Here is a 56,177-nt window from a genome sequence, read left to right as displayed (position 1 = left end):
CCTGTGCCCCCAATCCCGCTACACCGGCTGGGACGCCGACGGCGGCTACGCCGAATTCGCCACGGTTCCAGCCGCTTTCGCGCACCCGCTGCCGGCCGGTTACAGCGACAGCGAGTTGGCGCCGTTGTTGTGCGCCGGCATCATCGGCTATCGTTCCCTGCTCCGCGCCGACCTGCCACCGGGCGGACGGCTGGGTCTGTACGGCTTCGGTGGCAGCGCCCACATCACCGCTCAGGTCGCGTTGGCGCAGGGCGCCGAAGTGCACGTGATGACCCGTGGCGCCGAGGCGCGTGAACTGGCGATGCAGCTCGGCGCGGCGTCGGCGCAGGGCGCGGCCGACCCGCCGCCGGTGCCGCTGGACGCGGCGATCCTGTTCGCGCCGGTCGGTGATCTGGTGCTGCCCGCCCTGGAAGGATTGGACCGCGGCGGCACCCTGGCGATCGCCGGCATCCACCTCTCCGATATCCCGGTACTCAACTACCAGCGCCACCTGTTCCAAGAACGCCAGGTCCGTTCGGTCACCTCCAACACCCGGGCCGACGCGCGGGCGTTCCTCGATTTCGCGGGCCGGCACCACATCGAGGTGACCACGCCGGAATACCCGCTGGGCCAAGCGGATCGGGCGTTGGCCGATCTCAGCGCCGGGCGCATCGCGGGCGCGGCGGTGCTGCTGGTGTGACCGGCCTCAGGCCGTCAGGTGCCAGACCAGGGCGGCGGCCAGCGCGCCGAGCCCGTTCAGCGACCAGTGCAGCGCGATCGGCGCGATCAGGCTGCCGCTGCGGCGGCGCAGCCAGCTGAAGACGAATCCGGCGGCTCCGGTGGCCAGCACGGCTCCGCTCACCCCGGCCAGCATCCCGACGACGCCGCCACCGAGAATTCGGGTGAAGCCGACGTTGCTGCTGGTGAGCCCGAGCGACGTCGCGACGTGCCACAGCCCGAACAGCAACGACCCCGCCAGGGCGACGCCGCGGAAGCCCCACGCCCGGTGCAGCGCGCCGTGCAGCACGCCGCGAAACGCCAGCTCCTCCGGGATGACGGTTTGCAGCGGGATGATGATCATCGAGGCGATCAGCGCGCCGGAGACCGTCGCATAGCGGTGGTTCAGGAACATCGGCCGGGTCGCGGGCAGCAGCACCCCGACGGCGATCACCGCGGCCACGACCAGCACGGCGGCCACCGCGTAGGCCAGCCCCGACTTCCAGTGTTCGCGTCCCAAGCCCAAATCGGCCCAGTTCAGACCATTGGCGCGCATCAGGAACACCAGGCCGACGGCGGCGGCGGGAACGACCGCGATGCCGGCCCACGGGGTGGTGAAGTGGGCGACCAGGTTGGTCAGCACCAACACCGCGACGACGACGGCGATGTCGAGGTGGATGCGTACCCGGTGCAGCGCCGAGAGCTGCGAGATCACCGGATGGTGAATGTCGGGTGCCCCGGCGGCGTCAAGCATTCAACCAGCTTACCGGTGGCCTCCCGCAACGACGCTTCAACGAGATTGCCGTCACGGTCGTGGACGGTGCCCCAAACGCACCCGTGACGGCAATCTCGGCGTTCACGTCAGCTCCACTCCCAGCCCGATGGGTCGCCTCGCTCCCATCACTCACTGCGTTCGTTCTGCTCGCTCGACTCCCAGGTCCAGCCGGCGATCTGCGGATCGTCCTCGCCATGCTCGCGGGTGTAGATCCGCGCAGCGAGCCGGGCGTCGACCATGCGCTGGCGCAGCTCCGCGGCCCGGCTGGCCAGCCCGTCGACCCGGTCGATGACGTCCATCACCAAATGGAACCGGTCCAGATCGTTCAGCATCACCATGTCGAACGGCGTCGTGGTGGTGCCGCGCTCCTTGAAGCCGCGCACATGGATCCGCGGGTGGTTGGTGCGGCGGTAGGTGAGCCGGTGGATCAGCCACGGGTAGCCGTGGTAGGCGAAGATGACCGGCTTGTCGCGGGTGAACAGCGCGTCGAACTCCTTGTCGGGCAGGCCGTGCGGATGCTCGGAGTCCGGCTGCAGCCGCATCAGGTCGACGACGTTGACCACCCGGACCGCCAGCTCCGGCAGTTCGCGGCGCAGGATGTCGGCGGCGGCCAGGATTTCCAGCGTCGGGATGTCCCCGGCGCAGGTCAGCACTACGTCGGGTTCGGCCGTGGCGGTGCTCGCCCACGGCCAGATGCCCACGCCGCGCGCGCAGTGCGCGATGGCCTGATCCATGTCCAGGTAGGCCAGCGCCGGTTGTTTGCCGGCGACGATGACGTTGATGTAGTCGCGGCTGCGCAGGCAATGGTCGGCCACCGACAGCAGCGTGTTGCCGTCCGGCGGCAGGTACACCCGGGTCAATTCGGCCCGCTTGTTGGCCACCAGGTCGATGAAGCCGGGGTCCTGGTGCGACGCGCCGTTGTGGTCCTGGCGCCACACGTGCGAGGACAGCAGGTAGTTCAGCGACGCGATCGGCCGCCGCCACGGCAGCTCCAGGCTGGTGGCGAGCCACTTGGCGTGCTGGTTGAGCATCGAGTCGACGATGTGGACGAACGCCTCATAGCAGTTGAACAGGCCGTGCCGGCCGGTCAGCAGGTAGCCCTCCAGCCAGCCCTGGCACAGGTGCTCGGAGAGCACCTCCATCACCCGCCCGTCGGCCGCGAGGTTCTCGTCGTCGGGACCGAGCTCGGAGAGCCAGACCTTGGCCGTCGACCCGTAGACGGCGTCCAGCCGGTTGGAGGCCGTCTCGTCGGGCCCCATCAGGCGGAACCGGTCGGAGTTGCGCGCGATTACGTCCCGCAGGAACGTGCCCAGCACCCGGGTCGCCTCGTGCGTCACAGCGGCCGGCCGCGACACCGTCACCGCGTAATCGCGAAAGTCCGGCAGGTCCAGATCGTGCAGCAGCAGGCCGCCATTGGCGTGCGGGTTGGCGCTCATCCGGCGGTCGCCGCCCGGCGCCAGCGCCCGCAGCTCGGCGCGCAGCCGGCCGTCGCCGTCGAAGAGCTCCTCGGGCCGGTAGCTGCGCAGCCACTCCTCGAGCTGCGCCCGGTGCTGGGGATTGTCGTGCGTCTCGGCCAGCGGAACCTGATGCGCCCGCCAAGTGCCCTCGACCTTCTTGCCGTCCACCACCTTCGGGCCGGTCCAGCCCTTGGGCGTGCGCAGCACGATCATCGGCCAGACGGGCCGCTGTGTCGCCTCGCCGCTGCGGGCGGCGCCCTGGATTGCCGCGATGTCGTCGAAGGCGTCGTCGAGCGCGGCGGCCAGCTGCTGGTGCACGTCGACCGGATCGTCACCGGTGACCGTGATGGGCCGGTAGCCGTAACCGCGCAGCAGCGCCTCGAGTTCGGCGTGCGGGATGCGCGCCAGCACGGTCGGGTTGGCGATCTTGTAGCCGTTGAGTTGCAGGATGGGCAGCACCGCTCCGTCCGTGACCGGGTTGAGGAATTTGTTGGAATGCCAGCTGGCGGCCAGCGGCCCGGTCTCGGCCTCGCCGTCGCCGATCACGCAGGCCACCACCAGCTCCGGGTTGTCGAAGGCCGCGCCGTAGGCGTGCACCAGCGCGTAGCCCAGCTCACCGCCCTCGTGGATGGAGCCGGGCGTCTGGGCGGCGACATGGCTAGGGATACCGCCGGGAAAAGAGAACTGCCGGAACAGCTTTCGCAGCCCTTCGGCATCCTCCTGGATGCCGGTGTACACCTCGCTGTAGGTGCCTTCGAGATACGCGTTGGCGACCAGCGCGGGGCCACCGTGGCCGGGCCCGGTGACGTAGATGACGCTGGCGTCACGGTCCCGGATGATCCGGTTCAGGTGCGCATAGATCAGGTTGAGGGCCGGGGTGGTGCCCCAGTGGCCCAGCAGCCGCGGTTTGACGTGCTCGGGCGACAGCGGTTCGGTCAGCAGCGGGTTGTCCAGCAGGTAAATCTGTCCAACCGACACGTAGTTGGCGGCACGCCAGTATGCGTTGATCAGGTTGAGTTCGTCGTCGGCAAGGGGAGCGGTTGTCTGGGTTTCTAGGCTCACTCAGCCGATTGTCCGCGCCCGCGGTGAACGGCGCCCGGCGCGGTGCTCCTCCTGATGGCGGCGACCCGCTTCGCCCGGCTCCGCTGCGCTCGCGATCGCCGACTACTCCTCGCCGCGAGCCCGCGACTCGTAGGCCCTGCGCTTCTCGGCGTCGACGTCGTCGGTGAAGACGTGCTCGCCGCCGAGCACGCGGTTGAGCCCCTCGGACAGCGCGCGCGGCATGAACTTCTGCGACGCGACGATCGCGCCGGCCGTCTTCGTGACCCGCACCCGCGGCCTGGGGCGCGCCACGAGTTTGACGATCGCCTCCGCGACGTCGGCCGGCTCGGCGTTCTTGATGCCCTTGGCCCCCGAGGTGCCGGCGATCAATTCGGTGTTCACGAACGTCGGCATGACGACCGAGAACTTCACACCCGCCTGGCGGCATTCGAGCCGGGCGGTATCGGTGAACCCGATCACCGCGTGCTTGCTGGCGCAGTAGGTCGCCGCCCCGGCGATATAGGTCTCCCCGGCGAGCGACGCGACGTTGATGACGTGTCCGGACCTGCGGGGGACCATGCGCTGGGCCGCCAGCTTGCTGCCCAGGATCACGCCGTAGACGTTGATGTCGAGGACGCGCCGGGTGACGGCGTCCGGTTCGTCGACGATCCGGCCGAGCGGCATGATGCCCGCGTTGTTGACCAGCACGTCGATGGGGCCGAGCTGGCGCTCGACCTCGTCGAGGAAGTCCGCGAACGAGTGCGGGTCCGTGACGTCGAGCTTGCCGTACACGTCCAGGCCCAGCGCGGCGCCGGATTCCTTCACCCGCACCTCGTCGACGTCACCGATCGCCACTTTGGCGCCCAGATTGTGCAACGCGGTCGCGGTGGCCAGCCCGATTCCCCTGGCGCCGCCGGTGATCACGATGACCTTGCCGCGGACCTTGAGCCCGATCGATGACGTGTCTGCCATTCCCACCCTCCGGATTCTTGACGGGTGTCAACTAGGCAATCTCACCCCAGATCGTCCAATACTGCAACGATGACCCGGGTGCGGGCGGCGGTTCCGGCGGACGCCTACGAGGTGGCCAGCCTGCACGTGCGGTCGTGGCGGTCGGCGTACCGTGGGCCTCATCGCCAAGGACTTCCTGGACCGCCTGGCCCCCGGAGGCGTTGCTCGACCAGTGCACCTTCGGCCCGACGGGGCTTGCCGCACAACGGCTTTCGGGAATGAAACGCCACGATTGGTGCGCTATCGGATAACGCCGGTGTAGCGGCGCCGTCACCAACCCGTCGAGCCGGGAACGCCTTTGAACGGGCCGGTCACCCAGCTGGTGATCCAGCCGCCGTAGAAGCCGCCGGGTTGGGGCACGACGACCTCTCCGTTGACCGTGCAGCGGTCGACGTTGGCGGCCATCACCGCGATCGCCCCGGCGAGAGCTTCGAACCCGGGCGTCGGATTCACATAACTCCAAGCGGATTTCGGCGCGACGACGCCGCCGCCGATCAGGTCGTAATAGGTTGCCCGGCCTTTCCATTCACACCAGGAGCTACCGGAAGTCCTACGCAAGGCCCCTTCGGCGAAAGCCTCGCGCGGAAGGTAATAGGTCGGCGGATGGCTGGTCTCGAGCACCCGCCAGGCCCGACGGGTGGAGGCGATGACTTCGCCACCCAACTCGACGGTGATTCGACCGGTGAACGGCTCGACCCGGGGTGGGCGTGGATAGTCCCACACCGACTCCTGGCGGGGGCTTTCGCCTCCAGATCCGGGGCGGCTCATCTGCGTTTCCTCGACTCGTCGGTCAATTCCTGCCTGCGGTCAGGCTACGACCAAATCTAATGCCAGTATTCGTTCATCAGCTGACGGCAAGCCAGACCAGGCTGGCACCGCCGGCCAGGGCGCAGTAGATGGCGAACGGCGTGAGCGTGCGGGTTTGGAAGTACTGCGTCAGGAACCGCACGGCAAGGTAGGCGCACACGAAGGACGCGATGCTGCCGGCCAGCACCTGGCCGCCTATCCCGGTCGCCTGCGGTCCGAATAACTCCGGGATCTTGTACACGCCGGCGGCCAGGATGATCGGCGTCGCCAACAAAAAGGAGAACCGGGCGGCGTCCTCGTGAGACAAGCCACGCCACAGGCCGGCCACCATGGTGATCCCCGAGCGGCTGATGCCGGGCAGCAGCGCCAAAATCTGCGCGGCGCCGATGAGAATGCCGCGGCGCAGGAGGAGTTGGGCCAGGCGGTTGTCGACGGCCTCTCCGGTGTGCGCGGGTTGTTCCCCGTCCGGCTGGTCGTGATCGGGCGCGGGCGCGACCCGCCGGCGGAGCACTTCGCCCGCGTACAGGGCGATACCGTTGAGCAGCAGGAAAATCGCCGCCGGGACGGGCTTGCCGAGTGTGGTGCGGAACGTTCGCTCCAGAAGCAGCCCCGCCAGCCCCACCGGAATGGTGGCCCCCACGATGAGCCACGCGAGCCGCTCGTCGGGGGTCTCCATCCGTCGATGCCGCAACGACGACGCAAACCCGGCCACGATGCGCAGCCAGTCCCGCCAGAAGAAAACCAGCAGCGCGGCGGCGGTGGCCACGTGCAGGCCGACGATGAATGCCAAGTAGGGCGATTCGGGCGCGGAGACGCTGAGGTCTTCGGCCCACCGACCGCCGACAACCGCGGGCACCAGCACCGCGTGCCCGAGGCTGGACACCGGGAACAGCTCGGTGACGCCTTGGAACGCGCCGACCACGACGGCCTCGATGTAGGTCAAGTGCGCGCTCATATCGGATGCCGACGATAGCCGACCGCGACTTCGCCCCCCCAAGCAGCTTGCCCAGTTGGCTTTTTGGCTGGTGGGGGAGCCGTCGACCCGGCCGGCCGCCGCACCGCCGGGTACGGTGTGCTGATGTCCGACGGGTTGCTCGACGCCGTGCGGGTCCTCGACTTGTCGAGCGGGAACGGCGACGCGGTGACGCGCCTGTTCGCCGACTTGGGCGCCGACGTGCTCAAGGTGGAACCCCCGACCGGAAGCCCGGCCCGCGACGCGCCGCCGACGCTGGCGGGCGCGAGCATCCCGTTTGCCGTGCACAACGCCAACAAGCGCAGCGTGGTGCTGGACCCGTTCGACGAGGACGACTGCGGCGTGTTCCTCGACCTGGCCGCCCAGGCCGACATCGTCGTCGACGACGGCTTCTACGGGGAGGCGCCCACCTTCGGGACATCGGTGGAGGAACTGGCCGCCCAGCACCCGCATCTGGTGGTGCTGTCGATCACCGACTTCGGCGCGACGGGCCCACGGTCGCTGTGGCGGGCCACCGACCCGGTGTTGTACGCGATGTGCGGCTCGCTGTCGCGATCCGGTCCCACCACCGGCACCCCCGTGCTACCGCCGGACGGTATCGCATCGGCCACCGCCGCCGTCCAGGCGGCGTGGGCAACCCTCGTGGCGTACTACAACCGATTGCGTTGCGGCACCGGCGAATACATCGACTTCTCGCGTTTCGACGCCGTGGTCATGTCGCTCGACCCGGCGTTCGGCGCGCACGGGCAGGCCGCCGCCGGCATTCGCCGCACCGGGCAGTGGCGGGGGCGTCCGAAGAACCAGGACGGCTACCCGATCTATGAGTGCAAGGACGGCTACGTCCGCCTCTGTGTGATGGCGCCGCGCCAATGGCGTGGCCTGCGGCGCTGGCTGGGCGAGCCGGAGGAGTTCCAAGACCCGAAATACGATGTGATCGGCGCGCGCTTCGCCGCATGGCCGCAGATCGGCGAGTTAGTCCAGGAGCTGTTCGCCGGGCAGACCATGAAGGATCTGGTGACCGCGGGGCAGGCCCACGGTGTGCCGATCGCCGCCGTCCTGACGCCGTCGTGGGCGATGGGTTCCGAGCATTTCCAGGCGGTGGGCGCGATCACCGACGCCGAGCTTGTCCCGGGAGCGCGAACGAGCGTGCCGACCGGCTATTTCGTCGTCGACGGGCGGCACGCGGGTTTCCGCAGCCCGGCACCGGCCGCGGGGCAGGATGGACCGGGTTGGCGCGGAAGTCCGGCGGTCGTGCAGTCGCCCTCCGGCCGCGTCGGCGACTATCCGTTTGCGGGACTTCGCATCCTGGATCTGGGCATCATCGTCGCCGGTGGCGAGCTGAGCCGGCTGTTCGGCGACATGGGCGCCGAGGTCATCAAAATCGAATCCGCCGAGTATCCGGATGGGCTGCGCCAGGCCCGCGTCGGCGAGTCCATGAGCGAGTCGTTCGCCTGGACGCATCGCAACCACCTGGCGATGGGCCTTGATCTGCGCAGCGCCGCGGGCAAGGAGATCTTCACCCGGCTGGTTGCGGAGTCCGACGCCGTCTTTGCCAATTTCAAGCCGGGAACGCTTACCGTGCTTGGCTTTTCGTATGACAACCTGCGTGCCGTCAACCCGCGGATCGTGCTGGCCGAGAGCAGCGCCTACGGCGACCAAGGCCCGTGGAGCACCCGCATGGGGTACGGCCCACTGGTCCGCGCGGCGACCGGCGTCACCCGGCTGTGGACCGCCGACGACGACCCGGAGAACCGGAACGACGCTGCGCGGCATTCCTTTTACGACGCGACCACCATCTTTCCCGACCACGTCGTCGGGCGGATCACCGCGATCGCGGCGCTCGCCGCGCTGATCCACCGCCACCGGACGGGGAGCGGGTCGCACGTGCACATCTCCCAGGCGGAAGCCGTCATCAACCAGCTCGACACCTTGTACGTCACCCAGGCCGCGCTGGCCGCGGGCGTGCCGAGAATCTGCGAAGCCACCAGCCTGCACGCCGTCTATCCGTGCGCCGGCGACGACGAGTGGTGCGTCATCTCGATCGAATCCGACGAGGAATGGCGTTGCGCCGCAGGCGTTTTCCATCACCCCGAATGGGCCGACGATCCGCGCTTCGCCACCGGCGAGGCGCGGCTGGCGAACCGGCGCGAGTTGGTGGAATTGGTGTCCGCCTGGACCCGCACGCGCACCCCGGTCCGGGCCGCCCAACTACTGCAATCCTCCGGAGTCGCGGCCGGGCCGATGAACCGGCCACCTGACGTCTTGGAGGACCCCCAGCTGGTCGAGCGGAAGCTGTATGCCGAGATGGTGCATCCGCTCGTCGAACGTGCGCTGCCGGCCGAGACGGGCCCGGCGCCGTTCCAGCACATCCCGCGGGCCCCGCGGCGTCCGGCGCCACTGCCGGGCCAGGACACCGTCGAGATCTGCCGGAGGCTGCTCGGCATGGGCGCCCCGGAGATCGACCGGCTCGTCGCCGAGGGTGTGCTGTTCGGGCCGCCCTGACGCGGGATCCGGCCCCCGACCATCCGGATCGATAGCCACGCTAGGTTCGTTCGTATGACCGTGCACCCCAGGACACCGGTGTTGATCGGCTACGGCCAGGTCAACCACCGCGACGAGATCGACCCCGAGAAGCGGTCGATCGAGCCGGTGGACCTGATGGTCGCCGCCGCCCGGCAAGCCGCCGATGCGCGGGTGATCGAGGCGGTGGACTCCGTCCGCGTGGTGAACATCCTGTCGGCGCACTACCGGGATCCGGGGCTGCTGCTCGGCCAGCGGATCGGCGCCAGCGACTTCACCACGTTGTACAGCCCCGTGGGCGGCAACGTGCCACAGTCGCTGGTCAATCAGGCGTGCCTGGACATCCAGCGGGGCAGCGCCCAGGTGGTGCTGCTGGCAGGGGCCGAGACCTGGCGCACGCGCCGGGGCCTGCGGGCCAAAGGCGGCAAACTCGAGTGGACGGTTCAGGATGACTCCGTTCCGATGGCCGAGGTCAGCGGTGACGACGTCCCGATGGCCGGCGACGCGGAGATCAGGATCCGGCTGGACCGGCCCGCCTTCGTCTACCCGCTGTTCGAGCAGGCCCTGCGTATCGCGAACGGCGAATCGGTGGAGCAGCACCGTCAGCGCATCGGCGAACTGTGGGCCCGCTTCAACGCCATTGCGGTCGACAATCCGCACGCATGGATCCGCAAACCGGCGACCGCCGAGGAGATCTGCGAGCCCGGCCCGCAGAACCGGATGATCAGCTGGCCGTACACCAAGCTGATGAACTCCAACAACATGGTCGATCAGGGCGCCGCGCTCGTCTTGACCTCGGTGGAGCAGGCGAGGCGCCTGCAGATCCCCGCCGACCGCTGGGTCTATCCGCATGCGGGCACCGACGCGCACGACACCTCGGCCATCGCCGAGCGCGACGAGCTGCACCGCTCCCCGGCCATCCGGATCGCCGGCGGCCGGGCGCTTGAGCTGGCGGGCGTGGGCGTCGACGACGTCGACTTCGTCGACCTGTATTCCTGCTTTCCCTCGGCCGTTCAGGTGGCGGCGGCCGAGCTGGGCCTGCCGGTCGACGACCCCGTCCGCCCGCTCACCGTCACCGGGGGGCTGACGTTCGCAGGCGGCCCCTGGAGCAACTACGTGATGCACTCGATCGCCACCATGGCGGAGTTGCTGGCGGCCAATCCCGGGCGGCGCGGCCTGATCACCGCCAACGGCGGCTACCTGACCAAGCACAGCTTCGGCGTGTACAGCACCGAGCCGCCCGCCGAGTTCCGTTGGGAGGACGTGCAACCGGCCGTCGACCGAGAGCCCACGCGAGACGGCTTGGTGGAATGGGAAGGCGTCGGCACGGTGGAAGCATGGACGACGCCGTTCGATCGCGAGGGACGACCGGAAAAGGCCTTTTTGGCCGTGCGCACGCCCGACGGGTCGCGAACCCTCGCGCTGATCAACGACAGCGCCGCGGCGCAGGTAACCGTGTGCGAAGACATCGGCGGCGCCAAGGTTGCCGTCGCCGCCGACGGCAGCGCCGCGCTCCAATAACCCGGGGGACGATTCCCGCCAGCTCATGGTGCCGTTTGCTCCGTAACGGTCGCTAGGTCATGCCGTCTTGCCTATTGTTTAGTTTGAGGTCGGGGAGGTGAGACCCAGGTGCAGATCCTGGTTACCGACGCCACCGGCGCGCTCGGGCGGCTGGTCGCACGGCAGTTGATCGCTGCCGGGCACACGGTCACCGGCATTGCTGGCAGTCCGCACCCCTGCCTGGACCGCAACGTCGACCTTGTTTGCGCATCGCTGCGCAACCCGGTCCTGCGGGAGCTCACCGAGGAAGCCGACGCGGTGATCCACCTGGCCCCGATCGACCCCACCGCGCCCTCCAGCGCCGATATCGAGGGCCTCGCGCACGTGACCGATGTGGCCGCCCGCGCCGGCTCGCGGCTGCTGTTCGTGTCCCAGGCCGCGGGACGGCCGGAACTGTACAGGCCGGCCGAGGAACTGGTGTCCACCAGTTGGGGGCCCAGCCTGGTCGTCCGAATCGCCCCACCGGTCGGCCGCCAGCTCGACTGGATGGTGTGCCGCACCGTGGCCACGCTGCTGCGCACCAAGGTTTCGGCGCAGCCGATGCGGGTGCTGCACGTCGACGATCTGGTGCGCTTCCTGGTTTCGGCGCTGAACAGTGACCGCTCCGGTGTGGTGGACCTCGCCTCCCCGGACACGGTCAACGTGATCACTGCGTGGCGAATGCTGCGATCCGCCGACCCGCGGTCCCGGTCGAATCGGGTGCGCAGCTGGCCGCGACTCATCCCGGATATGGATATCGCGGCGGTGCAAGAGGATTGGCCGTTCGAGTTCGGCTGGCAGGCGCTCGAAGCGGTGGCCGACACCGCCCGCGGCCTCGTCGGCCGCCAGATCACCGCCGCGGGTGCCACCGGCCACGGACGCCAGCTGGCGCTCCCGGTCGAGGTCGCCCCGCGTCCCTATCCATCGGCCGAGGAGCACAGCGCGGCGCCCGAGGGCGTCGAGGGCGAATTCGACGACCGGGTCGATCCGCGCTTCCCGATTTTCAGTGCGGGCAACCTCGGCGAGGCGCTGCCCGGGCCGCTCACCCCGATCACGTTGGATGTCCAGCTGAGCGGGTTGCGCACGGCAAACCGGGTGCTCAGTCACGTGCTGGCCCTGGGCGGCGTGGTAGGCGAGGAGTGGGGGAACAGGGCCATCGCCGTGTTCGGTCATCGGGCCTACGTCGGGGTGTCGGTCAACATGGTCGCCGCCGCCCAGCTGCCCGGCTGGGACCAGGATGCCGTCGCCCGCAACGCCCTCGTCGGCCGGCCGCACGTCGGCGACCCCCTGCCGTTCGGTGAGCCCGCGCTGGCGGGCGGTGCCCTCGGCTACATCGCCAAAGCCGTCGTCGCGGGGCGATCACTGGCCATGTTGCGCCATCTCAAGTCCGACACGCGGGCGTATAGCGCGGCAGCTGAAACGGAACAACTCGACGCCCCACAGCTGAGGTCGCTGCCCGACGCCGCCCTGGAAGTGCGGATTCGCTTGCTACGGGATCGGATTCACCAAGGCTGGATCCTCACCGCGTTGTGGCTGATCGACTCGGGCGTCACCGCTGCCGCGCTGGAGCGCAGCAAGGCGGCGCGTAGCGTACCCGGGGTCGACATGATCATGGACAGCACCATCGTCGCGACCAAAACCGCCGAGCTGGCTGCGGTGCTGCGGGCCGACCCGCCGCTGTGTGCACTCGCCCAGGAAGGCAACCTCGCCAGCATCCGCGCGTTGTCTCCGACCACCGCCGCCGCGGTGGATACGGCCGTCGCCCGGGTGGCGCACCGTGGGCCCGGGGAAGCCGAGCTGGCCAGCCAGACTTACGCCGACGATCCGGCGATGCTGCTGCGCGCGGCCGGGGAAGTCGCCGTGGCCGCCGCCGCTGCGACCGAGGCGCCGCCGCCCACGCTGGCCCAGCGGCTGGCCACCAGCGCTCGCGACTCGCGCGAGCTGGCCCACGACACCACCCTGCGGTTCACTCATCAACTCCGGATAACGTTGCGAGAGTTAGGATCCCGCCGAGTCGCGGCGGACCTGATCGACGTCGTCGAGGACGTGTACTACCTGACGTGTGACGAGCTGGTCACCATGCCGGGCGACGCCCGGCTGCGGATCAAACGCCGTCGCGCCGAACGGGAAAGGCTCCTGGTGCAGCGCCCGCCCCAGGTGATCGACGGGACGTGGGTCCCCGTCGATGTATCAGCCGAATAGCTCGCCGAGCGGGAACTCGGCATCGGCAAGCCTGTCAAGGTCGACGGCTGTCCTTGATCTGATCAGCGCTTTGACGTCGTCGAGCACGTCCCAGACGTTGACGTTCATCCCGGCCAGCACCCGGTTGTCGCCGTCGAGCCAAAACGCGACGAACTCACGTCCGGCAACGTCGCCCCGGAAAACCACGCGCTCGGAGTGGGGCGCGTGCCCGACGTACTCCATTCCGAGGTCGTACTGGTCGGTGAAGAAATAGGGGAGCTCGGCGTATTCGCCTGGCTTACCCAGCATCCCGGCCGCCGCCACCGCGGGCTGCTTGAGCGCGTTGGCCCAGTGCTCCGTGCGGATCCGGTCGCCGAACAGGGGGTGTTCCGCGGCGGCGATGTCGCCGACCGCGTAGATGTCCGGATCGCTGGTGCGCAATGACGCATCGACCAGCACGCCGCCCGAGCCCATCGCGAGCCCGGCCTGTTCGGCGAGTTCGACGTTCGGCCTGGCGCCGACGGCCACCAGCACCGCATCAGCGGCCACCGTCGACCCATCGCGCATCTTCAGTCCGGTGGCTCTGCCGCCGGCCGTCGTGATCTCCTCGACCTGCGCCTCGAGCCGCAAGTCCACCCCGTGATCGCGATGCAATCCGGCGAATACTTCGCCCACCGTTTCGCCGAGCGCGGCCACCAGCGGTTGTTTGGCAGTCTCGACGACGGTCACGTCGACGCCACGCTGGCGGGCGGCGGCGGCCACCTCCAGGCCGATCCAGCCGGCTCCCACCACCGCCAGCGAAGAGTTTTCCGTGAGAACGGTATTCAAGGCCACGGCATCGTCGTAGGTGCGCAGAGAGTGGACAGCGTCGGCGTCGGCCCCGGCTATCGACAGGCGCCGGGAAGCCGATCCCGTCGCCAGCAGCAGTTTCTCGTACCGCATCGTGGTGCCGTCAGGCAGCGCGACGGCATGTTCGGCGGGGTCGAGGGCCGACACCCGCGCACCGAGTCTCAGGTCGACATTGTGATCGCGGTACCAGTCGGAGTTCTGCACGGTGAAATCGGCCAGCGCCTTCTTTCCAGCCAGATACTCCTTGGACAGCGGGGGTCTCTCGTAGGGTAGGTGTTCCTCTTCGGCGAATAGGGTGAGTTGCCCGTCAAACCCGCTGTCGCGCAATGCTTCTACCGCTTTCGCGCCGGCAAGCCCGCCGCCGATGATGACAAATGTGATAGAGCTGGCCATGATTGTCACTCCGTTCTGCGGTCGACATCACCAGCCTACCCGGGCCGGCTTACCGCAAAAGTTCGCGCAAATACAGCGCGTTGCGCACCGCGTGGCCGCCCAGGTCGTTGTTGAAATACATCCACACGTCCCGGCCATCGCCCCGCCAAGCGGCGATCCGGTCCGCCCACCGGCGCAGCTCGTCGTTCGAGTAGCAGCCGGCATAGATCGCGTCCTGATCCGGGCCGTGCATCCGGATGTACACCAGATCGGTTGTCGCCCGGGGCACGCACGCCAACCCGGCGCCGCTCATCACCACGTAGGCGGCGCGACGGTGTGCCAGCAAGTCGTAGACGGCTTCGTCGTTCCAGGACGGGTGGCGCAGCTCGACGGCCACCCGAATCGACGCCGGTACACTGCCCAGGAAAGCGTCCAGGCGCTCGTCGTCGCGCTGCAGCTCGGGATGCAGTTGAACCAGCAGCACCCCGGCGCGATCACCCAGCAGCTCCCAACAGCGCTCGAAGCGCTCGATCCACGGCCCGGCGGACGCCAGGCGCCGGTAATGGGTAAGTCCTCGATGCGCCTTCACCGACATCCTGAAGCCCTCCGGCAGCTGTTCGCGCCATCCTGAGAACGTCGAATCCTTCGGCCAGCGGTAGAAACTCGCGTTCAACTCGACCGTGTCGAACACCTCGATGTAGCGGGCCAGTCGACGCGCGGTGGGCAGGCCAGGCGGGTACAGCACGTCGGCCCAATGGTTGTAGGACCATCCAGAGGTACCGATCCGCACGGTCAACCGCTCACCTGCCGGCGCAGGTTGTCGTCCAGTGACGTCCTGATGAGCGCGGCGGCCAGCCGAGCATTACCTTGCGGTGCAAGGGCTCCCAGCTTGCCCGGCTGTGTGGGCAGACCCAACTGCTTGGCCGCGGCGGTGGCGCGGTCGTCGAAATACGGCCGCACCCAGGCCCAGACGTCCTGCACCTCGCGCAGGTAGATGTCCGCGCCGGTGTCGCCAATTCCCTTGAATCCCCTCAGCAAACGCTTCGCCACGGCGACGTCGTGCTGACTGCGGTCGGCGAGTTCGCGCAGATCACCGGAATACTCGTCGCGCACGCGTTCGGCCATCTCGGTGAGCCGGGTGGCCGAGCTTTCGTCGTAGCGCACGTAATGGGCGCGGCCGAAAGCGTCGATCATGGTCTGCCGATCGGCGGCCAGCACCGCGTTCGGTGTGCGCAGGCCCGCCTTGAACAGTTCGCGCCCGGCACTCATGGCGATAGCGGCATCGATCGGCTTGCTGGCCAGCATGCAGATGGCCAGCAGCTGAAACAGCGGCATCGGCTTGTCGGCGAGCTTGATTCGCGCCTCGGCGGCGTAGGTGGTGCCGGCGACGTCTAGCAGCCGTCGCACCAATTGCTCGCCTTCGGGCATACCGATCACTTACCCGCGCCGAGTCCCAGCAAACCGCATCGCTCACTTGGCCGGCAGGCTGCGCGCACAGCCGACGCCGCGCGCGACCCAGCTCTGCAGCTGCCGTTTGGTGCGCAGTCCCGCGGCGTCCACCCGTACTCACCCACGGACGTCGTGGCCCCCCATCACCATGGGGCTGACGTGAGCGCGGCGCAGCACCGTGTCGAGCTCACCCGCCGGCACCCGGACCAGTAGACCGCCCTGGCTGCTGACGGCCACGGACATGTTCCCGTTGACCAGGAAAGCCAGACCGCCGAACATGCGTTTCTCCTCCACGCCGCGCTCGGCGGCAACAAGTTCGCGGATCTCGTCGGCCAGGTTCTCGTCGTAGGCCATGCGGGGCGTGTCAGTCCAGATCGACCCGAATGGTCAACAAGTCGCTGCCCATCAGCCGCACCACCGCGCTGTTGAGCCGCGGGAGGTCGCCGAGCCGCCGCAACGGATCGTCGTCGGGCAGCAGGTGCGCGGTGCCGCTGCGCCATCGACCGCCGATGCGCACCCGCACGGCGGGATTGGCCTTGATGTTATGGACGTAGTCGGAGTGTTCGCCGTGCTCGGAGACCATCCAGAACTCGTTGCCGACCAGACGTCCGCCCACGGCGGTGCGCCGCGGCTTGCCGCTCTTGCGGCCGGTGGTTTCCAGGATGATCCCCGGCATCTGCCGGCCGACCGGATTGACGAGCAACCGTTGCACGCGGTGGACCACTTGGCGTTTGAGATTCACGGGTCTATTCAACGCCGGGCATGCCGCCGATGTCACTGTGCAACGAAGACAGCCGCCCCCTTTCGGGGACGGCTGTTCCGTCGTGCCGTTCTTAGGTCGCGGGCCCAGTACCAACCCCGGTCCCGGCGTTGACATCGCCGTTTGCTCCAGTGCCGTACGCAACGAACTGACCGTTAGCCGTGAAGACACCCCAGGCGTTTGCGGCCGGGTTGTAGACGAGCGGGTAGTCGCCCGGCTGACCCGGCGGCGTCCACCGGGCCGGCAGCCCGTAGTAGCCAGGGTCGTTGTAGTGGCCCGGCGGCGGTGTCAGACCGCCCTGCCCCGGCGGAAGTGGAGTGCCTGGACGGCTGCAGTTGACCCCGGGACCACCGTTACAGATCGGCTCTCCCGGCGGCGGCAGCTGGCCCGGTCCCCGCACATCCGGCCCATTGGGTCCCGGCACGTTCGGGCCAGGCACGTTCGGCCCCGGGTTGTTGGGGCCGTTCTGATCGGCCTGCGCGATGCCGGCGCCGATTCCGAACGCCGCGGACGTGATGGTGCCGGCCATGACCGCGCCGGCTGCGATTCTGTTCAACTTCATGGTGAACCCCCTTGTCGAGCAGTTTGGCTGCCTACGCAGCTGAACCAATGGACTTGGTGATTCGCTCACCCCATCGCCCTTACGGGCAGTCGAACCTCCAAGCACTCAATACCCGGCCGTTGGGCGCGGAAAACCTCCACGCCCCATTAGCTGGCGACCTCAGGCCGCGGCGGTGACCGTCTGCGCCGCCGGTTCAAGCGCCTGCGTGACGATGTCGGCGACGTCGGTCATCGGCCGCACGTCCAGCGCGTCGAGGACCTCCGAGGGCACGTCGTCCAGGTCCGGCTCGTTGCGGGCCGGGATGAACACCGTTGACAGGCCGGCCCGTTGGGCCGCCAGCAGCTTCTGCTTCACGCCGCCGATCGGCAACACCCGACCGTTCAGCGTGACCTCGCCGGTCATGCCGACGTCGGAGCGCACCTGACGTCCGGTCGCCATGGACACCAGCGCGGTGACCATCGTCACACCGGCCGACGGGCCGTCCTTCGGAACGGCGCCCGCGGGCACGTGCACGTGGATGCGCCGGTCCAGCGCCTCGGGGTCGACCCCCAGGGCGTCAGCGTGGGAGCGCACGTAGGACAGCGCGATCTGCGCCGATTCCTTCATGACGTCACCCAACTGACCGGTCAGCTGCAAACCCGCCTCGCCGTCGGTGGCGCCGGCTTCGATGTAAAGCACGTCACCGCCCAGGCCGGTGACGGCCAGGCCGGTGGCCACGCCGGGCACCGCCGTGCGTTCGGCCGATTCCGGCGTGAACCGCGGACGGCCCAGGTAGTCGACCAGGTCCGGCTCGTCGATGGTGATCGGCTCGGGGGCCTCCGCCAGCTTGGTGGTCACCTTGCGCAGCGCTTTGGCCAGCAGCCGCTCGAACTGCCGCACACCAGGTTCCCGGGTGTAGTCGGCCGCGATCTTGCGCAGAGCGGCGTCGGTCAGCGTGACCTCGTCGTCGGTCAGCGCCGCCCGGTCCCGCTGCCTGGGCAGCAGGTAGTCTCGCGCGATCGCAACCTTGTCGTCTTCCGTGTAGCCGTCGATTTGCACGAGTTCCATCCGGTCCAGCAGGGCCGACGGGATGTTCTCGATCACGTTCGCGGTGGCCAGAAACACGACGTCGGACAGGTCCAGGTCCAGGTCCAGGTAGTGGTCACGGAACGTGTGGTTCTGCGCCGGGTCGAGCACCTCCAGCAGCGCCGCGCTCGGGTCGCCCCGATAGTCGGAACCGACCTTGTCGATCTCGTCCAGCAGCACAACGGGGTTCATCGAGCCCGCCTCGCCGATGGCGCGCACGATCCGGCCCGGCAGCGCGCCCACGTAGGTGCGCCGGTGCCCGCGGATCTCGGCCTCGTCGCGCACACCGCCCAGGGCGACGCGCACAAACTTGCGGCCCAGCGCCCGGGCGACGCTCTCACCCAGCGACGTCTTGCCCACGCCGGGGGGACCGGCAAGCACCATCACGGCGCCGGAGCCGCGGCCTCCGACGACCTGCAGCCCCCGCTGGGCGCGGCGGGCCCGCACGGCCAGGTACTCGACGATGCGGTCCTTGACGTCGTCCAGCCCGTGGTGATCGGCGTCCAGCACCTCGCGCGCGGCCTTCAGGTCGGTCGAGTCGTCGGTCCGGGCGTTCCAGGGCAGGTCAAGCACGGTGTCCAGCCAGGTGCGGATCCAGCCGCTTTCCGGGCTTTGGTCGCTGGACCGCTCCAGCTTGCCGACCTCGCGCAGCGCGGCTTCACGGACCTTCTCGGGCAGGTCGGCCGCCTCGACGCGGGCGCGGTAGTCGTCGGAACCGTCGGGCTCGCCCTCACCCAATTCCTTGCGGATGGCGGCCAGCTGTTGGCGCAGCAGGAACTCCTTCTGCGTCTTCTCCATGCCCTCGCGCACGTCCTCGGCGATCTTGTCGTTGACCTCGACCTCGGCGAGGTGGTCGCTGGTCCAGTCGATCAACAAACGGAGGCGACGGCCCACGTCAACGGTCTCGACCAGTTGCCGCTTCTGCTCGCTGGACAGGTAGGACGCGTACCCGGAGGTGTCCGCCAGCGCCGACGGGTCGGTCAGCCGGTTCACGTAGTCGACGATCTCCCAGGCCTCGCGCCGCTGCAGCATGGCCAGCAGCAGCTTTTTGTACTCGGCCGTCAGCGCCTTGATCTCGTCGGTCGTCTCGGCCTCGGGGACCTCGGTCACCTCGACCCACAGCGCCGCACCGGGCCCGGTCGCTCCCGCCCCGATCTGCGCCCTGCGCTCACCGCGCACAACGGCCGCCGCGCCCCCGCCGGCGATGCGTCCGACCTGCAAAATCTTGGTGATCACGCCGTGCGACGGGTACCGATCGTCCAGCCGGGGCGCGATCAGCAGCTGCCCGGATTCACTCGCCTGGGCGGCGTCGATTGCCGTCCGCGCGGCTTCGTCGAGCGCGATCGGAACGACCATCCCGGGCAACACGATGGTGTCGGTGACAAACAGCACCGGCACCGATTTGGCTTCAGCCATCAATCCTCCAAAACTGAGTCTGATGCGCTCAACCCAGCGGGGCGCCGGTTTGTTCCCCCGCCGAGGCTCCGCTGCGGGTCAGTGGAGGCGAATGTGGTGGCTATCACGTTGGCGGTCTTGGATAATCGGTCCGTGCCGCTGACGCACCCCGCCCCGACCGCCCGTGACGCGGATGTCCTCGAATCCGCGGCCAAAGATCTCGCCTCGTCCGGTGCCATCACATTCCTCGTCGACGACGACGCCGTCACTTATGCAATCGAGGGCTCGACGATCCGCGTCGGCGAGGGGGAGCGCACCGGGGACACCGTCGTGCGGCTGTCCCGACGGGCGTGGGACGACATGGTCGGCCAAATCCGCACGGCCATCAACCTCTTGCTCAGCGACGAGTTGTCTTTCGAGCGCGGCGGGTTCGACCAACTGGCCGACTGGGACCTGGTCCTGCGGTACCTGCACGCGGGCGTCCCGCCCTACGATCCGGCTCGAGCCGACCTGGCCGGACGCGACCCGCTCGCCACGTTCGCGCTCGACGCCGACGACGCCGAGTTGTCCGCACAGCTTCAGACAATGGGCTACCTGCACGTCCGGGGGGTCTTCGACGCGGACGAGATGCGGGCCGCCAACCGCGAGGTCGACCGCCTCGCGGCCCAGGCCCGACCCGGGGATGACCGTTCGTGGTGGGCCACCGCCGAGGACGGGGGCAGCGTGCTGTGCCGGTTGGTCTACGCGACGCTGCGCTCGCCGGTCCTCGCCGCCTTGGAAAACGATTCCAGGGTGCGCCGGCTGGGCACCCTCATCGATCCCGCGCTGCGCCCGGCACCCGACCGGATGGAGGGCAGCGCGGTGCTGCTCAAAGTGCCCGGGAACACCAGCGGGCTATCCAACATCCCCTGGCATCAGGACTGCGGCATGGGTGGACACGCGCTCATGTGCCCGGCGGTCAGCATCGGCATTCAACTGACCGGCTCGGACGCCTCGACCGGCAACCTTCAGGTCGTGCCGGGCAGCCACGGTCAGGCCATTCATTACCGCTGGGAACAGCGGCTGCAACAGGTACCGGTGGTAACCATCGACACCGCCCCCGGCGACGTGACCGTCCACGTCCAGGACCTGATGCACGCCTCACCCCGGCCGGCCGGGGCCGGCGGGCGCCGCACGATGTACGTCACCCACTATCCGCCGCAGCTGTTCGAGCACGTCGGGCCCGGCGAGGCCTTCAACGACCTGGTGCGCAACCGCACGGAACGGGTGGCCCGCCTGCAGTAGCGCCGTCATGCGGGCGGTTCGATAGGCACGAGCCGCCGAAGTTGCGTGACGTGCCTGGGCGAAAGCTCCTCGAGGCAGGTGACACCCAGCAATCGCATGGTGCGGATCACGCCCTCGGCCAGGATTTCGATCGCGCGGGCGACACCGGGTTCGCCGCCGGCCATCAGCCCATACAGGTAAGCCCGTCCGACGAGCGTGCACCGCGCGCCCAGCGCGATCGCCGCCACGATGTCGGCACCCGACATGATGCCGGTGTCCAGCAGGATCTCGGTGTGCTTGCCGACCTCACGCGAGACCGAGGGCAACAGGTGGAAGGGCACCGGCGCCCGATCCAGTTGGCGGCCACCGTGATTCGACAACACGATGCCGTCGACGCCGCGGTCGACGACGGCGCGGGCGTCGTCGAGCGTCTGGATCCCCTTGACGACCAACTTGCCCGGCCACCGGGCCTTGATCCACTCCAGGTCATCGAACGTGAGGCTCGGGTCGAACATGGTGCTCAGGTATTCGGCGACGGTCCCCGGCCAGCGGTCCAGCGACGCGAACGCCAGCGGCTCGGTGGTCAACAGGTCGAACCACCACTTCGGATGCGGCACGGCGTCCAGGACGGTGCGCAGTGTCAGCGTCGGCGGGATCGTCATCCCGTTGCGGTTGTCGCGCAGCCGGGCGCCGGAGACCGGGACGTCGACAGTGGCGAGCAGGGTGTCGAATCCCGCGTCGGCCGCGCGCTGGACCAAAGCCATCGAGCGTTCGCGGTCGCGCCACATGTACAGCTGAAACCACTTCCTGCCCTGGGGAACAGCGGTCACCAGGTCCTCGATCGCGGTGGTGCCCAACGTCGACAGCGAGAACGGAATGCCGGCCTTGGCGGCTGCCGCCGCACCGGCCATCTCGCCCTCAGTGTGCATCAACCGGGTGAAGCCGGTGGGCGCGATGGCGAACGGCAGGACGACCGGCTGGCCCAGCACATTCCAGCCGGCGGTGACGTTGCTGACGTCACGCAGGATCGTCGGGTGAAACTCGATGTCGCGGAATGCTTCTCGGGCGCGCCCAATCGAAAGCTCATCCTCGGCGGCGCCGTCGGTGTAGTCGAACGCCGCCCTTGGCGTGCGTCGTTTGGCGATGTGTCGCAGATCGTGAATGGTGTGCGCGGTGTCGAGGCGGCGCTTGGTCGCGTCGAACCGCGGTCGCTTGAACTGAATCAGCGGCGCGAGGTCGCGCACCTTGGGCACTCGTCGTCTGACCGCCATGTGTGCAACCGTAGTCGCATGGCGAATGACCCCTTCGACCTCGAGCGCTTCGTCGACGCGCAGGCCCCGGTGTACCGCAACGTGGTCGAAGAGCTGCGCTCCGGACGTAAACGCAGTCACTGGATGTGGTTTGTCTTCCCACAGATACGTGGCCTGGGCGGCAGCCCGACCGCGGTGCACTATGGCATCTCCTCGCTCGGGGAGGCCCGCGCCTACCTGCGCCATGAGCTGCTCGGCCCGCGGTTGCATGAATGCGCCCGGCTGGTCAACGAGGTCCATGGCCGATCGGCCGCGGACATCTTCGGCTCGCCCGACGACCTCAAGCTGCGCTCGTCGATGACGCTGTTCGCCCGCGCCACCGACGACAACGAGGATTTCCTCGCGGTCCTGGACAAGTACTACGACGGCCGGCAGGACCAGCTGACCGTGGAACGCCTAGACCGAGCTTAAGATCCGCCAGCCGTGCGGTTCCACCACCAGCGTGTCCACCGCCTCTTGTGGCGGGGCCGACGATCCGCCGATGACCTGCCGGTGGGAAGTGCCCAGCTCCGGCAGCGCCACACGCATCGGCTCGTCGCCGATGTTGAGCGCGACCAGCAGCGCGTTGTCCCCGCTGCGGCTCTCGTACACGTAGTGGCGGTTTTCCAGCAGCAGCGCGGTGGTCGACGCCTTGTGCAGCCACGCGTGACGCCGGCGCAACCCGATCAGGAACTGATGCAACGCCCACATCTGGCTGCCGAACTCATCCGATTCCATTGGGGGAGAGTCAAATTCGGGCCGCACCGCGTCGTCACCGCCGTAGCGCCCCTCCTTCACGCCGCGGAATCCCAGCTCGTCGCCCGCGTACACGCTGGGCACGCCGCCGACGGTCAGCAGGATCACCAGCGCGTGCGCCACGTGCTCGGGGCGGTCGAGCCGGCTGGCGATGCGGGTGACGTCGTGGTTACCGATGAAGGTGAGCGGGACGAAGCTTTCCAGAAACTCGCCATGCCGCTGCAGCGCCCAGTCCAGCTCGAAGAAGTTGCCGTCGTTTAGGCTGCTCCAGATCGCCTTCCACAGCTCATACTGGGTGGCCGAGTCGAACGTGGCGGACTGCACGACGGCGGCGTAGTCGCCGTGGATGAGCTCGCCGACGAACCAGGCGTCGGGGAAGCGCTCGCGCACCCGGGCCAGTGTTGATGCCCAAAACCTCTCCGGCACAGTGTAAGCCGCATCGAGTCGCCAGCCGTCGGCGCCGCGGTCCAGCCAATGCGCCATCACGTCGGCGGTGTAGTCGACCACTTCGGGGTGGTCGTGGTTGAGCGTGATCAGCTCCGAGTGGCCCTCGAACCTGTGAAAGCGTCCCGGGCGCCCGCGAAACCAGCGCGCCGCCGCCTCGTCGTTCGGCGCCTCCTGGTAGCGGGGGAAGTCCAAGCCGACGTGATTGAACACCCCGTCGAGCAGGATGCGCAGGCCGCGGCGACGGGCCTCGACGACGAGGTGGTCGAAATCGGCGTCGTCACCGAGCCGGGGGTCGATGCGGTAGTGGTCGGTGGTGTCGTAACCGTGGGTGCGCGAGGCGAAGATCGGGCCGAGCGCAACACCGGATGCGCCCAGCGCGATGGCGTGGTCAAACCAGTCGACGAGCCGCCGCAACCGGTGTTCTCCCGGCTGCGGCGGCTCGGACGACGCGGGAAAGGCGCCGACGAACCCCAGCGGATAGACCTGCCACCAGATCGCGTGTTCTACCCAGGCTGGTGCCGTCACTGCGTCAGCCGACGGTGGCCAGCGTCTGGGAGGCGACAATCGCTTGTGCCACGCCGGAAATGATGGCCGCGGCCTTCAGCGCCTCCTGGATGGTCTCCCGGGTGACCCCCGCCTCGCGCAGCGTGTGTTCGTGGGAGGCCACGCAGTCCGGGCATCCGTTGATCGTTGACACCGCGAACGACCACAGCTCGAAGTTCGCCTTGTCCACGCCGGGATTGGCGATGATGTTCATCCGCAATCCCGCGCGCAGGTCGTCGTACTTGCCGTCCAGGAAGCCGCGGCCACGGTAGAACACGTTGTTCATGCCCATGATGGATGCGGCTCCCAGCGCCGCGTTGTATGCCTCGGCGGACAGGATGTCGGCCGCCTCGGCACCGATCTCGCTGATTACCTGACTGTTTCGTGTCGCCGCCGCGCTGGCCAGCAGGGTGCCCCACAGCTGCTCCTCGTTGAGCTCGGTCGTGCGCGTGATCGAGCCGAGGTTGAGCTTGAGGTCCTTGGCGTACTCGGGCAGCGCCTCCTTGAGATTTTCTACGCTCATCTCGCCTCCCTGATCAGACCCTACGTGACTAAGCCGAGGCCTTGAGCAGCTCGGCGGCGTTGAGCGTCGGGTCGCCCTTGCGCCAGTTGCATGCGCACAGCTCGTCGGACTGCAGCGCGTCCAGGACCCGTAGCACTTCCTCGACGTTGCGTCCCACGGATCCGGCGGTGACCGAAACGAATTGGATCTCGTTGTTGGGGTCCACCAGGAAGGTCGCCCGGTCGGCCACCCCGTCGGCGTTGAGAACGCCGGTGGCCAGGCTCAGCTCCCGCTTGATGTCCGAGAGCATGGGGAAGGGCAGATTCTTCAGGTCTTCGTGCTGCGCGCGCCAGTTGAAGTGCACGAATTCGCTGTCGATCGAGACGCCCAGGACCTGCGCGTCGCGGTCGGAGAACTCGTCGTTGAGCTTGCCGAACGCCGCAATCTCGGTCGGGCACACGAACGTGAAGTCCTTGGGCCAGAAGAACACAACGCGCCACTTGCCTTCGTGGTCCTCGTTGGTGACGGTGGTGAAGTAGTCCTCGGGCTGCTTCGCGTCGACCTTGGACAGATCGCCCGCGATCAGCGCAGTGAGTTCGTAGGCGGGGAACTGGTCGCCGATGGTCAGCAGAGGCATATCGCTCCTTAATTGGATTTACTCAAGATTAGTTGTCATTGCCCATGTTGCCCGCCCGCTCGGCCTGAAGTAAAGGTGATATTTCCCACTACACTTATCGGCATGCCCGATAGAATTTATCAGCCGACCATCGCTGGCTTACGCGCGTTCGCCGCAGTCGCCGAGAAACGTCAGTTCAGCAGCGCCGCAACCACTCTCGGAGTCAGCCAGTCGACCTTGTCGCAGGCGATCGCGGCGCTGGAGACCGGGCTCGGCACCCAGCTCGTCGAGCGCTCGACGCGGCGTGTCCTCTTGACGGCAGAGGGCACGGAGCTGCTGCCGCGCGCCCAGGCCGTCATCGAGGCGGTGGACGCGTTCACCGCCGCCGCCGCGGGGTCGTCCGATCCGCTGCGGGGCGGGATGCGGCTGGGACTGATCCCGACGGTCGCGCCGTACGTGTTGCCGACCGTGCTGGCCGGCCTCGCCGAGCAGTTCCCCGGAATGACGTTGCGGGTGACGGAAGATCAGACCGAACGGCTGATGACGGTGTTGCGCGAGGGTGCGCTCGACGCGGCGCTCATCGCCCTGCCCGCCGATGCCGGTGGAGTCACCGCAATCCCGATCTACGACGAGGATTTCGTCCTCGCGCTGCCGCCCGGACATCCGCTGTCGGGAAAGCGGCGGGTTCCGGCGACGGCACTGGCCGACCTGCCTCTGCTGCTACTGGACGAGGGGCACTGCCTGCGCGATCAGGCGCTCGACGTGTGCCACAAGGCTGGCGTGCGAGCGGAGCTGGCCACCACCCGGGCGGCGTCACTGGCCACCGCGGTGCAGTGCGTGACCGGCGGCCTGGGCGTGACGCTGATTCCGCAGAGCGCCGTGCCGGTCGAGGCGACGAGAAGCCGCCTGGGCCTGGCGCAGTTCGCCGCGCCCCGCCCCGGACGGCGCATCGGGTTGGTGTACCGCTCGTCCAGCGGTCGCGACGAGTCCTACCGGCAATTGGCGGACATGATCGGCAGATTGATCAGCGACGAACATCCCGTCCGGCTGGTCAAATAGCGCAGCCGGCGCAGGTAGGTTCTGCCTATGGAAAAGGTCATCGCCGTCCTCATGCGCGCCGATTCGAACGAGGAATGGTGCGCCCGCCAGCGGGGGCCGGTCGCCGGCGCCCTGCTGGAATTGGGCCTGCCGGGGTTGTCGGTCAACGTGCGCGACGACGCCGTGCGCCATTCACTGATGACGCTCACGACCCTCGACCCGCCGGTCGCAGCGGTGGTGAGCATGTGGACCCAGCAGTGCTACGGCAAGCAGATGTCCGCAGCGTTGACCATGCTCGAAGCCGAATGCGAAAAGCTCGCCGCGTATCTGGTGACCGAGTCGGTCCCGCTCCGGGCACCGGCAACCGAATCCGGTTCTCGCACAGCGGGGTTGGCCAACATTGCGCTGCTGCGCCGGCCCGCCGGCCTGGACCAAGCGAGCTGGCTGACCCGGTGGCAACGCGACCACACCTCGGTGGCCATCGAGACGCAGTCGACGTTCGGCTACACCCAGAACTGGGTGGTCCGCACCCTCACCCCGGACGCACCGGGAATCGCGGGCATCGTCGAAGAGTTGTTCCCCGAGGAGGCGATCACCGATCTCAAAGCGTTCTTCGGTGCCGCCGACGACAACGACCTGCAGGACCGATTGGGCCGAATGGTCGCCAGTACCACGGCGTTCGGCGCCAACGAGAATATCGACACCGTCCCCACCAGCCGCTACGTCTTCAAGACACCGTTCATCGAGGAATTCACATGACAACTTTGCGCGACGCCGTGGCGTTGGCCGCCGCGGAAAATGGCCTCGCGGTGGTGTCCACCGTTCGGGCCGACGGAACGGTGCAGGCGTCGCTGGTCAACGTCGGGTTGTTGCCGCATCCGGAAAGCGGCCACGAGGTGCTGGGCTTCACCACCTACGGCAAGGTCAAACTGGCCAACCTTCGGGCGCGACCGCAGCTGGCGGTCACCTTCCGCAACGGATGGCAGTGGGCGACCGTCGAGGGCCGCGCCGAGCTGGCCGGCCCGGACGACACGCGACCCTGGCTGACCGCGGACGACCAGCTGCGACTGTTGCTCCGCGAGGTTTTCACCGCCGCGGGCGGCACCCACGACGACTGGGACGAGTACGACCGCGTCATGGCCCGGGAGCGGCGCGCCGTCGTGCTGATCGCGCCCACCCGCGTCTACAGCAACGGCTGACGTCGTTAGGCTGCAGCCGTGACGCTGCAGATCGATGACGAAAAGCGGGTGCGCACCCTCATCCTCAACCGGCCCGAGGCACTGAACGCATTCAACGAAGCCCTGTACGACGCGACCGCCGAAGCGCTGTTGGCAGCTGCCGACGATCCCGAGGTCGCCGTGGTGCTGTTGACCGGTGCGGGCCGCGGCTTCAGCGCCGGTACCGACCTCGCCGAGATGCAGGCCCGCATCACCGATCCGGATTTCACCCCGGGCACGCACGGTTTCGTCGGACTGATCGATGCCCTCAGCGCGTTCCCCAAGCCGCTCATCTGTGCGGTCAACGGTGTGGGCGTCGGCATCGGCGCCACGATGCTGGGCTACGCCGATCTGGCCTTCATGTCGTCGACGGCCCGCCTTAAGTGCCCGTTTACCAGTTTGGGGGTGGCGCCGGAGGCGGCCTCGTCGTATCTCCTGCCGCAGCTGGTGGGCCGGCAGAACGCCGCCTGGCTGTTGATGTCCTCGGAATGGATCGACGCCGAGGAGGCGTTGCGGATGGGCCTGGTCTGGCGGGTCTGCGATCCCGAGGATCTATTGCCCGAAGCCCGTCGGCATGCGGAAATCCTTGCCAGCCGCCCTATTTCGAGCTTGATGGCGGTCAAGCACACGATGATGGAACCGGTGCGGCCGGAAATCGCGGCGGCCACCGCTCGGGAAAACGCCCACTTCGCCGAACTGATGGGCGCTCAGGCCAACGCCGCGGCCCTGGCGGACTTCAACAAAGCCCGCTGAGCGGGGGCTAATGCGACGAAGCGGTCTCGAGATTCGCCGACGCGGCGATGATCGCCCGCAGTGTCCTCTTGCAACGCCCGCAGTCACCACCGGCGCCACACGCGGCCGCGACCTCTTTGGAGGTGGAGGCACCGCGCGCGACCACTTCGGACACCGTGTGGTTGGTGACGCCGACACACAGGCACACGTACATCAGCGCATCCCCTGCATGCGGGCGACATTCCCTTCGTCGACTGCGTGGTCAAGCGACCGCACTTCGTCCTCCCTCTCGGCATCCCGTGGGGGATTTGAAGAAGTAGCACCGAACCGAAACCGTTATTAGTTGAGTCTAACCTAAGTTCGTTAGCGCAGTCTAACCTTACCCGCTAGCAACGTGCCCGACGCGGTCCGCGCGCGCCACACACTGAGCACAGCCATACCTTGCTGGAAGAATGCCACCCGTCGTGGCAAAGTGCGGGTACGGCCCGGCACGGTGCGTTCAGCCCACGCACCCGGCCCGGAGCCACGAAATGACCGCCGTTTCACGTCACCGTAGGGGAGTGATCATGCAAGGGGATCCGGATGTTTTGCGCCTGCTCAACGAGCAGTTGACTGGCGAGCTCACCGCGATCAACCAATATTTCCTGCATTCCAAGATGCAGGACAACTGGGGTTTCACCGAGGTCGCCAAGCACACCCGGGAGGAGTCCTTCGACGAGATGCGGCACGCCGAGGCGATTACCGATCGCATTCTGCTGCTCGACGGGCTGCCCAACTACCAGCGCCTGTTCTCGCTTCGCATCGGCCAGACGCTGCGCGAGCAGTTCGAGGCCGACCTCGCCATCGAGTACGAGGTGATGGACCGGCTCAAGCCCGGCATCATCATGTGCCGCGAGAAGCAGGACACCACGAGCGCCAATCTGCTGGAAGAGATCGTGGCCGACGAGGAAAAGCACATCGACTACCTCGAAACGCAGCTCGAGCTGATGGACAAGCTCGGCGTGGAACTCTACTCGGCGCAGTGCGTCTCGAGGCCGCCGAGCTAAGCCTCGGACGCCTTTTCGCGGGTTTTGGTTGCCACGGGTTGACCGTGGGCACTCACTACCATCGAAAGCCGTGGGAAGGCGGGCATGACGAGGGCGACACCAGCGGCGGCTCCGGCCGGTCGCGCTCCGGACGCAGCGCCCAGCGGCGCGCTTGTCGACCCGCAGCGACGCAATTTCATCTTCGTGGCGGTCCTGCTCGGCATGCTGATGGCCGCGCTGGATCAGACGATCGTGGCGACCGCGTTGCCAACCATCGTCGCCAATCTTGGTGGCGCAGGCCATCAATCGTGGGTGGTCACCAGCTACCTGCTCGCCTCGACCATCATCACCGCCCTCGTCGGCAAGTTCGGTGACCTGTTCGGCCGCAAGCGGGTGTTCCAGGCGGCCGTCGTGTTCTTCGTCGCCGGATCGGTGCTTTGTGGGCTGTCGAGCTCGATGGGCATGCTGGTCGCGTCACGCGCGCTGCAGGGCATCGGCGGCGGCGGGCTAATGGTGACCGCCATGGCGTTGATCGGCGAGGTGATCCCGCTGCGAGACCGCGGCCGCTACCAGGGCGCGATGGGTGCGGTATTCGGCGTCACCACCGTGATCGGTCCCTTGCTCGGCGGCTACTTCACCGACCACTTCACCTGGCGCTGGGCGTTCTGGATCAACGTGCCGATCTCGGTCGTGGTCTTCTTCGTGGCGGCCGCCGCCATCCCGGCGCTGTCCGACCGCACCAAACCGGTCATCGACTACACCGGCATCCTGTTCGTCGGCCTGGGCGCGGCCGGGCTGACACTGGCCACCAGCTGGGGCGGTACCACCTACCCGTGGGGATCGCCCATGATCATCGGCCTGTTCGTCGGCTCGGTGATCGCGTTGTGCGTCTTCGCCTGGGTGGAAAGCCGCGCCGCCGCGCCGATCCTGCCGACCCGGCTGTTCGGCAGTCCGGTGTTCACGGTGTGCTGCGTCCTGTCCTTCGTGGTCGGTTTCGCAATGCTGGGCGCCCTGACGTTCCTGCCCACCTACATGCAGTTCGTCGACGGCGTGTCGGCCACCACGTCGGGCCTGCGCACGTTGCCGATGGTGATCGGGATGCTGACCACCTCGATGGGCAGTGGTGTCATCGTCGGCCGCACCGGCAGATACAAGTTCTTTCCCGTCGCCGGCACCGCCGTCATGGCGGTGGCCTTCTTTCTGATGTCGCGGATGGACCCGTCGACATCGGCTTTGGTTCAATCGCTGTTTCTTGTCATCCTCGGCGCCGGGATCGGGATGTGCATGCAGACCCTCGTCCTGATCGTGCAAAATACCGTGGACTTCGACGACCTCGGCGTCGCGACCTCCGGCGTCACCTTCTTCCGCACCATCGGCAGCTCGTTCGGCGCCGCCATCTTCGGTTCACTGTTCACCAACTTTCTGCACAGCCGGATCGGCCCGGCGATGGTGGCCAGCCGCGCGCCGGCCGCGGCCGCCGCGTCGCCGGAGGCGTTGCACCGATTACCCCGCCAGGCGGCCGCTCCCATCGTCGCCGCCTACTCCGAGTCGCTCACCCACGTGTTCGGATGGGCGGTTCCGGTCGCGCTGGTCGGGTTCGTCCTGGCGTTGTTCCTGCGGGAGGTCCCACTGCGGGAAACGCACGACAGCACAATCGATCTCGGCGACGCGTTCGGTATGCCGAACACCGAGACACCGGATCAGATGCTGGAGGCCGCGGTCGAGCGCATGCTGCGCGGTGTGCCCGGCATGCGATTGCGCAGCATCGCCATGCGACCCGATTGCCGACTCGACGTGGCCGGATTGTGGGGCGTCCTACGCATCAACCGCTACGGGCAGATCTATGGCACGGCCCGGCTCACCGACATCGCCGACTACCTACGGATACCGTTCGAGGTCTTGGAGCCCACGTTCTCGCGCCTGATCGCGACCGGATATGCCCGAGGCGACGGCAACCAGATGTGGCTGACACCCGCGGGGGCCCAGCAGGTGGACTACGTGCACTCGCTGCTGGTGGGCTGGCTGGTCGACAAGCTCGCCCGTTCACCGGGATTCGACGGACGACCGGATCGTCGCGTGGTCGAAGCGGCGCTGAATCGAGTCGCGGGCCGCGTTCTCGCGCAACGGGACTGGAACGACGACCGTCCCACCACGAAGATCCCGGTGCCCACACCCTGAGACGGGCACCCCGGGCGTACCATCACGCCATGAGCCGAATCGGAACATTTGCTGACGACGACCTGGCCGGCTGGTTTGCGAAGTCCCCCGACATCGGCGGCGCGCTCGGCGGCTTCAGCAACGCGGTCTACACCAAGAACCGGTTGCCGCTGCGCACCCGCGAACTGGCCCGCGCCGTGATCGCCCACCGCAACGAGTGCGTCGTCTGCGTCAACACCCGCGACGAGGACGGACCCGCCGCCGGCGTCGACGAAGAGTTGTACGACCACGCTCAGGAGTGGCGCACCTGGCCGGGCTACAGCGAACAGGAGCGGCTGGCAGCCGAGTTCGCGGACCGATTCGCCAGCGATCACACCGCCCTGCGCGACGACGAGGACTTCTGGAGCCGTTGCTCCGAACACTTCTCCGACGAGCTGCTGGCCGACCTGGCCCTGTCGTGCGCGCTGTGGGTCGGCATGGGTCGGGTGTTGCGAACCCTCGACATCGGCCAAGCCTGCAAACTGACTATTCCCAGCCGCGCATAGCCGACGACGGCGCCCCGTTCGGGCGGCCCTAACGCGCGGCGACACATAAACGTCTGCGACGACACGCCGGAAAACGTCTCAGCGGTTTGTGTTTCGCGGGCACAAAAGGCCGCGCCGCCGCGTTGCGCTACCCGTGAAGATTCGCTTCGGTGTCGGACTGGGTGCGGACACCGCGCCAGATCGGTTGGCCCCCATCGTGGATCGGCTGGAGGCCAGCGGGGTCGACTCGCTGTGGTTTTCCGAGCTGGTCTACTCCCCGGCGGTCGATCCGGTGGTCGGCATGGCCTACGCCCTCGCCAGGACGACGCGGTTGAAGGTCGGCACCTCGGTCGCCGTCCTCCCTGGGCGGCATCCGGTGCTGGTCGCCAAGCAGCTGGCGTCGTTGGCGGCCGTCGCGCCCAAGCGGGTCCTTCCCGTCTTCGGTCTGCGGTCGGCGATTCCCGCCGAACGCGAGGTGTTCGTGGTTCCCGACGGCGAGCGGGCCGCCGTGTTCGACGAGTCGCTGCGTGTGCTGCGCTCGACGCTGGCCGAGGACTCGGCCAGCTACACCGGCCGGTACTTCACCGTCACTGGAGCTTCTGTCCTGCCGAGGCCGACCCCGCCGCTGGATATCTGGTTGGCCGGCTCGGCGCCGGGGGCCTTTCGGCGCATCGGCGCACTGGGCGACGGCTGGCTGGGCAGTTTCGTGACCCCCGAAGAGGCGCGCGCGGGCAGGGAGGCCATCGAACGCGCCGCAGCGCAGGCGGGCCGGCAGATCGACCCCGACCACTTCGGGATCTCTTTGGCCGTAGCAGAAGGCGACCTGCCTCCGGAGCTGGCCGCGGCGGCACGGAAGCGCCGCCCCGACGTCGACCCCACCGAGCTCATCGCCGGTGGATGGGATCGCTTGCACCGACAACTCGACGCGTACATCGACGCGGGGTTGACGAAGTTCGTCATCCGGCCGGCGGGCGGCGCTCCGATCGACGGCTTCCTCGATAGGTTCGTGGCCGAGCTGATCGGCCGCCAGAACTGAATTCGTCAGCCAAGGCATCACGAGGCTGCACAATGACAGCCATGACCGGCACACCGCTTGCCGCCGCGGGGATCGCCCAACTGGAGGCCGAGGGCGTCGACACCGTCATCGGCACCGTCGTGAATCCCGCCGGGCTCACCCTGGCCAAGACGGTCCCGATCCGGCGGACCAACGTGTTCGCGGATCCCGGTCTCGGCGCCAGCCCCTCGTGGCACGCCTTCGCGATCGACCAGAGCGGCATCGCCTTCACGCCGGAGGTTGGCGTGATCGGGGACCAACGCCTGCGCATCGACGTGTCGGCCCTGCGCATCGTCGGTGACGGGCTGGCGTGGGCGCCCGCGGCGTTTCACGAGCAGGACGGCACACCCGTTCCCGCCTGCGCCCGCGGCACGCTGGGCCGGGTCGAAGCCGCGCTCGACGCAGCCGGGATCGAGGCGGCGATCGGGCACGAGGTGGAATTCCTCTTGGTCGCTCCCGACGGTGGCCGCCTCCCGTCGACGTTGTGGGCGCAGTACGGGCTCGCCGGTGTCCTGGAACATGAAGCCTTCGTCCGGGACGTCACCCGTTCGGCCGCCGCGGCGGGCGTCGCGATCGAGCAGTTTCACCCCGAGTACGGCGCCAACCAGTTCGAACTCTCCTTGGCGCCACAACCCCCGGTGGCCGCCGCCGACCAGCTGGTGCTGTTGCGGCTCATCATCGGGCGGGTGGCCCGCCGCCACGGGGTCCGCATCAGCTTGTCACCTGCACCCTTCGCGGGCGGCGTGGGATCCGGCGCTCACCAACATCTTTCGCTGGCCACGCCGGAAGGTCCGCTGTTCTCCGGCGGCGCCGGCGCCCAAGGCATGACGGCGGCGGGGGAGAGCGCAGTGGCGGGGCTGGTCGGCGGACTGCCCGCGGCGCAAGGCGTGTTGTGCGGATCGATCGTGTCCGGCTTGCGGATGCACCCCGGCAACTGGGCCGGCGCGTACGCGTGCTGGGGAACCGAGAACCGCGAGGCGGCGGTGCGGTTCATCACTAGCGGGCCCGGCAATCCGCGTGGCGGGAATGTCGAGGTCAAGATCGTCGACCCCTCCGCCAACCCGTACCTGGCGTCAGCGGCGATCCTGGGGCTGGCGCTGGACGGAATCAAGCGTCAAGCGGCGCTGCCACCGGAGATCGCGATCGACCCGGCGACCCTGTCCGATTCCGACCGCGAGCGCGACGGCGTCATCAGCCTGGCCAGGGGACAGACCGAAGTGATTGCGGCACTTGACCGTTCGGCGCTCCTGCGCGGCATTCTGGGCGATCCGGCGGTCGACATGGTAGTCGCCGTCCGCCGCCTCGAACACGAACGGTACGGCGACCTCGACACCGAGCAACTGGCCGACAAATTCCGCATGGCCTGGAGCCTGTGACGGGCCACGCGATGACGTCCGACGCCCTGGCCCAGCACATCGGAGAAGTGCGGCTGATCGATCAACACGTCCACGGCTGCTGGCTGACGGCGGGGGATCGGCAGCAGTTCGAGAACGCGCTCAACGAGGCCAACACCGAACCCATCGTCGGCTCGGGGTTCGACTCACAGCTCGGCTTCGCCGTGCGCGCACACTGCGCACCCGTCCTCGGTCTCCCCAAACACACTGATCTCCAGTTGTATTGGGAGCGCCGCAGCCGATTCAGCGAGGACGAGCTGGCCCGGATGTTCCTGCCGGCCGCGGGAGTGAGCGATTGGCTGGTAGACACCGGGATCGGCGCCGACACCGCCGACCCCGTCGCCATGGCCGCGCTGTCCGGCAGCCGCGCCCACGAGGTAATCCGCCTCGAGCAGATCGCCGAACAGGCCGCGCGGGCGCCGGGCGACTACGCGACGGCCTTCGAGGACATCCTGCGGCGGCGCGCCGCGACGGCGGTCGGCACCAAGTCGATCCTGGCCTACCGCGGCGGGTTCGACGGCGACCTGAGCGAGCCGTCGCCGTCGCAGGTCGCCGAGGCGGCGAGCCGGTGGCGCGACCGCGGCGGTACCCGGCTACAGGATCGGGTGCTGCTGCGTTTCGGGTTGCATCAGGCGCTGCGGCTGGGCAAGCCGCTGCAATTCCACGTCGGGCTCGGCGACCGCGACTGCGATCTGCACAAGACCAACCCGCTGCTGCTGCTCGACTTCCTGCGGAAGTCGGGGGACACCCCGATCGTCCTGTTGCACTGCTACCCCTACGAGCGCGAGGCGGGATATCTGGCGCAGGCCTTCAACAACGTCTATCTCGACGGCGGGTTGAGCGTGAACCAGCTGGGGGTGCGGTCGGTGGCGTTCATCGCCCGGCTGCTGGAGCTGGCGCCCTTCCGCAAGATCCTCTACTCCTCGGACGGGTTCGGCCCCGCGGAACTGCACTTCCTCGGTGCGACACTGTGGCGCACCGGTATTCATCGCGTGTTGCGGGAATTCGTGGTCAATGACGACTGGAACGAGAGCGACGCGATCCGGGTGGTCGACCTGATCGCTCGCGACAACGCCGCCGGTCTCTACCGCGTTTGACCCCCGGTGAAGCCGGGGTATACGGGCTGTTATGGCGACCGCGAAGGGCGTCTTGGAGTGGGCCCGCGACAAGGTCGTGTCGTGGGTGCCCAAAGCGGACCTCGACCAGCGCGACCCGGACTACATCCGCGACCAGCTCCCGGGCACCTGGCTGCTCGCGTCGTTCTATTTCCGGGCGGACGTGCGGGGCCTCGATCGCATTCCGGCTGAGGGGCCGGTCCTGCTGGTCGGCAACCACAGCGGCGGAAATGTGCCGCCCGACACCTTCGTGTTCACGCTCGCCTTCTGCTCCTATTTCGGCGTCGAGCGCCCCTTCTACCAGCTGGCCCACAACCTCGTGGTCTCCGCACCACCGCTGGGCTGGCTGCGTAAGTTCGGCACCGTCGCCGCCAACCCCGAAAACGCCCGTCTCGCATTGGATTCCGGCGCCGCGCTGCTGGTCTACCCGGGCGGCGACTACGAGGTGTTCCGGCCCTCGTGGGAACGCCACAAGGTCGACTTCGGCGGGCGCATGGGTTACGTGAAGCTGGCCCGCGAGGCCGGGGTGCCGATCGTCCCCGTCGCCAGCGTCGGCGGGCAGGAAAGCGCGTTGTTCCTCAACCGCGGGCAGTGGCTGGCCAAGCTGCTGATGGCCGACAAGTTGCTCCGCCTCAAAAGCATCCCGATATCACTGGCGCTGCCCTGGGGCCTCAACATCAGCGACCTGGCCGGCCACATTCCGTTGCCCACCAAGATCGTGATCGAGGTCCAGCACCCGATCGAGGTCGATGGAGACGATCAGGCGGTGCACGACAAGGTGATGGCCAGCCTGCAGGGCGGCGTCGACCGGCTGGCCACCGAGCGGCGATTCCCGGTGATCGGCTGATGCGCGTCGAACGCCGTTGCGTCATCAAGGCCGACCGTTCCGCGGTATGGAAGATCGTCAGCGACCCGGACTGCTACCCGTCGTTCATGACGAACCTGGAGCGCTGGGAGTCCTCGAACGACAAGCCGGCCGGCGTCGGCGCACGCTACACCGTCCACTGGAAGATCGGCTCCGTCCCTGTCGGCGGACTCATCGAGGTGGTCGAGTTCGACGACGACCGCGACTTGGCCTTCGTGGGCCTCACCGGCATCACCTTGCGCGGGCGGATACGGCTGCGTGAGACGCACGACGGCAGGACGAAGGTGACGTTCCGCCTGTCGTATCAGGCGCCGGGCGGGCTGATCGCGTACATCGCCGACCGGGTCGCCGTGCGCCAGGTGGGACGCACCCTGGCGGAGACGCTGAAACGCCTCCGGACGCTGGCCGAGTCGTAGCCATTTTTCCAATTCCGCATGTAATCAACCGCCGCGCGGCATACGCTCCGATCGACGAATCGGGCAACGTCACCAAACGCATCGCAGAGGAAAGGTTTGGGGGCATGTTGCTCCGAGCATCTCTCGTCGCCGCGGTCATCGCCGCCGCCGCCGGTGGTTTCGCCGCACCGGCCTACTCGTCGCCCGGGTGTTATACCGACAGTTCCGGTGACTGCGTTCCGTATCCGCAACAGGGCGGCTCGCAGCCACCGGGGGCCACCGCGAAATGCGCGGACGGCAGTTGGTCGTTCAGCGAACATCCGCATTCAGGCGGCACGTGCCACGGCCACGGCGGCGTCCAAACGTACTTATAACGGTTGGCGACGTCGGCGCTGCGCTGTGATGGTCGAAGTCCGAGGGGTGACCATAGCAAGCTACTCAAGCGCCGATGTCGCCAAATCTGTTGCAGCGCCGCAGATTAACGCGAGTCCGCTCCGACGAGGGCTGTCGCGTCGAAGACCCAGCTGACGTCGGCCGTCGCGAGGTGCTTGTGCTCGACTCGCCAAGGACGGATTTGCGGATCAAGACGGCCAACGGAACCAAGGGCAATGAAATCGTTTGTAGCGCAGGGTGTTCCAGTCCCGAGACTGGGCAGCGCACACATGGCACCGCAGTTTCGCGATCCGGCTTGCTCGGATCGGGCTTGCTCTCGCGTCGGACGCGATATTCCGGCTGAGGCTATTGGCTGGCCGCCACTTGTTTCTTGCCGTACTGCCGCTCCATCATGGCAGTGTCCCCGTACACCTGGACTCGTACTGACTTGCCATCGCGGAGCGCGTAGACCTCGACGTCTTGGCTTGTTTCGCCGCCGACAGTGGCTTGGCTGAGTACGACCACCGTGTCGCCGTCGGCAATGAAACGGTGGGGAGAGATGGTCGGGGCTTTCTCGCCCAATCGCTGGAGGAACTCACCTAGTTCGCCTTTGCCATGGTAGGTGCCGCTGATTACGCTTTCGCCCGGCTGGATCCACTCGATGTTGTCGTCGAACAGACTCATCAGCGTTTCGACGTCGCCGGCGGCGAAGGCTTCGTAGCCCTTCTTGATGACCTCAATGTTCTGGTCTTGCTCCGACATTCCTCAAACTCCCTTCCTGTGGATCCAATATTCGGCCCGCGACGAGGCGGTCCAGTCTTAGGTAAGGCAGCACCGACCGTGGTCGTTGGAGCCGGCACGGTGGCGTTATAAGTGCTCCATCAGACGAGACATTCGCCCGGCCTCGAAATAGTTGCCCTCACGCCGGGGGTAAATAGGTCGCGGCTCGGGCAGCCGAATGTGGATGTGCCCGATTGCTGTAATCAGCGCTGCACTGGGCCAATGACGATGAGTCGTCGCGGGCGCGACTGATAGAGCCGCTGCGGTCTTGAATAAGACTTCCTGCTCGGTGATGAGCACCGGCGCGGAGGCATGTCGCGTAGAGCTCACCGCGGAGGGAGTTTGCTCGACATTCCTCGCCGGGAGATCGGGTAGTGAGTGCGACTTGGGGAGTAAGTGCAACATGGTAGAGGCCTTCTGATGATTGGTGGCTCTTACCGGGGGAGTCACGGCTATCAAACACGTGTAGACAATCACCGTCGGAGGCGCAAAGCGTCATCCAAGTGGATGAGATCCGACTAGTAATTCCCAGGACACTCACAGTAGTATCCACTGGATAACCACAGCGATTAGGGATACCTGGATGCGGATACCCCCCGGTGAATCAGGGGACCGGCGATGGTCACAGTGGAGGAGTTCTCGCGGCTGGTAGCTGGCATCTACGCCGCAGCGGTCACGCCTCAGCAATGGCGAATGGCCATCCGCGAGATTCACTGCGCCGTCGGTGGCACGAACGGCGGGCTCTTTTCGGGCCGTGCCACATCATTGCTTTGCAGCACCGTTCCGATGGCAGCCCTCCAGAGCTACGGGGAGTACTACCACCGGTTAGATCACGTGCTCGCCGCCGTCGAGCATGCTCCGGTCGGTGTGGTGCAGACCGGGACGAAGTTGCTCCCGCTGGTCCGAAACACGGAGTTTGACACCGAATGGTTGCGGCCCCTCGACATCGAGGACGGGTTGTTCGTCCGGCTTACCGGCGAGTCGAGTCCTACTTGCTTCATCGTTGCGGCACCGAAGCGAACGGAGTCGTTCGACACGCTGGAGCGTGTAAAGCTGGTGGGGAGCCTGGTTCCCCACCTGCAGCAGGCGCTCCGCACCCAGCACAAGCTGTCGGCTCTGGCCGACAGGTCCGTTGGGATGGCAGGCGCTCTAGAGGTGGTCCGGCACGGGGTCATCATCGTCGCCGGCGACCACCTGGTGGTTAACCTGAATTCGGCTGCCGAACGGATTCTGCGCAACGAAGACGGGTTGTGCATGCAGTCCGGACGCATCGCTGCGACCAGCTCAGGCGTCGAGCGAGAACTTAATGTCGCCATACGGAACGCCCTCGCCGACGACTGCTCCATCGTTCGCACGAGCCAGTCGCTCACCTGCGTGCGGCCCTCTAGCAGGCGGCCCTACGTCATTCACGTGTTGCCCTCCTACCACCGCGACGCCGATGAGCCACGTAGACAGCCAATGGCATTGGTTCTGGTTATTGATCCAGAGGACGAACCCGAACCTCCTTCAGCACTGTTGCGGCGGCTCTACCACCTGACCCAAGCCGAAGCCGAGATTGCGCTGCGCGTGCTACATGGCGCGGACCTGAGGGAAATCTCAGAGGAGTTGTCGGTGTCGTTGCCGACGGTTCGCACGCATCTGCAGCATGTCTTCGACAAAACCAACACACACCGCCAAGCTGACCTCGTCCGGCTTCTACTCGTGCTGAGTCCTTGACCACACCATGTCCGGCTAGCAGTAACTCCCTCAACACCCCGCTCCTCACAGATCGGAGCCGCGTACACGAGGGTGGGGAGCCCTGTCCGCTTCAACCTGTGCCTTGGTAGGCCGGCTAATGCCCTGGCCTGCGGCGACGGCCCTGGACAGGCCCGTACGTCCGCGGTCCGTCGTCAGCAGTTTTAGTCCGCTCCGTGCTCGGCTCACCTAGTTGTCGCCCAATGTGGTTCCGGCAGCAGACTTGTTCCCGAACCGTCAGCGCGTAGGAACGCTCATGCGGCAGGAGCAGCTGCGCTCGCCAAGAATAGGTTTCGATCGCACCGCGGACCCAACGTTACGCGCGGCCGGGTTAGTGTCTCGGGCCCCGTAGCCTGATCGGAGGTTTCCGCGTTTTGCTCGCTAGTGAGCGCCGCCGTATGGGCCTCGCCGCGGGCCAAAGCCACTATCGCGACGATCACCACTATCACCGCCGACGCCAGGACGATCATGCCCACGCCATCGGCGTTGAGGGTCTCGCCGAGCACCACGATGCCCAGAACCGTTGCCACCGCTGGCTTGGCCACGGTCACCGTCGGCAGTGAGGCGGTCAGCGCACCGGCGCGAAACGCTGACTGCTGAAAGATCATCCCCGCCAACGCCGCCAGTATCCAGACATAGAACTCCGGCGCGCACAGCAGCGCCCCGAAACCATGTCCGGCCGCCGCGACGACGGCTTTGGTTAGCACCGCGAACAGGGCCAGCGACGAACCGGCGACCACCGCCAGCAGTACAGCCGCACGCGGACCGGGCCAAATGCGGGCACCGAGGACACAGAACACCAGTAGCGGACCCAACACCAGTGCCACCACAGTCCAGGTTGTCGGCGACCCCTGCGACTGCCCGGCCTTCGGGTCGCCAACCGTGACGGCCACCGCCAAAGCGGCGGCGAGCACCGTCGCCCACATCCACTGCCGGCGGGTCACCCGCTGTCGGGTCAGCCGCGCATAGACCGGCAGGGCGAATAGCAGCGCCGTCACCTGCAGCGCCGTCACCAACATCACCGACCCGATCCCCAGCGCGGCGGCTTGCAGGCTGTAGTTCGCAACGGCTCCCCCGCCGCCAAGCCACCACCGGGCGTCGCGCAACGACATGCGGAACAACTCCCAGTGGCCGACGGGTTCGTCGGTGACCTCATGCGCGGACTGTTGACGGCTCACCGCGCCGATCGCGGATGCCAGCGCGGCGCACAGGGCGAGCACAACCGCGATATCCGACTTCAACATGGGACCTCCTCAAGATGCCGAGATCACTTCGGGCTAGACCCCGAAGTAGACGCCGTACCTGCTTGTCGCGAGCGCTTTCAACAGCCACAGGGCCAGCCCGGTCCCTGCCAAGGTGCCCAGAGTCACAGTCACGATGAAGGCGACCCGGAAGCTGCTGGAGAGCGCCGCCCGGAGAGGGTTCTGCTGGTCGGCGGCAGCCGACGGGTGGATGTCACTGGCGGTCATTTCATGCTCCTCGTTGATTTGCTTTCGGTCATGTGCGTTGTCGTTGCCCAGTTCATGACGAACCTTGAAGGAAATGGTCGTGGACCAAGCACTGCTTCCGGAATGACCGGGAAGCCAGATTGGGTTGCCTCTAGAGATAGGTTTTCCTATCCATTCAGCAAGCATCGCGCGATCGAGTGCAACCAGCGTCAGTTGAGGCGCCCGCCCTGAAGTCGTCAGACGACCGCACCCGAAATCTCTGCTTTTCGGCACCGCAGTTACTCGTCTCGAGTATCGTCATCGCGCAGCATCGCGAGCGTGACCGCCGCGCGTCGGATCTCGCCCTCCTCGGCCATGACCGACATACTCGAACGCAGTTGCCCAACCTGTTACGGCGACAACGTGGTTGGGTGCGCTGAAGCGTTTCTCAGTCTGGCTACCCAGCCCTGAACATTCCGCTTGGTCAGTTCTGGGGGGAGTGCTGGTGCACTCACACCCCGGGAGAGAAATGACCCAGCAAAGATTCCGTCAAATGGCAACGCTGTCGGCAACGATTACGGGTCTAAATCCGGGCGGTGGATGAGTCGGCTAGACCAAGCTTGTCGCATCAAACACCCAGCTGGTATCCGCATTCGCGAGGTTCTCGAAGTGGTTCGGGGGAGCGAAGCTGACCAGGCTGTTCATGTCCCAATAGTCTTTCCAGACGGTGATCTTGCCGTCGGCGACCTTGTGGACGGTGACGAATCTGAGCACGCCTCGCTCGCCGGTCGTGAACGTCCACGTCTCGGAGTGCTCGTACATCACGTCGGCACCGTTGGAGAGCAGCACGCCGTCGTGGTTCTCGTAACCCGCCAGCGGCTCAAGACCCATCTTGAGCCGCTTGACGATGTCTTCCGGTCCACGCGCCGAAAGCGCCGGAACCGGCATGTCGACGTAGAGGCAGTCATCGGACAAAAACGTCTTGACCGCCTCCCAGTCCCGCCGCGAGAGCGCCTGCCATAGCCCGAGTACGACATCCTCGACCGAGATCATAGAAACGTCTGTCATAGCGCAAATAAACTCGGTTGCCGAACGGGTGTCAACACCGCGGGATTCTCCGGTACGCCCCGCTAGCCGTCGACGCGAGCCATCGACCGTGCCGGCCCCAGCGCGACCGGCAGCGACGACCAGCCCCGCAGCACGCGCGTGTCACGCCTGCTACCCACGCCCGCCGCGCGCACCTCGGGGAAGCGGTCGAAGAACGTACGCAGTCCGACTTCGCCCTCGGCGCGCGCCAGCGCAGCACCTAGGCAGAAGTGCCGGCCGCCGGAGAACGCGAGATGCCTTCCCGCGTTGGGTCGTTCGATGTCGAAGTCGTGCGGCTCGTCGAAGACGGACGGGTCTCGGTTGGCGGCGGCCAGGTAGACCAGCACCAAGTCGCCGCGCTGCAGCCGCTTGCCGGCCAGCTCGACGTCGCCCCGCGCAATCCGCGCGGTCAGCTGTACCGGAGACTCCAGCCGCAGTATCTCTTCGACGGCGTTGGGCCACAGTTCGGGCCGTCGGCGCAGGGTGTCGAGGCGGTCGGGAGCATCGAGGAGCATGCGGATCCCGTTGCCCAGCAAGTTGACCGTGGTCTCGAACCCGGCCGCCAATACCAGCCCGGCGATCGCCTGCAGCTCGTTCTGATCGAGATACGTTTCGGCGGAGCCGCTTTCGGCTATCTGGATCAGCTGGCTCATCAGGTTGTCGCTCGGGATGCGCCGCAGCTGGCTCAGATGCTCGCCGAGCCAGGAGCTGAAGCCGACGAGCCCCCGCTGCACGCTGCGATATTGCCGCCACGTCAATCCGATGTCCAGGCTCGGCGCGGCGAGCTCCCCGAACTCCAGGACGCGCGGCCGGTCACGCTCGGGAACGCCGAGGATGTCGCTGATGATCGCGACCGGAAGTTGCGAGCAGTACCGACCCACAACGTCGACGACCTGCGAGGCGCCGGACTCGGCGGCGAGCTGATCCAACAGGTCGGCGGCGGTCTGCTCCACGCGAGCCCGCAACGCGGCGACCGCCCTCGGAGTGAACACCGCCGACACCGTCTTGCGGTAGCGGGTGTGGTCTGGCGGCTCGACGGCGAGCAGCGACGGTGCGCGAAGCGGATGCAGCAGATCGTCGCGACTGCGGCGCTCAAGCCATCGCAGCGGCCCGGGCAGATTCGCCCCGAACACCAGCACGCGGAAGTCGTCGGAGCGCAACAGCTCGTGGGCGAGCGCATGGTCGGCCGTCAGGTAACTGACGCGACCCTTGAGCAGCGGCCCCGCGGCACGAAGTTCGTCGTAGAACGGCACCGGATCGGCGGCCACCCCGGGATCGGCGATCAGCCTCGCGTGCAGGTCACCGCGCCGGGCCCCGAGCGTCGCGACGCCCCGGATGAAGCCGTGCATCGCCAACCAGTGCAATCGTTCCTTCACCGGCCCCTCCATCGATCGATGCCACCGAGCCTATGCCCGGATGCCGGGCATCGTCAGCACTCGGCGATGATCTTGAACTCCGTCGTGACCACCTTGTTGGGATTGTTGCTGTTGATGCCGTAGGCGCTGCCGGTGATCGTGTACGCATCGTTGGTGACGTCGGCGTGCGCGTCGCCCACGCCGCCTTCCCAGAAGCTGCCGGTGAACCCGTCGACGTTGCGGATCTTCACCCACTGGGGCATCACCCGGTACCCACTGGTCAGCACCACGGCCTCGACGCCGCCGTCACGGTCCTTGATTTCGATGGTGCGGTACTGCTGGTTTTGGCTGCACGCCGGGGGGCGTGTGGTGTGGGTGGCGCCGTCGACTGTCAGCCGGGCCGCTTTGCGGGGTGTGGTTTGGGCCTGCCCGCACCCCGCGACGCCGACACCGGCGATCAGCACGAAAACAACCGCGATCAACCGGTTTCGCACCGGTTCACCTCCTTCATTGCCGCTTCGGCATCAGCGCGGGTAGGGATTTGACGATGCTGCGTCGCACGAGTTCCGGACTCAAACCCTTGAAGAAGTCGATCAAGCGAATGCTCTTGGGCACGTACCAATGCAACCGCTTCGGGTTGTGGTAAGCCTGCCACGCGGCTTCTGCCACACTGCTTGCCGGCATCAAGCGGAACAAGCCCTTCTTGGGTGCGGTGGCCCGAAGCTCTTCGGCGGTCCTCGGCGTGCCGCCGTCGTCGGAGTGATTCGTCGTCGTGGTCAGGATGGCCGTGTCGATCAGGCCGGGCAGCACGTCGGCGACGCGGACCCCGTGCCGGTGCCACTCGACGCTGAGCGCCTCGGTCAAGCCTTTGACGGCATGCTTGGTCGACGAATAAACGGCGAGCCGCGGCATGCCGTAGGTGCCCGACGAGGATGACGTCGAAAACATCAGGCTGCCCGGGCTTTTCTTCAGATACGGCAACGACGCGTAGGCGCCGGTCAGCACCGCCTTGTAGTTGATGTCGACGACGCGCATGGCGGCCTCGTACGGCACGTCCTCGAACCATCCGCTTTCGCCGATGCCGGCGTTGTTCCACATCATGTCGAGCCCACCGTCGCTGTTGCCGGCGCAAAAATCGGCGAGCGCACCCTCCAGGGCCGCCTTGTCCGTCACATCAACTTGGCGGGTCCACAACCGCTCACCGCCGAGTTCTTCCTGCAGCGTCGCCAAGCCGTCACCGTTGCGGTCCACGGCGCCGACCCGCCAACCCTTGGCGTGGAACAGCTTTGCCCCCTCCCGGCCCATGCCGCTGCCCGCCCCGGTGATGAAGACCGATTTCACGGCGCGTCAGCCCGCCTCGACCACATCTTTGATGCGGTTCAGGGTTTTGGTCATGTCGCGCACGTTGCGTCGCTTGCGCAGAAAACCGCCGAACAACCAGTAGAGGCCGAGCCACGGCGCCGGGTTGAGCCGGAAGGACTCCGTCACGTCCGTGCCGCCGCCGCTGGGCGCCAACCGGTAGTGCCAGTTGTTGACCGCCCGATCGCCGAGCAGCACCGCAAACCCGAATTCGCGGCCGGGCTCACAAGCGGTGACCTCGCACGTCGTCCAATACACCGGCCCAATCTCGTTACGCCGAACATGACCACGGAATTTGGCGCCCAGGGCCGGGCCATTCGCGTCGCCCAGCCACTCGGCCTCGAACACTTCGGGGGAGAACCGTCCGATATTGCGAACGTTTGCGATGAGATCCCAGATCTTGTCCGCGGACGCCGCCATATGGACAGTCGCCGAACCTTCCATGGCCTGATCCAAACACAGCTTTCCGTTCGGTCATAGACCGCGAGGACAGTTGATCGTCAGTGCGGCACCGCCGCCTGGATCAGCCCGTTGATGATCTCCTTGATGCCCTGCGCGGGGTGCGAGTACCAACCGATCGGCAGCCCCGACTGAGCGCCGCACTTCGGCCACGCCTCCACACCCTGGTCGGCGAAAACCCGGTTCGCCACGGCGATTTGCTGCTCCCTGGACGCGGCCGCCGGGTTGCCGACGCCGCCGTAACGTTCCCAGGTGCCCGGTTTGAATTGGAGCCCACCGTATTCGCCGTTTCCGGTGTTGGCGTGCCAGTTGCCACCGGACTCGCACTGGGCGATCGCGTCCCAGTTGGGCGTGGGGGCCGAGGTGGCCACACCGGTGGATGAAGCTATCGACGCTGCAACGAACCCGCCGACCGCCAGGGACTTGACGAGAGGCTTGCAGAGAATTTTCATGTCATGGATTTCGGCCGCCGTGGCCAAAGCGTTACCCATTCGAAAATGCCGCGAGATATGCCTTCTATCTGCGGAAACGTCAATAGCCCAGACCAAAAAGAAAGTGTTAGAAAGCGATGAGGAAAAAATAAATTATTGCTGGCAATATGACCGAGTTGCTAACGCCAGCGCCCGTTGATAGAGGGCGTCGAGCCGCCGCGCGCCGATGACGCCGTTTGTGGCGGTGTCGAGCTGTGCGGGGCAGGCCGGCGAATGCAGCAGGTCCCAGTTGTCCACGACCTGGTTCAGCATCGCTTGATTGAGGTCGTCGATCGCCGACCGCGATGCCGACAGGTCCGCCGACTCGCCCGGGGCCTCACCGGGATTGAGTTTCCAATCCGCGAATCGGCTGTACTCGATGCCCTCGGTGGCGCGAATCTGGTCGCCGAATACCCGGGTGACGTAGTCGGGGTCGATCTGCCTGGCCGACGCGTCGGCGGCCATTTTTGCGAGTTCTTGCTCGACGCGGTCCCGGTCTTCGATGGCAACGTGAGTGGTCCACTTGACGGCGGCCACCGGCTCTGCGATTTGTAACCGCTGCGCGGCGACGTCGACCAACCCGGTGAGCGGGCTCGCGTCGTCGGCTCTCGCCGGCGACGCGACCAGGATCGCCAGGCCGACGATCATGCCGCCGCAGCGGGTAGCCAGGTTGATGCGCCGGCTCTGCATGACCATGATTCTGCGGCAGCGCCGGATACTAACGCATTTCGGAGTTAGCCTGAGGTGCTGATGTCGTCGACCATGGACAGTCGCCGCCCGCGCCGCATTGCCGGGAAGCGCGGGAAGTCGTTGCGCTCGAAGCAGATTCGCGCGCTGATCGCCGTTGCGCTGGCGATTCCCTTGTTGCTCGGTGCGGCCTTCATCGTGGTGGATCGCCTGCACTCGACACCCGCCGACGCCCTCGACCATCCCGCCAATCCGGTGAGCGACGATCAGTCCAAGGCTCAGGTCGTCCAGTCGGCCCAGAACATCGTCACCGCAACGGGCCTGCAAGTGTCGTCGGCCGGCTATTCGCTGATGTCCTGCAAAGACCGCGACGACCCGCCGTATCAGGGCTCGATATACCTGACGTTCTCGGTGCCCCCCGCGGCAACGGCCGACACCTACATCACCCGAATCGCCGCGACGCTGACCGGCGATGGCTGGGCCGAGGGCCTACCGCCCAATAATCACGCGTTCGCGAAGACGCTCACCAGGGATGGCATCACCGCGATCGTTTACCGACACGATGACGAACCGCGCCTGGGCGTCTTACGCGTCTACGGTCAGTGCCGGAACATGAACGATCACCGCAGGGACGCGACGGCATGGACGGACATCACCGACCAGTTCGCCGCGACGCATTGATCGGCTGACACCCGAAGGGGCCATGACGCACTACTGCGCCCGACGGCGTCGTCGCCGGGCGCAGTAGCGACCTCGGGGCAGGTGAGGCTATCCGCCGCCGCCGGCCGTGGCACCCAGGGTGCCCTGCAGGTCCGGCTTCATGGCGTTGAGCTGGGCTCCCCAGTACTCCCAGCTGTGTGTTCCGTTGGCGTTGAAGTTGAACACCGCGTTGTGGCCGCCGGCCGCGTTGTACTGGTCCTGGAACTTCAGGTTGCTGCTGCGCACGAAGTTCTCCAGGAACTCGGCGGGCATGTTCGCCCCGCCCAACTCCGACGGAGTGCCGTTACCGCAGTAGATCCAGAGCCGGGTGTTGTTGCCCACCAGCTTGGGGATCTGCAGCGTGGGGTCATTGCGCTGCCACGCGGGGTCGCTCGACGGGCCCCACATGTCGCTCGCCTTGTATCCGCCGGCATCGCCCATCGCGAGGCCGATCAGGGAGGGCCCCATGCCCTGTGAGGGGTCCATCAACGCGGACAGCGAACCGGCATAGATGAACTGGTTCGGGTGGTAGGCGGCGAGGATCAGTGCCGACGAGCCGGCCATGGAGATGCCGACCGCGGCGCTGCCCGTGGACTTGACGCTCTTATTGGAGGCCAGGTACTGCGGCAGCTCACTGGTCAGGAAGGTTTCCCACTTGTAGGTCGTGCAGCCCGCCTTGCCGCAGGCCGGGCTGTACCAGTCGCTGTAGAAGCTGGACTGGCCACCGACGGGCATGACGATCGACAGGCCCGACTGGTAGTACCACTCGAACGCCGGCGTGTTGATGTCCCAGCCGTTGTAGTCGTCCTGGGCGCGCAACCCGTCGAGCAGATACACCGCGGGGGAGCCGTTGCCGCCGCTTTGGAACTGGACCTTGATGTTGCGGCCCATACCGGCGGACGGCACCTGCAGGTATTCAACCGGCAGGCCCGGGCGGGAGAACGCTCCCGCGGTCGGTGCGCCGCCGGCAAGACCGATCAGCCCCGGGAGGGTGACAGCCGCTGCTGCACCGACTAAAAGCCGGCGCCCCCAGGCCCGGACCATCTCGCTCAGATCTGTCATACCTTCCCCTTGTCGTGTGTGACCGTCGTCTCAGGCAGGAATTTACAGGGCGAATAGCCCGAATGTCGATCGGGACGCGGGGATGTCTCAGTTTGGTATCGCAATTTCTTCGCCAATTGCGCTCGCGGGATAACAGCGCCGCAACGTCCGCACCGGTTGGCCCGCGACCGGTTTTGACGGCTGGGCCCCCCAAAAACGCCTGGCAGCGGGGCCGAGGGCGGGGCGCGCCCTAATGCGAAAAGCCGCCATTTTCGACCCCGCCACGACCTCGAGCGGGGCCGCGACGCCGAACCACCCCCGGAAAAGGTCGATTCGGTATACGTAAGCCGTTTATCGCCGCGAGAGGAAGGCATGGTTTCCTGACCGGCTGCTTGCCCGGTGAGGATGGAACCGAGGCAGCCCGACTTGCGTCGACCGCGTAGGCTCTCACGGAGCAAGCCGACGGAGACCACGTTATCTCGGTCCGTTCCGGCCCTCACGACCCACCTGACCAGGGGCTTTCTGGCGCGCGTGGGTGCGCTGAGGTCGCCGGAGGGCCGGGATCGATTGGGGCATAAGTTTTGGACACGGTACTTGGGCTATCAGTGACGCCGACCGCCGTTGGGTGGGTCCTCGCTGAAGGACACGGCGCAGACGGCACCATCCTGGATCATCAGGAGCTGGCGCTGGACGCCGGTCACGGCGCGCGCGCCGTCAGTACCGCGGAGCAAGTAGCGGACGAGATCAAACGGGTGGAAGCGCAGGCGGCCGCCAGCGACCATCGGTTGCGAGTTATAGGGGTGACCTGGAACGACGACGCGGCAGCCCACGCCGCGTTGCTGCTGGAAGCCCTGACCGACGCGGGCTTCGACAACGTCGTGCCGGTCCGGCAACTCGAGGCGGTCGAGACACTGGCGCAGGCCATCGCGCCGGTCATCGGGTACGAGCAGACCGCGGTCTGCCTCCTCGAACACGACTCGACGACCGTCGTCATGGTCGACACCCGGGACGGGGAAACGCAGACGGCGACCAAGCAGGTGCGTGGGGGCTTCGACTGCCTGACTCGCTGGCTGACCGGGATGTTCGACCGCAATGGCTGGCAGCCGGGTGGGGTGGTGGTCATCGGCGCGCACCACGACATCGACGGCTTGTCCTGGCATCTCGAAAACACGCTGCCGGTACCGGTCTTCATGCAGGCGATGGCGCAGGTGACCATCGCGCGGGGCGCGGCGCTGACCGCCGCCCGAAGCACCGAGTTCACCGATGACCAGCTGGTGGTGCACCGCGATGAACCCGTCGCCGCGGCCGTGTCGCCGCGCAAGGTGTCGTACGCCGGGGCCGTGACCACTCTGGCCGCCGGTGTGGTCACCTTTGTCTGCTCGCTATCGCTTGCGGTCGGCATCCAGCTGGCACCGGCCGGTAAGCCCGCTTTGCGGCACACGGAGCACCCGCCGACGCCGCAAGTGGCGGAGGCCGTGGCGCCGCCCCCGGCCGTCGCGCCGCTGACCCCGCAGGCGAAAGTCCCCGCCGGTGAACCGATCACGGAAGCCGCCGCGCCCGACGAGCAGCAGCCGGAGCCCAGCAGCCGGCAGCCCTACCTGACGCGGATGCTCGAACACATACCGGGCGACACCGGGGACCCGACGGGCGCCTCGGCCTCCCAGGCGCCCGCCCAGCCGCAGCCCTGACGTCGGCGTCGGGACAGCTGCTCAGGCGTCTTTCGCGTGCACCGCGGTGAAGGACACCGAAACGTCATCGGCGACCTGGACCGAACCCATCAGCAGCGAGTACGGCTTGATGCCGTAGTCGGTCTGCCGGACCGTTGATTCGGCGGACATGCGCCATGCGTCCCCGAGATCCTCTGTGCGCAGATCGATTACGTGGTCCCGCGACTTTCCCCGGACTTCGAGTTGGCCGGTGAGCCGGTACCCGTCGTCGGTCTTGTCGATGGCCCGCGTGAAGAAGCGGATCTGGGGAAACCGGCCGGCGTCCAACGACTTCAAGGCGTTGGACCGCACCAAAACCTTCTCGGGCGCCGACAATCCCTTCACGCCGCCTTCGCCGCGCAACACCTCGAAGGAATCCGTTTCGACCACCAGCTCCACGGTCGCGGGTTCCGAGCCGGCCCAGCCCACGGTGCCACGCCAGCGGGTCATCGCAATGGTGAGGCGATGACCCATTCGCGCCGCTCGTCCGCGAACCCCCGTGGCAAGGAGTAGGTCGCCGTCGGCTGCGTCCAAGCTCCACACGTCGGTCATAGGCCGACTGTAATCACATTGTCAGCACCGTGCGATAGTGCGCGCGCCCTTGCTCCAAAGCCGCGTATCCGTCGGCGGCTTGAGACAGCGGTAACTCCTCCACCCACGCCCGCACGCCGGACAGGACGGCGAAATGCATGGTTTCTTCAACGTCTTTCGCCGTGCCGGAAGGATGACCGATCACGCTGTACCCCGGGGTGATCAGTTGGACCGGGCTGATGGGCAGGGGATCTGCGGTCACACCGATGGTGACCAGTTGGCCTTGCGGCAACAACCCGCCAAGGGTGTCGGCCATGGCCGCCGCGTTGGCCGCGGTGGCCAGGACGACCGCCATTCCGCCCAAGTCCTGCAACGCTTTCGCGACGTCACCGCTCGTGGAGTCGACGTAGTGATGAGCCCCCAGGGTTCGGGCGTCCTCGGCTTTGGCGGCGCCACGAGCGATGGCAACGGTCTCGAAGCCCATCGCGCGGGCGAACTGCACCCCGAGATGACCCAGACCGCCAACGCCCAGGATCGCCACGCGGTCACCGGGCACGGCATTCGTCTGGCGCAGCGCGTGATAGGTGGTGACCCCCGCGCAGCCCATCGGCGCCGCTTCCAAATCGGAGAGCTCCGATGGGATGCGCGCCAATGCGCTGGCCGGCACCGTCACCGACTCCGCGTACCCGCCGGGATAGTGCCAGCTCGGCACCTTGCCGTTCACGCAATGGATGAAGATCCCCTTGCGGCAGGGATCGCACCGGAAGCAGCAGCCACCGAACCACCCGACCGCGACCCGGTCGCCGACCGCAAACCCCTCGACACCGTCGCCGAGTTCCGCGATCCGCCCGGCGATTTCGTGCCCCGGGGTCAACGGCCAGGACATGTTGGGGAAGTGGCCGTTGACGAATTCGCGATCGGTGCCGCACACCCCGCATGCGGTGACCGCTATCCGCACCTCGTCGCGACCGGGCGGCTGCGTGTCGACGTCGGCGAGCTCCAATGGGCCGCCTGCGGACTGGATCCGGACGGCTTGATGCGTTGGCATTGACTTAGCTTAATGCGCGACAAGTCATTTCGTCGCGCCGGTGGTGTGGTAGTCGACTTGCCAGTGCTTGATCCCGTTGAGCCAGCCCGACCGCAGCCGTTCGGGCTTTCCGATCGATTCCAGGTTCGGGATGCCGTCGGCGATCGCATTGAACATCAGGTCGATGGTCATGCGCGCCAGGTTCGCCCCGATGCAGTAATGCGCGCCGGTGCCGCCGAACCCGACGTGCGGGTTGGGGTCGCGCAGGATGTTGAATGTGAACGGGTCTTCGAAGACGTCCTCGTCGAAATTGGCTGAGCGGTAGACCATCACCACCCGTTGGCCCTTCTTGATTTGCACGCCGGACAATTCGTAGTCCTGAAGCGCGGTGCGCTGGAAGGACGTCACCGGGGTGGCCCAGCGGACGATCTCGTCGGCCGCGGTGGCGGGACGCTCCCGCTTGAACAGCTCCCACTGATCGGGAAAGTCGGTGAAGGCCATCATGCCCTGGGTGATGGAGTTGCGGGTGGTCTCGTTGCCCGCCACGGCCAGCAGGATGACGAAGAACCCGAACTCGTCGTCGGAAAGCTTGTGGCCGTCGATGTCGGCCTGGACCAGTTTGGTGACGAGGTCTTCCCCCGGATTCTTCGTCCGCTCCGCGGCCATCTGCATGCCATACATGATGAGTTCGACGGAAGCGGTGATGGCGTCGTTGTTGGCGAACTCCGGGTCCTGGTCGCCGACCATCTCATTGGACCAGTGGAAAAGCTTCTTGCGTTCTTCCTGTGGCACACCCATCAACCCGGCGATCGCCTGCAACGGCAACTCGCACGAGACCTGCTCGACGAAGTCACCCCGTCCCTGGGCGGCCGCTTCCTCGACGATGCGCCGGGCGCGCTCCGCGAGGTCGCCGCGCAGGCGCTCGATGGCTCGCGGAGTGAATGCCCGCGAGATGATCTTGCGCAGCCGGGTGTGTTGCGGCGCATCCATGTTCAGCAGCACGAACTTGCCGCGTTCGATCTGCTCGCCGACCGTGCCGTCCTTATAGCGCGGCAGCGCGGTCTTTTGCAGGCTGGAGAAGACATCGCTGCGCAGCGATACCTCTTTGACGTCCTTGTGCTTGGACACCACCCAGAAGCCGCCGTCGTCGAATCCGCCCACCCCGATCGGCTGCTCGTTCCACCAGATCGGCGCGGTCCGCCGCAGTTCGGCCAGTTCCTCCACCGGCAGTCGCTCGGCGTGGATGTCCGGGTCGGTGAAGTCGAATCCGGGCGGGAGATTGGGGACCGGCTTGGCGGTTGGCTCGACGGTTGGCATGGCCCGCTCCTCGATGACGAAGTGGTCTAGTCGTCTTTGTGCAAATAAACCATTGCCGCACCACGGTTGGGAAGCGTTGACGCAAGATCGCCCGGTGCAAATTGGAACGTGTTCCTCGTTTCGCAGCCCGACCGCCAATACGGTCTTGTGAGCGACGTCCCGATGGATATGCTTTGGTGCAGGTCACCGGCGACGACAGGCGGGGTGGAACATGATTCGGGAACTGCTCAGCGCCGCTTCTATAGCGGGCATTGCGATTGGCTTGGCGCCGTGCGCGGCAGCCGGATACGACGGCGACGTGCCGGGGATGAACTATGACGCGTCGCTGGGAGCGCCGTGCGACAACTATGAGCGCTTTATCTTCGGCCGGGGCCCCAGCGGCCAGGCCGAGGCGTGCCACTTCCCTCCGCCCAACCAGTTCCCGGCGGCCACCACCGGATACTGGGTCATCTCCTATCCGCTGTACGGGGTGCAGCAGGCGGGCGCGAAGTGCCCTGGGCCGCAAGCCGCGGCGCAGTCGGATCGCGGGCTGCCCATGCTGTGCCTGGGGGAGCGGGGTTGGCAGGAGGGATGGTTCACCGGGGCGGGGTTCTTCCCTCCGGCCGAATGACCGGCTGAGCCGTGGACGACGGCGGACCCGGCGAGGTCCTCGTCCCGCGCTGGCTGCGTTTCGTCCTCGCGTCGGATCGCGCCGGCTCGGCGTGGTACATCGGGACGGGCTTCTTTTTCGCACCGGTTTTCGCGGTGCTGTCGCCGTGGCCCGTCGTCACCGCCGTGCTGTGGGCGGTCATCGGGCTGGCCGGACTTTGGCTGGGCCTGCTGGGCATCGCGATGGCCGTCGGGCTGGCCCAAATATTGCGGTCCGGGGCCGAGATCCCCGAATCCTATTGGCGCACCTTGGTCAACTACTAGGAACGGCGCCCGGTCTAGAGTCATAGCCAACTGTCCTGCGACGAGAGGAGACTCGAGATGGGCTTCAGCCCGAAAGATGCGGTCGACGCGGCCAAGGACATCGCGACCAACGCGGTCGAGAAGGCCTCCGACATCGTCGAATACGCCGGCGACATCATCCGGGGAGACATCTCCGGCGGCACCAGCGGCATCGTCCAGAACTCGATCGAAATCGGCACGTACGCGGTGGACCGGACGAGGGAGATGTTCAGCGGCCGCGACGCGCTCGACGACGAGGTCTAGCTCCGCCGTCAGACGGAGGCGGCCTCGTTCAGCTCGTCCAGCCTGTTCGTCGCTTCCAGGTACTCCTGCACCCAGCGCTCGATGACCGTCGCCGTCTTCTCCACCTTGGTGAACTGGCCAACCACCTGACCGACCGGGTTGAACGCGACGTCGACGGACTCGTTGGGGTACCGGTTCGTGGCCCGCACCGCCATGCCGGAAACCATGTACTGCAGCGGCATTCCGAGCGGCTTCGGGTTGTCCGGCTGTTCCCACGCCTCGGTCCAGTCGTTGCGCAACATGCGGGCCGGCTTACCGGTGAACGACCGGCTGCGGACGGTATCCCGGCTACCCGCCTTGACGTACGCCTGTTGCTGAACCGGTGTGTTCGAGGACTCCTCGACCATCAGCCACTGCGAGCCAGTCCACGCCCCTTGGGCACCCAGCGCCAGAGCCGCCGCGATCTGCTGGCCGCTGCCGATACCGCCGGCCGCCAGCACCGGCACCGGGGCGACCTCCTTGACCACCTGCGGCCACAACACGATCGAGCCCACCTCGCCGCAGTGCCCACCGGCCTCGCCGCCCTGGGCGATGATGATGTCGACGCCCGCGTCCGCGTGCTTGCGAGCCTGCGAGGGCGACCCGCACAGCGCGGCGACCTTGAGTCCCGCCTCGTGGATGTGCTTGATCATGTCGGCCGGGGGAGTGCCGAGCGCGTTGGCGATCATCTTCACCTTCGGGTGCTTGAGCGCGACCTCGACCTGGGGCGTGGCGGTCGCCTCGGTCCACCCGAGCAGCTGGAGGCTGTCGCCGTCGCTGTCCTCGATCGGCACGCCGTGGTCGGCGAGGATCTTCTTGCCGAAGTCGAGATGCTCTTGGGGCACCATCTTGCGCAGCGTCTCGGCCAGCTCCTCGGCGGAGAGGTGCGAGTCCATGCCCTCATACTTGTTCGGGATGACGATGTCGACGCCGTACGGGTGGTCGCCGATGTTCTCGTCGATCCAGTTGAGCTCGATCTCGAGCTGCTCGGGGGTGAAACCGACCGCGCCGAGCACGCCGAAACCGCCGGCCTTGCTGACCGCGACCACGACATCACGACAGTGGGTGAACGCGAAGATCGGAAACTCGATACCAAGCTCATCGCAGATGGCGGTGTGCATGCCTACTCCTGGGACGCGGAACCGATGCAAACAAATTGAAACGTGTTCTAGTTTAGTACGGACGGCATTGACGTGGCCAGCGGGTCCTGACCTGGGTCTTGTCACTACGGCCCGTCGGCCGCTCAGAGTGCCGCGCTGCGCACCACCCACAGCACCACGAACGCGAACATGCAGCCGGCGCACAAGAGGTGATCGCGGCAGACGGACCGCGCCAGGCGAGTCTGCTCGGGCGGGCCGTCCGCTCGCCGCCCGAGCCGCATCGCGTCGGGAACCGTTTGCGTCAGCGCCAGCATCGTGGGAGTCCCCGCGAGGAGGGCCGACAGCACCAGAAGCCACCAGGGGTCGTGCCCGCGCGCGGACTGGTAGGTCAACGCGCCCAGCAGGACCACCATGACGGCGGCGATCAGCCGGCCCATCGGGCGCGACGTGGTTGTCGCGCGATGGTAGTAAGCCGCGATGGAGGCGAGCACGGCCTCGGGGAGATCGCTTGGCGCAGAACGGAATCGAAGGACCTGCACATCGAATATCAGATCCATCCACAAGACGGCGAACAGGAATCCGCCGCAGGCCGTGAGTAACGAGGCCATGACGCTCCTCCATCTCCGGCTCACCGGGAGCACTCGTAGACGTGGACCCATTGTTTCGCAGCAGCGCAAGATGGAGCGGATTCACTTCTGTCACTTCGGTTTCAGTGGTATCTGGGGGCCGTTCTTGTCGGTGGGTGGTCGTACTATTCGAACATGCATTCGAGTGATCGCGAGGGCATCGCGGCGGACTACGCAGCGCTGAGCGAGGTTGTTTCCCGCATCCTCGGGCATTCTTACGATGCCTTGACCACCCCGGAATGCCTCGCGAATCTCGAACTGCTCGAACGCGAAATGCGGCGGCTGCCCGCGGCAAGCCATGAGCTGATCAACCAGATCGAGGGCCAAGCCACCCCGGCCGAGCTCGGCGGCACGTTCACCCACGTGCTGGCCGACCGCCTGCGCATCAGCCGCGGGGAAGCCACCCGCCGGGTCACCGACGCCCGCGCCCTCGGCACCCGGCGCACGCTGACCGGCGAGCCGCTCGCACCGCGGTATGCGGCCACCGCGGCCGCCCAACGCGCCGGACACATCGGCGCCTCCCACATCGCCGTCATCCACCGCTTCTTCGACGAACTGCCCTGCTGGGTCGACGCCCCCACTCGGGATGCCGCCGAGGCAGACCTTGCCCGCTGGGCCAGCCAACAGCGTCCCGAAGGCCTGCGCAAAGTCGCCGACCGCATCACCTGCTGCCTCAACCCTGACGGCAACTACACCGATGCCGATCGCGCGCGGCGGCGCGGCCTGATCTTGGGGAGCCAAGACTGCGACGGCATGTCCAAGCTGAGTGGGTGGCTCACCCCCGAAGCCCGCGCCACCTGGGAAG

Annotated in this window: 58 protein-coding genes and 1 pseudogene (1 of these 59 running past the window's edge); 26 read left to right on the top strand and 33 right to left on the bottom strand. The window is 67.1% G+C overall.

Translation table 11 applies throughout. The features are described from left to right. Positions 1–679: the 3' portion of a zinc-binding alcohol dehydrogenase family protein gene (locus A5678_RS25525; RefSeq protein WP_068048835.1), read on the top strand. It extends 350 nt beyond the left edge of the window; the window shows 679 of its 1,029 coding nt (coding positions 351–1,029); the start codon falls outside the window, past its left edge; it ends in the stop codon at positions 677–679. 6 nt (positions 680–685) lie between these two features. Here the strand turns inward: A5678_RS25525 and A5678_RS25520 are convergent, their stop codons facing one another. The 5 genes from A5678_RS25520 to A5678_RS25500 form a co-directional block, all read right to left on the bottom strand. Then, positions 686–1,450 (bottom strand): CPBP family intramembrane glutamic endopeptidase, encoded by a 765-nt coding sequence (locus A5678_RS25520; RefSeq protein ID WP_068048832.1) that lies wholly within the window; start codon positions 1,448–1,450, stop codon positions 686–688. A gap of 146 nt (positions 1,451–1,596) precedes the next feature. Beyond that, the gene (locus A5678_RS25515) at positions 1,597–3,990 is read right to left on the bottom strand and encodes a phosphoketolase (protein WP_068048828.1); all 2,394 of its coding nucleotides are present in this window, start codon (positions 3,988–3,990) and stop codon (positions 1,597–1,599) included. Positions 3,991–4,092: 102 nt separating this feature from the next. Further along, positions 4,093–4,941, bottom strand: coding sequence for an SDR family oxidoreductase (locus tag A5678_RS25510; RefSeq protein WP_068048825.1), 849 nt, complete (start codon positions 4,939–4,941; stop codon positions 4,093–4,095). A gap of 309 nt (positions 4,942–5,250) precedes the next feature. Then, the gene (locus A5678_RS25505) at positions 5,251–5,748 is read right to left on the bottom strand and encodes a DUF427 domain-containing protein (RefSeq protein WP_068048822.1); all 498 of its coding nucleotides are present in this window, start codon (positions 5,746–5,748) and stop codon (positions 5,251–5,253) included. A 76-nt stretch (positions 5,749–5,824) separates the two neighbouring features. Continuing rightward, the gene (locus A5678_RS25500; protein ID WP_068048819.1) at positions 5,825–6,742 is read right to left on the bottom strand and encodes an undecaprenyl-diphosphate phosphatase; all 918 of its coding nucleotides are present in this window, start codon (positions 6,740–6,742) and stop codon (positions 5,825–5,827) included. Positions 6,743–6,859: 117 nt separating this feature from the next. Between A5678_RS25500 and A5678_RS25495 the strand changes: the two genes are divergently transcribed. From A5678_RS25495 to A5678_RS25485, 3 genes are all read left to right on the top strand, one after another. Then, the gene (locus A5678_RS25495) at positions 6,860–9,262 is read left to right on the top strand and encodes a CoA transferase (RefSeq protein ID WP_068048816.1); all 2,403 of its coding nucleotides are present in this window, start codon (positions 6,860–6,862) and stop codon (positions 9,260–9,262) included. 54 nt (positions 9,263–9,316) lie between these two features. After that, entirely contained in the window at positions 9,317–10,801 is a 1,485-nt protein-coding gene (locus tag A5678_RS25490) for an acetyl-CoA acetyltransferase (RefSeq protein WP_068048813.1), read from the top strand. A 108-nt stretch (positions 10,802–10,909) separates the two neighbouring features. Then, positions 10,910–13,021 carry an NAD-dependent epimerase/dehydratase family protein gene (locus A5678_RS25485; RefSeq protein ID WP_068048810.1) on the top strand — a complete coding sequence of 704 codons (2,112 nt, stop codon included), beginning with the start codon at positions 10,910–10,912 and terminating at the stop codon, positions 13,019–13,021. Here the strand turns inward: A5678_RS25485 and A5678_RS25480 are convergent. The 7 genes and pseudogenes from A5678_RS25480 to lon form a co-directional block, all read right to left on the bottom strand. Next, the gene (locus tag A5678_RS25480) at positions 13,010–14,242 is read right to left on the bottom strand and encodes an NAD(P)/FAD-dependent oxidoreductase (RefSeq protein ID WP_068048808.1); all 1,233 of its coding nucleotides are present in this window, start codon (positions 14,240–14,242) and stop codon (positions 13,010–13,012) included. The two genes, A5678_RS25485 and A5678_RS25480, sit on opposite strands and share 12 nt — an antisense overlap. A 49-nt stretch (positions 14,243–14,291) precedes the next feature. Then, the gene (locus A5678_RS25475; RefSeq protein ID WP_068048805.1) at positions 14,292–15,017 is read right to left on the bottom strand and encodes a DUF72 domain-containing protein; all 726 of its coding nucleotides are present in this window, start codon (positions 15,015–15,017) and stop codon (positions 14,292–14,294) included. After that, the gene (locus A5678_RS25470) at positions 15,014–15,649 is read right to left on the bottom strand and encodes an endonuclease (RefSeq protein ID WP_068048802.1); all 636 of its coding nucleotides are present in this window, start codon (positions 15,647–15,649) and stop codon (positions 15,014–15,016) included. Before A5678_RS25470 ends, A5678_RS25475 begins: the two co-directional genes overlap by 4 nt. Before the next feature lie 42 nt (positions 15,650–15,691). Next, positions 15,692–16,024, bottom strand: a pseudogene (locus A5678_RS25465) (TfoX/Sxy family protein). Between the two features lie 10 nt (positions 16,025–16,034). Next, the gene (locus tag A5678_RS25460) at positions 16,035–16,424 is read right to left on the bottom strand and encodes a nitroreductase family deazaflavin-dependent oxidoreductase (RefSeq protein WP_156747085.1); all 390 of its coding nucleotides are present in this window, start codon (positions 16,422–16,424) and stop codon (positions 16,035–16,037) included. A 79-nt stretch (positions 16,425–16,503) separates the two neighbouring features. After that, on the bottom strand, positions 16,504–16,992 hold the full coding sequence (locus A5678_RS28140) for a hypothetical protein (RefSeq protein WP_231983769.1): 489 nt from the start codon (positions 16,990–16,992) through the stop codon (positions 16,504–16,506). A gap of 159 nt (positions 16,993–17,151) precedes the next feature. Then, entirely contained in the window at positions 17,152–19,473 is a 2,322-nt protein-coding gene (gene lon / locus A5678_RS25450) for an endopeptidase La (RefSeq protein WP_068048796.1), read from the bottom strand. A gap of 132 nt (positions 19,474–19,605) precedes the next feature. Between lon and A5678_RS25445 the strand changes: the two genes are divergently transcribed. Continuing rightward, the gene (locus A5678_RS25445; RefSeq protein ID WP_156747084.1) at positions 19,606–20,736 is read left to right on the top strand and encodes a phytanoyl-CoA dioxygenase family protein; all 1,131 of its coding nucleotides are present in this window, start codon (positions 19,606–19,608) and stop codon (positions 20,734–20,736) included. Positions 20,737–20,741: 5 nt separating this feature from the next. Here the strand turns inward: A5678_RS25445 and A5678_RS25440 are convergent, their stop codons facing one another. Next, positions 20,742–21,986, bottom strand: coding sequence for an alpha-hydroxy acid oxidase (locus tag A5678_RS25440; RefSeq protein WP_068048789.1), 1,245 nt, complete (start codon positions 21,984–21,986; stop codon positions 20,742–20,744). A gap of 18 nt (positions 21,987–22,004) precedes the next feature. Here A5678_RS25440 and A5678_RS25435 point away from each other — a divergent pair, with 18 nt between their 5' ends. Then, the gene (locus A5678_RS25435) at positions 22,005–22,436 is read left to right on the top strand and encodes a DUF1810 domain-containing protein (protein WP_068048786.1); all 432 of its coding nucleotides are present in this window, start codon (positions 22,005–22,007) and stop codon (positions 22,434–22,436) included. On the opposite strand, the gene A5678_RS25430 is transcribed toward A5678_RS25435, so the two are convergent. The 3 genes from A5678_RS25430 to A5678_RS25420 are packed head-to-tail and all read right to left on the bottom strand — an operon-like array spanning position 22,422 to position 24,889. Beyond that, the gene (locus A5678_RS25430; protein ID WP_068048784.1) at positions 22,422–23,732 is read right to left on the bottom strand and encodes an alpha-amylase family protein; all 1,311 of its coding nucleotides are present in this window, start codon (positions 23,730–23,732) and stop codon (positions 22,422–22,424) included. The two genes, A5678_RS25435 and A5678_RS25430, sit on opposite strands and share 15 nt — an antisense overlap. Before the next feature lie 4 nt (positions 23,733–23,736). Beyond that, on the bottom strand, positions 23,737–24,273 hold the full coding sequence (locus A5678_RS25425) for an alkyl hydroperoxide reductase (RefSeq protein ID WP_068048781.1): 537 nt from the start codon (positions 24,271–24,273) through the stop codon (positions 23,737–23,739). A gap of 28 nt (positions 24,274–24,301) precedes the next feature. Next, positions 24,302–24,889, bottom strand: coding sequence for a peroxiredoxin (locus A5678_RS25420; RefSeq protein ID WP_068048778.1), 588 nt, complete (start codon positions 24,887–24,889; stop codon positions 24,302–24,304). 102 nt (positions 24,890–24,991) lie between these two features. On the opposite strand from A5678_RS25420, the gene A5678_RS25415 reads away from it, so the two are divergent. The 4 genes from A5678_RS25415 to A5678_RS25400 are packed head-to-tail and all read left to right on the top strand — an operon-like array spanning position 24,992 to position 27,876. Beyond that, positions 24,992–25,927, top strand: a complete 936-nt coding sequence (locus A5678_RS25415) for a hydrogen peroxide-inducible genes activator (RefSeq protein WP_068048775.1) — start codon at positions 24,992–24,994, stop codon at positions 25,925–25,927. A 27-nt stretch (positions 25,928–25,954) separates the two neighbouring features. Next, a complete protein-coding gene (locus tag A5678_RS25410) occupies positions 25,955–26,665 on the top strand; it encodes an EthD domain-containing protein (RefSeq protein WP_068048772.1) in 711 nt (236 codons plus the stop codon). After that, positions 26,662–27,105, top strand: coding sequence for a PPOX class F420-dependent oxidoreductase (locus A5678_RS25405; protein ID WP_068048769.1), 444 nt, complete (start codon positions 26,662–26,664; stop codon positions 27,103–27,105). The genes A5678_RS25410 and A5678_RS25405 overlap by 4 nt, the downstream gene beginning before the upstream one ends. Before the next feature lie 18 nt (positions 27,106–27,123). Continuing rightward, the gene (locus A5678_RS25400) at positions 27,124–27,876 is read left to right on the top strand and encodes an enoyl-CoA hydratase/isomerase family protein (RefSeq protein WP_068048766.1); all 753 of its coding nucleotides are present in this window, start codon (positions 27,124–27,126) and stop codon (positions 27,874–27,876) included. Between the two features lie 7 nt (positions 27,877–27,883). On the opposite strand, the gene A5678_RS25395 is transcribed toward A5678_RS25400, so the two are convergent. Continuing rightward, positions 27,884–28,069, bottom strand: a complete 186-nt coding sequence (locus A5678_RS25395) for a bacterioferritin-associated ferredoxin (protein WP_068048763.1) — start codon at positions 28,067–28,069, stop codon at positions 27,884–27,886. A 352-nt stretch (positions 28,070–28,421) separates the two neighbouring features. On the opposite strand from A5678_RS25395, the gene bfr reads away from it, so the two are divergent. From bfr to A5678_RS28375, 9 genes are all read left to right on the top strand, one after another. Continuing rightward, the gene (gene bfr, locus A5678_RS25390) at positions 28,422–28,901 is read left to right on the top strand and encodes a bacterioferritin (protein ID WP_007170080.1); all 480 of its coding nucleotides are present in this window, start codon (positions 28,422–28,424) and stop codon (positions 28,899–28,901) included. Between the two features lie 84 nt (positions 28,902–28,985). Continuing rightward, entirely contained in the window at positions 28,986–31,058 is a 2,073-nt protein-coding gene (locus A5678_RS25385; protein ID WP_068048761.1) for an MDR family MFS transporter, read from the top strand. A gap of 29 nt (positions 31,059–31,087) precedes the next feature. Continuing rightward, entirely contained in the window at positions 31,088–31,582 is a 495-nt protein-coding gene (locus A5678_RS25380; protein ID WP_068048759.1) for a carboxymuconolactone decarboxylase family protein, read from the top strand. A gap of 133 nt (positions 31,583–31,715) precedes the next feature. Next, positions 31,716–32,597: a TIGR03854 family LLM class F420-dependent oxidoreductase gene (locus A5678_RS25375; protein ID WP_068048756.1), complete on the top strand. Its 882-nt coding sequence runs from the start codon at positions 31,716–31,718 to the stop codon at positions 32,595–32,597. Positions 32,598–32,638: 41 nt separating this feature from the next. After that, positions 32,639–33,991 carry a glutamine synthetase family protein gene (locus tag A5678_RS25370; protein WP_068048753.1) on the top strand — a complete coding sequence of 451 codons (1,353 nt, stop codon included), beginning with the start codon at positions 32,639–32,641 and terminating at the stop codon, positions 33,989–33,991. Positions 33,992–34,002: 11 nt separating this feature from the next. Continuing rightward, positions 34,003–35,106: an amidohydrolase family protein gene (locus A5678_RS25365; protein WP_068048846.1), complete on the top strand. Its 1,104-nt coding sequence runs from the start codon at positions 34,003–34,005 to the stop codon at positions 35,104–35,106. A 31-nt stretch (positions 35,107–35,137) separates the two neighbouring features. Beyond that, the gene (locus A5678_RS25360) at positions 35,138–35,971 is read left to right on the top strand and encodes a lysophospholipid acyltransferase family protein (RefSeq protein ID WP_068048750.1); all 834 of its coding nucleotides are present in this window, start codon (positions 35,138–35,140) and stop codon (positions 35,969–35,971) included. Then, the gene (locus A5678_RS25355) at positions 35,971–36,405 is read left to right on the top strand and encodes an SRPBCC family protein (RefSeq protein WP_068048747.1); all 435 of its coding nucleotides are present in this window, start codon (positions 35,971–35,973) and stop codon (positions 36,403–36,405) included. The genes A5678_RS25360 and A5678_RS25355 overlap by 1 nt, the downstream gene beginning before the upstream one ends. A gap of 104 nt (positions 36,406–36,509) precedes the next feature. Further along, positions 36,510–36,758: a DUF3761 domain-containing protein gene (locus A5678_RS28375; protein WP_068048745.1), complete on the top strand. Its 249-nt coding sequence runs from the start codon at positions 36,510–36,512 to the stop codon at positions 36,756–36,758. A 364-nt stretch (positions 36,759–37,122) separates the two neighbouring features. Here A5678_RS28375 and A5678_RS25345 read toward each other — a convergent pair whose 3' ends face one another. Then, positions 37,123–37,518 (bottom strand): nuclear transport factor 2 family protein, encoded by a 396-nt coding sequence (locus tag A5678_RS25345; RefSeq protein WP_068048742.1) that lies wholly within the window; start codon positions 37,516–37,518, stop codon positions 37,123–37,125. A 636-nt stretch (positions 37,519–38,154) separates the two neighbouring features. On the opposite strand from A5678_RS25345, the gene A5678_RS25340 reads away from it, so the two are divergent. After that, positions 38,155–39,252 carry a helix-turn-helix transcriptional regulator gene (locus A5678_RS25340; protein ID WP_068048739.1) on the top strand — a complete coding sequence of 366 codons (1,098 nt, stop codon included), beginning with the start codon at positions 38,155–38,157 and terminating at the stop codon, positions 39,250–39,252. 272 nt (positions 39,253–39,524) lie between these two features. On the opposite strand, the gene A5678_RS25335 is transcribed toward A5678_RS25340, so the two are convergent. From A5678_RS25335 to A5678_RS25295, 9 genes are all read right to left on the bottom strand, one after another. Then, positions 39,525–40,514 carry a DMT family transporter gene (locus A5678_RS25335; protein ID WP_068048736.1) on the bottom strand — a complete coding sequence of 330 codons (990 nt, stop codon included), beginning with the start codon at positions 40,512–40,514 and terminating at the stop codon, positions 39,525–39,527. A 33-nt stretch (positions 40,515–40,547) separates the two neighbouring features. Next, complete coding sequence (locus A5678_RS25330) at positions 40,548–40,739, bottom strand: hypothetical protein (RefSeq protein WP_068048734.1); 192 nt, start codon at positions 40,737–40,739, stop codon at positions 40,548–40,550. Positions 40,740–41,306: 567 nt separating this feature from the next. Next, a complete protein-coding gene (locus A5678_RS25325; protein ID WP_068048733.1) occupies positions 41,307–41,750 on the bottom strand; it encodes a nuclear transport factor 2 family protein in 444 nt (147 codons plus the stop codon). A 77-nt stretch (positions 41,751–41,827) separates the two neighbouring features. Then, positions 41,828–43,159 (bottom strand): cytochrome P450, encoded by a 1,332-nt coding sequence (locus A5678_RS25320; RefSeq protein WP_068048843.1) that lies wholly within the window; start codon positions 43,157–43,159, stop codon positions 41,828–41,830. A gap of 53 nt (positions 43,160–43,212) precedes the next feature. Then, complete coding sequence (locus tag A5678_RS25315) at positions 43,213–43,632, bottom strand: lipoprotein LpqH (protein WP_068048730.1); 420 nt, start codon at positions 43,630–43,632, stop codon at positions 43,213–43,215. Between the two features lie 13 nt (positions 43,633–43,645). Further along, a complete protein-coding gene (locus tag A5678_RS25310) occupies positions 43,646–44,479 on the bottom strand; it encodes an SDR family oxidoreductase (protein WP_068048727.1) in 834 nt (277 codons plus the stop codon). 6 nt (positions 44,480–44,485) lie between these two features. Then, a complete protein-coding gene (locus A5678_RS25305) occupies positions 44,486–44,959 on the bottom strand; it encodes an SRPBCC family protein (protein WP_197502247.1) in 474 nt (157 codons plus the stop codon). Between the two features lie 38 nt (positions 44,960–44,997). Further along, positions 44,998–45,408 (bottom strand): resuscitation-promoting factor RpfC, encoded by a 411-nt coding sequence (gene rpfC / locus A5678_RS25300; protein WP_304528373.1) that lies wholly within the window; start codon positions 45,406–45,408, stop codon positions 44,998–45,000. 132 nt (positions 45,409–45,540) lie between these two features. Then, positions 45,541–46,122, bottom strand: coding sequence for a chorismate mutase (locus tag A5678_RS25295; protein ID WP_082945740.1), 582 nt, complete (start codon positions 46,120–46,122; stop codon positions 45,541–45,543). A 54-nt stretch (positions 46,123–46,176) separates the two neighbouring features. Here A5678_RS25295 and A5678_RS25290 point away from each other — a divergent pair, with 54 nt between their 5' ends. Beyond that, entirely contained in the window at positions 46,177–46,794 is a 618-nt protein-coding gene (locus tag A5678_RS25290; RefSeq protein WP_197502246.1) for a hypothetical protein, read from the top strand. Between the two features lie 87 nt (positions 46,795–46,881). Here A5678_RS25290 and ag85B read toward each other — a convergent pair whose 3' ends face one another. Then, complete coding sequence (gene ag85B / locus A5678_RS25285) at positions 46,882–47,874, bottom strand: diacylglycerol acyltransferase/mycolyltransferase Ag85B (protein ID WP_068048723.1); 993 nt, start codon at positions 47,872–47,874, stop codon at positions 46,882–46,884. Between the two features lie 560 nt (positions 47,875–48,434). Between ag85B and A5678_RS25280 the strand changes: the two genes are divergently transcribed. Next, positions 48,435–49,541 carry a hypothetical protein gene (locus A5678_RS25280; protein ID WP_068048719.1) on the top strand — a complete coding sequence of 369 codons (1,107 nt, stop codon included), beginning with the start codon at positions 48,435–48,437 and terminating at the stop codon, positions 49,539–49,541. Between the two features lie 21 nt (positions 49,542–49,562). Here A5678_RS25280 and A5678_RS25275 read toward each other — a convergent pair whose 3' ends face one another. Genes A5678_RS25275 through A5678_RS25265 form a run of 3 tightly spaced genes read right to left on the bottom strand, consistent with a single transcriptional unit; the run spans position 49,563 to position 52,434 of the window. Next, positions 49,563–50,111, bottom strand: a complete 549-nt coding sequence (locus A5678_RS25275; RefSeq protein ID WP_068048718.1) for a YceI family protein — start codon at positions 50,109–50,111, stop codon at positions 49,563–49,565. Positions 50,112–50,124: 13 nt separating this feature from the next. Continuing rightward, on the bottom strand, positions 50,125–51,138 hold the full coding sequence (locus A5678_RS25270) for an alcohol dehydrogenase catalytic domain-containing protein (RefSeq protein ID WP_068048717.1): 1,014 nt from the start codon (positions 51,136–51,138) through the stop codon (positions 50,125–50,127). A gap of 24 nt (positions 51,139–51,162) precedes the next feature. Then, complete coding sequence (locus tag A5678_RS25265) at positions 51,163–52,434, bottom strand: cytochrome P450 (RefSeq protein ID WP_068048716.1); 1,272 nt, start codon at positions 52,432–52,434, stop codon at positions 51,163–51,165. A gap of 211 nt (positions 52,435–52,645) precedes the next feature. Between A5678_RS25265 and A5678_RS25260 the strand changes: the two genes are divergently transcribed. Genes A5678_RS25260 through A5678_RS25250 form a run of 3 tightly spaced genes read left to right on the top strand, consistent with a single transcriptional unit; the run spans position 52,646 to position 53,628 of the window. Further along, a complete protein-coding gene (locus tag A5678_RS25260) occupies positions 52,646–53,044 on the top strand; it encodes a hypothetical protein (RefSeq protein ID WP_068048713.1) in 399 nt (132 codons plus the stop codon). An 11-nt stretch (positions 53,045–53,055) separates the two neighbouring features. Next, positions 53,056–53,346, top strand: a complete 291-nt coding sequence (locus A5678_RS25255; RefSeq protein ID WP_068048711.1) for a hypothetical protein — start codon at positions 53,056–53,058, stop codon at positions 53,344–53,346. Positions 53,347–53,403: 57 nt separating this feature from the next. Further along, positions 53,404–53,628 carry a hypothetical protein gene (locus A5678_RS25250; protein ID WP_068048708.1) on the top strand — a complete coding sequence of 75 codons (225 nt, stop codon included), beginning with the start codon at positions 53,404–53,406 and terminating at the stop codon, positions 53,626–53,628. A gap of 8 nt (positions 53,629–53,636) precedes the next feature. Here A5678_RS25250 and A5678_RS25245 read toward each other — a convergent pair whose 3' ends face one another. After that, a complete protein-coding gene (locus A5678_RS25245; RefSeq protein WP_068048704.1) occupies positions 53,637–54,767 on the bottom strand; it encodes a nitronate monooxygenase in 1,131 nt (376 codons plus the stop codon). Positions 54,768–54,889: 122 nt separating this feature from the next. Next, positions 54,890–55,354 (bottom strand): hypothetical protein, encoded by a 465-nt coding sequence (locus A5678_RS25240; protein WP_068048702.1) that lies wholly within the window; start codon positions 55,352–55,354, stop codon positions 54,890–54,892. A 153-nt stretch (positions 55,355–55,507) separates the two neighbouring features. Here A5678_RS25240 and A5678_RS25235 point away from each other — a divergent pair. After that, the coding region (locus A5678_RS25235) for a DUF222 domain-containing protein (RefSeq protein WP_156747081.1) at positions 55,508–56,177 on the top strand (670 nt) is incomplete at its 3' end.

It is taken from the genome of Mycobacterium sp. E2733 (assembly GCF_001667585.1).
Classification (GTDB): Bacteria; Actinomycetota; Actinomycetes; order Mycobacteriales; family Mycobacteriaceae; genus Mycobacterium.
Note: the sequence above shows the minus strand (reverse complement) of the source record. Positions and strands in the feature narration are given on the sequence as shown.

Coding starts and splice junctions, on each gene's coding strand:
- A5678_RS25520 (WP_068048832.1), bottom strand. CDS start 1,450: ATGCTTGACGCCGCCGGGGCACCCGACATTCACCATCCGGTGATCTCG.
- A5678_RS25510 (WP_068048825.1), bottom strand. CDS start 4,941: ATGGCAGACACGTCATCGATCGGGCTCAAGGTCCGCGGCAAGGTCATC.
- A5678_RS25505 (WP_068048822.1), bottom strand. CDS start 5,748: ATGAGCCGCCCCGGATCTGGAGGCGAAAGCCCCCGCCAGGAGTCGGTG.
- A5678_RS25500 (WP_068048819.1), bottom strand. CDS start 6,742: ATGAGCGCGCACTTGACCTACATCGAGGCCGTCGTGGTCGGCGCGTTC.
- A5678_RS25490 (WP_068048813.1), top strand. CDS start 9,317: ATGACCGTGCACCCCAGGACACCGGTGTTGATCGGCTACGGCCAGGTC.
- A5678_RS25480 (WP_068048808.1), bottom strand. CDS start 14,242: ATGGCCAGCTCTATCACATTTGTCATCATCGGCGGCGGGCTTGCCGGC.
- A5678_RS25470 (WP_068048802.1), bottom strand. CDS start 15,649: ATGCCCGAAGGCGAGCAATTGGTGCGACGGCTGCTAGACGTCGCCGGC.
- A5678_RS28140 (WP_231983769.1), bottom strand. CDS start 16,992: ATGAAGTTGAACAGAATCGCAGCCGGCGCGGTCATGGCCGGCACCATC.
- lon (WP_068048796.1), bottom strand. CDS start 19,473: ATGGCTGAAGCCAAATCGGTGCCGGTGCTGTTTGTCACCGACACCATC.
- A5678_RS25440 (WP_068048789.1), bottom strand. CDS start 21,986: ATGGCGGTCAGACGACGAGTGCCCAAGGTGCGCGACCTCGCGCCGCTG.
- A5678_RS25435 (WP_068048786.1), top strand. CDS start 22,005: ATGGCGAATGACCCCTTCGACCTCGAGCGCTTCGTCGACGCGCAGGCC.
- A5678_RS25425 (WP_068048781.1), bottom strand. CDS start 24,273: ATGAGCGTAGAAAATCTCAAGGAGGCGCTGCCCGAGTACGCCAAGGAC.
- A5678_RS25420 (WP_068048778.1), bottom strand. CDS start 24,889: ATGCCTCTGCTGACCATCGGCGACCAGTTCCCCGCCTACGAACTCACT.
- A5678_RS25415 (WP_068048775.1), top strand. CDS start 24,992: ATGCCCGATAGAATTTATCAGCCGACCATCGCTGGCTTACGCGCGTTC.
- A5678_RS25410 (WP_068048772.1), top strand. CDS start 25,955: ATGGAAAAGGTCATCGCCGTCCTCATGCGCGCCGATTCGAACGAGGAA.
- A5678_RS25405 (WP_068048769.1), top strand. CDS start 26,662: ATGACAACTTTGCGCGACGCCGTGGCGTTGGCCGCCGCGGAAAATGGC.
- A5678_RS25395 (WP_068048763.1), bottom strand. CDS start 28,069: ATGTACGTGTGCCTGTGTGTCGGCGTCACCAACCACACGGTGTCCGAA.
- bfr (WP_007170080.1), top strand. CDS start 28,422: ATGCAAGGGGATCCGGATGTTTTGCGCCTGCTCAACGAGCAGTTGACT.
- A5678_RS25385 (WP_068048761.1), top strand. CDS start 28,986: ATGACGAGGGCGACACCAGCGGCGGCTCCGGCCGGTCGCGCTCCGGAC.
- A5678_RS25380 (WP_068048759.1), top strand. CDS start 31,088: ATGAGCCGAATCGGAACATTTGCTGACGACGACCTGGCCGGCTGGTTT.
- A5678_RS25370 (WP_068048753.1), top strand. CDS start 32,639: ATGACCGGCACACCGCTTGCCGCCGCGGGGATCGCCCAACTGGAGGCC.
- A5678_RS25365 (WP_068048846.1), top strand. CDS start 34,003: ATGACGTCCGACGCCCTGGCCCAGCACATCGGAGAAGTGCGGCTGATC.
- A5678_RS25360 (WP_068048750.1), top strand. CDS start 35,138: ATGGCGACCGCGAAGGGCGTCTTGGAGTGGGCCCGCGACAAGGTCGTG.
- A5678_RS25355 (WP_068048747.1), top strand. CDS start 35,971: ATGCGCGTCGAACGCCGTTGCGTCATCAAGGCCGACCGTTCCGCGGTA.
- A5678_RS28375 (WP_068048745.1), top strand. CDS start 36,510: ATGTTGCTCCGAGCATCTCTCGTCGCCGCGGTCATCGCCGCCGCCGCC.
- A5678_RS25345 (WP_068048742.1), bottom strand. CDS start 37,518: ATGTCGGAGCAAGACCAGAACATTGAGGTCATCAAGAAGGGCTACGAA.
- A5678_RS25340 (WP_068048739.1), top strand. CDS start 38,155: ATGGTCACAGTGGAGGAGTTCTCGCGGCTGGTAGCTGGCATCTACGCC.
- A5678_RS25335 (WP_068048736.1), bottom strand. CDS start 40,514: ATGTTGAAGTCGGATATCGCGGTTGTGCTCGCCCTGTGCGCCGCGCTG.
- A5678_RS25330 (WP_068048734.1), bottom strand. CDS start 40,739: ATGACCGCCAGTGACATCCACCCGTCGGCTGCCGCCGACCAGCAGAAC.
- A5678_RS25325 (WP_068048733.1), bottom strand. CDS start 41,750: ATGATCTCGGTCGAGGATGTCGTACTCGGGCTATGGCAGGCGCTCTCG.
- rpfC (WP_304528373.1), bottom strand. CDS start 45,408: ATGAAAATTCTCTGCAAGCCTCTCGTCAAGTCCCTGGCGGTCGGCGGG.
- A5678_RS25295 (WP_082945740.1), bottom strand. CDS start 46,122: ATGGTCATGCAGAGCCGGCGCATCAACCTGGCTACCCGCTGCGGCGGC.
- A5678_RS25290 (WP_197502246.1), top strand. CDS start 46,177: ATGTCGTCGACCATGGACAGTCGCCGCCCGCGCCGCATTGCCGGGAAG.
- ag85B (WP_068048723.1), bottom strand. CDS start 47,874: ATGACAGATCTGAGCGAGATGGTCCGGGCCTGGGGGCGCCGGCTTTTA.
- A5678_RS25275 (WP_068048718.1), bottom strand. CDS start 50,111: ATGACCGACGTGTGGAGCTTGGACGCAGCCGACGGCGACCTACTCCTT.
- A5678_RS25270 (WP_068048717.1), bottom strand. CDS start 51,138: ATGCCAACGCATCAAGCCGTCCGGATCCAGTCCGCAGGCGGCCCATTG.
- A5678_RS25265 (WP_068048716.1), bottom strand. CDS start 52,434: ATGCCAACCGTCGAGCCAACCGCCAAGCCGGTCCCCAATCTCCCGCCC.
- A5678_RS25260 (WP_068048713.1), top strand. CDS start 52,646: ATGATTCGGGAACTGCTCAGCGCCGCTTCTATAGCGGGCATTGCGATT.
- A5678_RS25250 (WP_068048708.1), top strand. CDS start 53,404: ATGGGCTTCAGCCCGAAAGATGCGGTCGACGCGGCCAAGGACATCGCG.
- A5678_RS25245 (WP_068048704.1), bottom strand. CDS start 54,767: ATGCACACCGCCATCTGCGATGAGCTTGGTATCGAGTTTCCGATCTTC.
- A5678_RS25240 (WP_068048702.1), bottom strand. CDS start 55,354: ATGGCCTCGTTACTCACGGCCTGCGGCGGATTCCTGTTCGCCGTCTTG.